A 56,789-nucleotide genomic window follows, 5' to 3' on the forward strand; every position below is an offset into this window, starting at 1 on the left:
GCGAATCCGTCCGGGTCGGTGAAGGTCCCGGCGTCGCTGTCGATCGTGAGCCGGTGCGATCCGGTGCCGTCGGGTGAGATGCCGACGAGCTTGGCGAGGCCCCGGCGCTTGTAGAGCGCCAGCTTGACCGGGCCCGGCCCGGTGGCGAACTCGACGTATTTGCCGCCGAAGCTCTTCCCCACGGCGAGGCCGTGATCGACGTAGAACTGCTTGCTGGCCTTCACGTCCTCGACGCCGAGCAGGAGCACGGTCTCGTCGATCTGCCGGGTGGCCGGGCCGGTGTTCTTCTTCGACGACGAGGCCACCTGCCAGATCGTCCCGTCCGGGGCCTGTACGACGCCCCCGTAACCCCAGAGGGACTTGGCGGCGGGCTTCAGGGTCTCGGCACCGGCGTTCACGGCGGCGTCCATGAGGGCGTCGACGTTGGCGGGCTGGGACACCACGAGCGACAGCGTGAAGCCGCGGAAGCCGGTGGTCGGTGCCTCCGAGGCCCGCAGCCGTACCTGTCCGCCGAGGCCGAAGGCGGTGGTGAGGAAGCGTTCGGCGGCGGCGGGGTCGGCCGCCTCGAGGGTGACGGATGCGATGGAAGTCATGACCTCGACGCTAGGTCGGCTCAGCGGTCCACGCTTCTCGAATCCTGACCGGATCGGCGACGAGGCCCGGATGCCCGGCGTGCCGACGCCCCGGTCCGCGCCTAACGTGGGCCGGGCCAGCGACGCCGCGGAGAGGAGCGTCCCATGCCGGTCGCCCGGAGCCCCCTGCACGGCCGGACCGCCGTGGTGACCGGTGCGGCGCGCGGGCTCGGGGAGGCGATGGCCCGGGAGCTGTGCCGCCGGGGCGCGAAGGTGGCGCTGCTCGGCCGTGAGGAGCGGACGCTGGCCCGGGTGCGGGACAGCCTTGAGGGCCTGGCCGAGTGCTGGGAGGTCGATGTCACGGACGAGCGCGGGATGGCTCGCGCCGCCGACGGGATCCGGGCACGGTTCGGGCCGCCCTCGGTGGTGATCGCCAACGCGGGCGTCGCCGAGGGCGGACCGTTCGCCGAGGCCGATCTCGAGGTCTGGCGCCGGGTCGTCGAGGTGAACCTCGTCGGCAGTGCCGTCACCGCGCGGACGTTCCTGGCGGACCTCCTGGACACGCGGGGCTACCTCCTCCAGGTCGCGTCGCTGGCGTCCATCGGGGCGGCGCCGATGATGAGCGCCTACTGCGCGTCGAAGGCCGGGGTCGAGTCGTTCGCCCACGCGCTGCAGGCGGAGGTCGCCCATCAGCGGGTGGGCGTGGGCATCGCGTACATCAACTGGACGGACACGGACATGGTCCGCGACGCCGACGCGCACGCGGTGCTGCGGGAGTTGCGCGGCCACATGCCGCGTCCGGCGCGCAAGGTGTATCCCGTCCCGTATGTCGCCGGCCGGCTGGTCACGGCGGTCGAACGGCGCCGGCCCGCGGTCTACATGCCCCGCTGGCTGCGGTACACCCAGCTGGTGCGGGCGGCGATGCCGCCGGTCGTCACGCGGCTTTCGCGACGTGAACTGCCGCGTCTCGCCGCCGACGAGCCGTTCACGGCCACGGGGCTGCTCGGCGCGGGAGGGCGCGCCGACCAGGAGGCGGCCGGCGTCGACACTCCGCCCGGCTGAACGCCCGCTCCGCCGATCCGTGCATCCGCCGGCCCCGACGCGTCCGAAGTACTCGTGTGAGAGCGAATGCGGCCGGTCGCCCGCCGCGACAGGCGAGGTCCTGCAACGGCGCCCATGATCGAGGGAGAGAGGCCGCAACGCCGCAGCGCACGCGTGGAGGAGCCGATCGTGGACACAGGCGGACAACGGGACGCACGGCCGCTGCACTGTCTGGTGACCGGGGCGTCCGGGTACATCGGCGGGCGTCTGGTGCCGGAACTGCTCCAGGCCGGCCACCGGGTCCGGTGCCTGGCCCGCTCCCCCGGCAAGCTTCGCGATCACCCCTGGGCAGGGCACGCCGAGACGGTCCGGGGGGATGTCACGGACGCCGATTCGGTCGCCGCCGCGATGCGCGGTGTCGACGTCGCGTACTACCTGGTGCACGCCCTGGGCACCGGTCCGGGCTTCGAGGAAACCGACCGGAGGGCGGCCCGGGTCTTCGCCGAGCAGGCGCGCGCCGCCGGTGTGCGGCGGATCGTCTACCTCGGCGGGCTCACACCCCAGGGCGTTCCCGAGGAGTCCCTCTCCCCGCATCTGCGGTCCCGGGCCGAGGTGGGACGCGTCTTCCTCGACGCGCCGGTGCCGGCCACGGTGTTGCGGGCGGCGGTCGTCATCGGTTCGGGGTCGGCGTCCTTCGAGATGCTGCGCTATCTGACCGAGCGGCTGCCGGTCATGATCACGCCCAGTTGGGTGCACACCCGGACGCAGCCGATCGGCGTGCGGGACGTGCTGCGGTACCTGGTCGGTTCGGCTTCGATGCCGGATGACGTCGACCGTGCGTTCGACATCGGTGGGCCGGACGTCCTCACCTACCGGGACATGATGGACCGGTACGCCCAGGTGGCCGGGCTGCGGCGCAGGCTCATCGCGCCGGTGCCGGTGCTCACCCCGAGGCTGTCCAGCCACTGGGTCGGCCTGGTCACCCCGGTGCCCGCCGCCCTCGCCCGGCCGCTGACGGAGTCGCTGCGCCACGAGGTCGTGTGCCGCGAGCACGACATCGCCCGGTACGTGCCCGACCTTCCGGGCCGGCCGCTGCCCTTCGACGCGGCGCTGGCCCTGGCGCTGCGCAAGGTGCGGGAGGCACAGGTCGTCACCCGCTGGTCGTCCGCCGCCGCGCCCGGGGCGCCCAGCGATCCCCTGCCCACCGACCCGGACTGGGCGGGCGGCAGCCTCTACGAGGACGAGCGGCACCTCCCGGTGGACGCGTCCCGGGAGTCGCTGTGGAAGGTGATCGAGGGCATCGGCGGCGACAACGGCTGGTACTCCTTCCCGCTCGCCTGGACGGTCCGCGGCTGGCTGGACCGCTTCGTCGGCGGTGTCGGCCTGCGTCGCGGACGACGTGACGCCGAGCGCCTGCGGGCCGGCGACTCACTGGACTTCTGGCGGGTCGAGGAGATCGAGCCGAGCCGCCTGCTGAGACTGCGGGCGGAGATGCGCCTGCCCGGCCTTGCGTGGCTGGAGATGTACGCGGAGACGGACGACGCGGGCCGCACGCGCTACCGGCAGCGCGCCCTCTTCCATCCCCGGGGACTGCTGGGGCACGCCTACTGGTGGTCCCTCTCCCCGTTCCACGCCGTCGTCTTCGGCGGCATGGCCCGCAACATCACCCAGGCGGCCGCCAAGGGCATGAGCGCGCGCCGGGCCGGCCCGCGCCCCGGCCGCATCCGGACAGCCCGCCGTGACCGAAGAGTCAGGCAGTAGAGATCCACACCGCACCCTCAGGAGCATCGACATGACCGTCGCGGTCGTCTTGTTCACCTCGGATCTGCGGGTGCACGACCATCCGCCGCTGCGCGCCGCACTGGCGTGGGCAGACGAGGTGGTGCCGCTCTTCGTCCGCGATCCCGGTGTCCACGCGGCGGGCTTCGACGTACCCAACCGCGCCGCCTTCCTCGCCGACTGTCTGGCCGACCTCGATGCCTCGCTGCGCCGGTGCGGCGGCCGGCTCGTCGTCCGCAAGGGCCCTGTCGCCCAGGAGGTCTGCGCGGTGGCCGCCGAGTGCGGGGCGACGGAGGTGCACCTCTCGGCGGGCGTCACCGGCTACGCCCACCGGCGGGAGGAGCAGTTGCGGGACGCGCTGCGCGGACAAGGCGTGGCGCTGCACGTGCACGACAGCGTGATCACGGCCGTGGCGCCCGGGACCGTGACGCCCACGGGCAACGACCACTTCGCCGTGTTCACCCCCTACTTCCGGCGGTGGTCGCGGGAGCGGTTGAGGGACGTCTTTCCCGCGCCGCGCACCGTGCACGTCCCCGACGCCGTGCAGGGCGAGCCGCTGCCGTCCCGGGACGGACTGTCCGGCCTCTCGCCGGGCCTGCCCGCCGGGGGCGAGACACCGGGACGCGACCGGTTCACCCGCTGGGTGCGGAGCGGCCTGTCCGAGTACGAGGACCGGCACGACGATCTGGCGGGCGACGCGACCTCCAGGCTCTCGCCGTATCTGCACTTCGGTGCCCTGTCGCCGGTGGAGTTGGTCCAGCGGGCCCGGGAGCGCGGCGGGCCGGGCGCGGAGGCGTTCGTACGGCAGTTGTGCTGGCGCGACTTCCACCACCAGGTGCTGGCGGCCCGCCCCGACGCGTCCGGTCAGGACTACCGGACCCGGTACGACCGGTGGCGGACCGAGGACGAGGCCGCCGAGGACATCGCCGCGTGGCGGGACGGCCGCACCGGCTATCCGGTCGTCGACGCGGCCATGCGCCAGCTGCGCCACGAGGGGTGGATGCACAACCGGGCCCGGCTGCTGGTGGCGAGTTTCCTGGTCAAGACGCTGTATGTGGACTGGCGGATCGGCGCCCGGCACTTCCTGGACCTGCTCGTGGACGGCGACATCGTCAACAACCAGCTCAACTGGCAGTGGGTCGCCGGGACCGGCACCGACACCCGCCCCCACCGCGTCCTCAACCCGGTCGTGCAGGGCAAGCGCTTCGATCCGGCGGGCGGATACGTACGGCGGTGGGTGCCGGAACTGTCGGACGTGCCCGATGCCCGCGTCCATGAGCCCTGGCGGCTGCCCGAAGAGGAACGGGCGCGGCTGGACTACCCGCGGCCGCTGATCGATCTCGGTGAGGGCCTGGCACGGTTCAAGCACGCGCGCGGCCGGGACTGACGGCAGGGGTGCCGCATGCACTGGCTCTTCGGTGATCAGCTGGGTCCGCACTTCCTGCGGCCGTCGCAGGACAGCGGTCTCGCCCGGGACACGCCGCTGCTGATGATCGAGGCACGGTCGGTGTTCCGGCGCAGGCGTTTCCACCGGGCCAAGGCGCACCTGGTCCTGTCCGCCATGCGTCACCGGGCTGCCGAACTCGGCGACCGCGTCACCTACGTGCGCGGCGACACCTACCGGGAAGGGCTCGCCCGGGCGGCACGCGGCCGGGCCCTGACCGTGCACCACCCGACGTCGTACGCCGGGCTGCGGCTGGTGCGCTCGCTGCCTCGGGTCGCGACGGGCCCGGCGCGCGGATTCCTGGTGCCCATGGACGCCTTCGCCGGGTGGGCGGACGGGCAGGGCGGCAGGAGCGTGCGTCAGGAGGACTTCTACCGCTGGGTCAGGCGCGGACACGACCTGCTGATGGACGGCGACCGGCCCGCGGGAGGCCGGTGGAACCTCGATCACGACAACCGGCGGCCGCCGCCCCGTGACGCGACCGTCCTGCCGGTCGACCGTCCCTACCGGCCGCGCGAGGACGACATCGACGAGCAGGTCCGCCACGATCTCGACCGCTGGGAGAAGGACGGCGACGTGAGCTTCGTCGGGCGGGACGGGCCACGCCTGTTCCCCGCGACCCGTGCCGAGGCCCGGGCGGCACTGCGGCGCTTCGTGGAGCGCCGGCTCACCGACTTCGGCCCGTACGAGGACGCCATGCTCGCCGCCGACCCCGTCATGAGCCACAGCCTGCTGTCGTCCTCGCTCAACCTGGGCCTGCTCGACCCCGCCGAGTGCGTCGAGCAGGCCGAAACGGCGTGGCGCGAGGGGCGGGCGCCGCTGAACAGCGTGGAGGGCTTCGTCCGGCAGATCGCCGGCTGGCGCGAGTACGTGTGGCAGCTGTACTGGTACTTCGGCGAGGACTACCGCAACTCCAACGCGCTGCGCCACACGGCCCCGTTGCCGGACTGGTGGAACGAGCTGGACGCGGACGCCGTGGACGCGCGGTGTCTGCGCACGGTGCTGTCCCAGGTACGCGACACGGGATGGACCCACCACATCCCCCGGCTGATGATCCTCGGAAGCTACGCCCTCCAGCGGGGCTGGGATCCGGCCGCGGTCACGGACTGGTTCCACCGCTGTTTCGTCGACGGCTACGACTGGGTGATGGTGCCCAATGTCGTCGGCATGTCGCAGTACGCCGACGGCGGCCGTATGACGACCAAGCCGTACACGTCCGGCGGTGCGTATGTGAACCGGATGAGCGACCTGTGCGGCTCGTGCGTCCACCGGCCGGCGGACCGGACCGGCGCCCACGCGTGCCCCTACACCGCGGGGTACTGGGCCTTTCTCGACCGGCATCGCTCCGCGCTGGAGCGCAACCACCGCATGGCCCGGGCCGTGCGCGGTCTGGACCGGCTCGCCGACCTCGCCGATGTGCGACGCCAGGAGCGGGCCCGCGGTGACTCACCGCCCTGACACGACCGACTCCACCACCGCGAGGGCCTCGGCCAGGCCGGGGGGATGGGGCAGTCCGGCGAGAGTCTGCCCGGCCCAGCCCGGGCCCAGGGTCAGGACGACCGGCTTCCTGCGGGCACCGCGCACCCCCCATCGCATCGCCGCCACGTGCTGGGCAAGTGGCCGGCTGGCCGTGGTGCGGGACTGCGCCCACAGGCCCACCGCGGCCGGCCCGGTCCGGCGCACCGCCGCGACGACCGATTCCACGGGCAGCGCGGCACCGAACATGCGTACCGGCAGACCGCGTTCGGCCAGCGCGGCGGTCAGCACCTCCAGCGGCAGGGTGTGGTTCTCCCCCGGTACACAGGCGAGCACGGTGGTGATGCCCGGGCCGTCGGCGGTCACGGGTGGTGTGCTGCGCCGCAGCGCCCCGGAGACGTGCCACGACAGGAAGTGCTCCACCTCGACGTACTTCTCGCCCGAGCTCTCCCACTTGCGGCCGGTCGCCTGCAGCGTCGGCATGATCACCTCGGTCCAGGCCGTGACCAGTCCGTGGTCGGCGATCGCCGCCAGCAGCAGTTCGTCCAGGGCGGCGGCGTCGAGGCGCAGGGCGGCACGGGCGATGCCCCTGGACTCCTGCCGCACATCGCCGAGTCGCATACCGCTCCCGGCCCGGCTGCGGCCGCGGGGCAGGGGACGCGGCGGTGGGTTCGGTGCCCGTGTGCTCGGGGCCGCGTCCGGCGGCGCGACGCCGAGCGCGATGCGCGCCGCCTCGGCAGGGGGCAGCCCGGTCGCCGTCAGGGCGCACATCCGCTCCAGACGGGCCACGTCCGCGGCGGTCCAGCGCCGGTGCCTGCCGCCGGTGTGCGCGTCGGGACCGATGCCGTAGCGGCGGTCCCAGGAACGGACCGTGGTGGGCGCCACCCCGAAGCGTCTCGCCACCTCTCCGGTGGTGAGCCCGCCGCTCCCCGGGTCCTCGTCGGGCCGGCCGTCGCCGTCACCTCTGCTCACGGACCCCACTGTACGACGCACAAACGACGCATGTTGCCTGCGTCGTTTGTGCGTCACAACACTGGGACGCGTGCGGACGGCCGCACCTCGCGCATGGCAGGAGGAACCAGGCCATGACCATCGACACCCATGAAGAGACCAGGTACGAGGACGAACTGGCCCACGGATTCCGTGCCGCCGACGAGGACGCCTTCGCCGCGGTCTACCGGCGCTGGGCCCCCCTGGTCCACACCATGGCCACCCGGTCGCTCGGCGACACGCACGAGGCCGACGACGTCACCCAGCAGGTGTTCCTCGGCGCCTGGCGTGGCCAGGCCGGCTTCCGCCCGGAGCGGGGCCCGCTGGGCGCCTGGCTCGTGGGCATCACCCGTCGCAAGATCGTCGACGCGCTGGCCGCCCGGAGCAGACGGCTGGCTCTCGCCGACTCGCTCGCCCACACCGACGACCCGCCCGGACAGGACGAGTCGGCGGCGGAGGAGGTCCTGGACCGGGTTCTGCTGGTGAACGAGTTGTCCTGTCTGCCGTGGCACCAGCGGCACGTGCTGTGCCTGGCCTTCTACGAGGATCTGACCCAGGCCCAGATCGCGGAACGGACCGGAATGCCCCTCGGCACGGTGAAGAGTCACGCCCGCCGTGGTCTGCAGCGTCTGCGCACGGCGATCGAACCGGGCCAGGTCCGCTGGACGGGCGTCTAAGCGCGCCGCCGAACCCGCCCACGAAGGCCGCCGAAGCTCGGATGAAAGGTACATTCCGCGCATCCACGGCGGTCGCCCTTCACGAAACGACATCGAGACCCCGCAACGTGCGGAGGCGCATTCGAAGGGATCACCCCATGATTTCCCGGACCTCTCTCGCTGTCGCCGCATCGGCCGCCGCCTGCGCCCTGGCCCTGGGTGCCACCGCACCCGCCATGGCGGGTGCCGCCTCACAGGACCATGCCATGGTGTCCGTCTTCCACGGCATTCCCGGGATGACCGTCGATGTCTACGCCAACGGTGACGAGCTGCTCGGCGACTTCAAGCCCGGCACGGTGACCGATCCGCAGGCGCTCGACGCCGGTACGTACGACATACAGATCTTCGAAGCGGGCCAGAACCCGGACGGCAAGCCCGCTCTCGAGAAGGAGATCAAGGTGCCCGAAGGCGGGAACGCCACGATCGCGGCACACCTCACCGCCGACGGCGCACCTCAGCTGACGGCCTTCACCAACGATGTCTCGCAGGTCGCCGAAGGCAAGGCGCGTCTCACGGTGCGTCATGTCGCCGCGGCGCCGGCCGTCGACGTCCGCGCGAACGGGCAGCCGCTTTTCACCGGCCTAGAGAACCCCAAGGAGGACACCGCCGAGGTCGGGGCGGGCACCGTGAACGCCGATGTCGTGCTCGCCGGCACGGACGACGTGGCCATCGGCCCGGCCGACCTGCCCCTCAAGGAGGGGACGGCCAATGTCGTCTACGCCTGGGGAAGCGCCGAGGACAAGAACCTGGCGCTGGCGACCCAGACGCTCAGCGGCACGAAGTAGGTTCGGTGGGCCGGCGGTCCAGGAGGTAGCGCAGCCGCACATCGTGCCGGTCCGCTCCCCTGGCCGTACGGTCCGCGACGACCATTTCCCAGCAGGCCGCGAGGGCTTCCCGGAAGAAGCTGGAGGCGGACTCGTCGCGTGCGGCGGTCTCCACCACGTGGCGGCCAGGATGATCTCGAGTTGTTCGGCGAAGTGCGGGCCGGGGAGCGGGATTTCGCAGCCGGGGTTGCGGGCGTACCCGGCGGCGACGGCGGTGGTGACGCAGGCCTTGACCGCGCCTCGATGCTCCCGCCCAGACCCCGTGCTGGGCGGGAGCCCCTTCCACACAGACCTGTTCGGGTGACGCAAAGTGCGCGCTTTCATTGATGTATGGACAGAATGCGCATAGGTAGACGGCTCACCAACCGGCAGGTCAGGAGAGACTTCGACTACAGCCGGTGCCTCCACTGGCGAGAGGCACCGGAGTAGCAGCGAAGCACCCTCGCGCCGGTGCCGGCTAACCGTGCTGTCGGCGCACCATCTCGGTGATCCAGACGGGCGCGAACGGGGATGTGCAGCCGGGGGACGTCGGGTAGTCCTTGAGCACCTCCAGGCGCTCGCCGATGTCGATGGCGCGGGCGCGGTGGCCGGCGTGCTCGATGCCGATCTGGGCCAGGCAGTGGTTCATCGCCCACTGCAAGCGGTCCGGGGCGTCCTTCATCTCCGCCTCGATGACGTCGAGCAGTCCCCCGAGGTCGAGGCTCTCGGGCTTCTTCGCCACGCGTTCGGTGGTCAGCGCCCAGCCGGCGCTCGCGACCACGGGATCCGGGTCGGCGAACCAGGCCAGGCGCAGCTCCTCGGAGTGCGGGCTCTTCCTCACCACGTAGTTCACGAGCCAGTCGTGCACCTTGGGTGCGCGCGCCTCGCGCAGCATGACGTCCAGTTCGGCTCGCTCGAATGCCTTCGGGCGGCAGATCAGGATCGCCAGCAGTCTCGCCGCGGTGTCATCCGTCTCCCAGAGCCGGACCGCGAGTTCCTGCTGTGTCTTCAGCCGCTTGGCGAGCGCGCGCAGCTTGCCGAGGTTCACACCGTGATCGTCACCGTGCCTCTCGTTCACCGCGCGCGCCTTCGGGTCCTCGAGAGCGGCCAGCTCGGCCATCACCTCGGCGACCGTCGTCCGGATCTGCGTCGTCTCGGCCACCTCGGCCTCCTGTCCTTCGCGAGCGGCATTCACCCTACGACGGAACCCGGCCGCCGGGATGCCCCCGATCAGCCCGAGTGCCCCCAGTCCAGGCGGTCGGCCAGCCCCGCGGCGGTGAAGGCGGCCTGGAGTTCGTCGCGGCCTTCGGTGAAGTGGGTCCAGCTGTCGTAGTGGACGGGGACGACCCGGCGGGCGCCGAGTATCCAGGTGGCTTCGGCGGCCTGGGCGCTGTCCAGCACGAGGGTCCCCCCGTCGAAGAGACCGGCGAAGCGGGGTGCGCCCGCGAAGAGGACGGCGGTGTCCACCGGCCCGAGACGCTCGGCGGTCTCCCTGACCGCGTCGAGGGAGGCGTTGTCACCGCTGACGTACACGGTGGGCAGTCCGTCTCCGGTCAGGACGAATCCGACGACCTGTCCGGTGATCGCCTCGGTCTCCTCGCGCGGCCCGGGGCCGTGGACGGCGGGGACGCCGGTCACGGTGACGGTGCCGCCGTCGGGGCGGTCCAGTGCGACCGACTCCCAGTCGGCCAGCCCCCTGGCCTTGTCGCCGAGGCGCTTGCCGCCACCGGGGGTGGTGAGGGTCAGCGGTACGTCGGCGAGGAGGGCCCGGCCGGCGCGGTCGAGGTTGTCGGCGTGCTCGTCGTGGGAGAGCAGGACCACGTCGACGCGGCCGAGATCGGCGGGACTGCCGGAGGCGGGGGCGGTCTTGGTCAGGACCGGGCCGACCGACTCCGGGTAGTCGCCGGGGGCGTCGAAGGTGGGGTCGGTCAGGAAGCGCAGGCCGCCGTACTCGAAGAGAGCGGTCGGGCCGCCGAAGACGCGGACGGGGAACTGCTCACGGGTCGTCACTGAAGGAGCCACAGAAGAAACACCTCACGGATGTAAGCGGCTTATCCGTGAGAGACCGTAGCACGCTTCTCACGGATACAGGCACCCCGTACCATGAGATCCATGGATGTGAACGCCGCCGAAGAAGCCGCCGGACTCGCCGAACCCGCCGTGCCCCCCGCACCGGGCGAGGAGCGGTACCCGGCCCTCGCCTTCGCCAACAGCACCATCGCGTCGCCCGGCGGAAGGCTCACCGACTTCCTCGGCACACCGGCGCAGGCGAATCAGTGGCTGGCGGAGCGCGACCTCGCCCCCGTGGACGCGGGCCTCCGGGAGATGTGCACGGCACAGCTGCGGTCGCTGCGCGAACAGATCAGGTCGTTGCTGGCTTCCCGCGTCGAGGCGGTGCCGGCCCCGCCCGCCGCCCTCTCGGCCGTCAACCACGCCATGACCAAGGTGCCCACCGCCTCACTGCTCCAGTGGGACGAGAAGAACGGCCCCTACCGCGCGCCCCCGCACCCCACCACCGAGATCGTCGACCACGCCCTCGCGACCCTGGCCGCCGACGCGGCAGACCTGCTGACCGGGCCCGACGCCGAGCGCCTCACCGCCTGCGGATCCCCGCCCTGCGGCCGCTATCTGCTGCGGCACGGCCGCCGCCACTGGTGCTCGACACGCTGCGGCGACCGCGCACGCGCGGCCCGCGCCTACGCCCGCAAGACCCGGGCCGAGTCCGGGTCCGGGGCCGAGTCCGGGGCCGAGTCCGGGGCTTCCGCGCCCGGGACCCACCCGGACGGCCGGTGAGGCCCGCCCGCCTCAGAGCTTGAAGACGAGCTCGGCCTGGTCCCGCTCGGTGGTGTGCAGTTTCCAGTAGAGCGGGGCGATCTGCTCGGGCCGGGCCGCCTCGAGACCGGGGATGACGGAGACGCCGATCGACGAGTCGATGCCGACATGCGCGGCCTGGATGCCGGTGCCGGCGTCGGCCAGCTCCTTGTGCAGGTTCAGCACCCAGTTGCGCAGCGCCGCCGCGGCGGCATTGACGTTGGCGACGCGCGGGTCGGGCCGGATGGAGCCCGCACCGGTGGTGTAGAGCAGGGTGCCCGCACCGGCCGCGCGCATGGCCGGCAGCACGGCCCGAGTGGCGGCGATGGCCCCGTACAGCTGGAAGTTCATCTCGAACTCCACATGGGACGGCTCGGTGCCGGTCGGAGCGGTCAGGGCGGTGACACCGAACGTCCCCACCGGGGAGTACTCCAGGACGTCGATACCGCCGAACTCGGCGGCGGCGCCCTTGAGCGCCTCGGTGAGCCCGGCGCGGTCGAGCACGTCCGCGGGGAACGCGGCGGCCTTGACGCCCTCGGCGGTGAGCTTGCCGACGAGGTCGTCGAGCTTGCCCCGGTCGCGGGAGATCAGAGCGACGTCGAAGCCCTGGGAGCCGAAGGTACGGGCGATGGCCAGGCCCAACTGGGGGCCGGCTCCGACGATGGCGATGCTGGGCACGGCAAGTCCTTTCACTGTGGGCCACATGAGACCCAGTCATTTGGATAGGCCTATCCATTTTCTGAAACGGATAGGCCTTACCGGTTCACTGCACCCACCGTATCACTGAAACCGGATAGGGCAATTTGGTTACCGGACCGGTCGCTAGGGTGGTCCGCGTGGAGCTCCTACACCTGCGTTACTTCGTCGCCGTCGCCCAAGAACTGAACTTCTCCACCGCGGCCCGCAAGCTGCACATGGCGGCATCCCCGCTGAGTCGGCGGATCAAGGACCTCGAGAGCGAACTCGGGCACCGGCTGTTCGACCGCGACACGCATCGAGTGAGACTCACCCCGGCCGGCACGGCGCTGCTGCCGATCGCGCGCGGCGTTCTGGAGCAGGTCGACTCCATCCGGTGGCGCCTCGACGAGACGGCCCGGCCGCAGCGGACCACGCTGCTGCTCGGCGTCCCCAGCGGCATCCATCCGGACCTGCGGATGCGGATGGACGCCCTCGCCGAGCGGGTCGGCGACCGGTTCGAGATCAAGCGCTGGCCGGGCGGCACCGACCGGCTGGTGGACGCGGTGTGCGACGGACGGCTCGCGCTGACGCTGGCCCGGCTCCCGGTCGGCGGCGACCCCGCCCTGGAACAGTTGCCGGTGATGTCGGAGCGGCTCGGCGCGGTCGTGCCCAGAGACCGTTTCCCGGGGCGGGAGTCGGTCGCGCTGGCGGAGCTGGCCGAGCTCGCCTACGCGGGCTCCCCCACGGCCGTGACCAACGCGTATTTCCGCGGACTCGACCAGCAGCTGTCCGATCTCGGCATCAAGAAGCGGATCGAACTGAGCAGCGTCACCTTCGACGGAGTTTCCGAGATAGTGGCCAGCGGGCTGGCATTCTCCATTTCCATGCTGGATTCCAGAAGCCCTGTGCAGAATTATCGTCTCGACAATGTGGCGATCCTCCCCTTCTCTGATTTCCATCCGACACTGGAGACCGGCCTGTTCTGGCGCAAGGACCGAGCCGACGGCGGTGACCTGGAAGAAGTCGTCGCCACCGCCCGCGAAGTATTCGCCGATCCTCTTCACACCTGAATTCCTGGAAACCCCCCGAAAAGGCGGTATGACCACTGCGGTCATACCGCTTTTCGTCATTTGGTCATTCCGTTCGAGACCGGCCCTTGCTAACTTAGTTTCCAGATACACACATGCGGCGAAGCTAGGAGTGAAGGTAACGATGACGGAAATCACGGACACCACCGCCGGCCCGCTGGACGGCGTGCGCGTGATCGACCTCTCGACCGTGGTGATGGGCCCGTACGCCGCCCAGATCCTCGGTGACCTGGGCGCCGACGTGATCAAGATCGAGTCGCCCGCCGACACCGTGCGGGTGGGCCACTACCGCACGACGCCGGGCATGACCCCGCTGAACCTGAACGTCAACCGCAACAAGCGGAGCGTGACCCTCAACCTCAAGGACGAGGCCGACCGGGAGCGCGCCCTCGACCTGGTCGACACCGCGGACGTGCTGATCACGAACATGCGGCCCGGCGCGCTGCACCGCCTGGGCCTGTCGTACGAGGACATCGCCGCCCGCAACCCGCGGCTCGTCTACGCGCACGCCCAGGGCTTCCGCGGCGACTCGGACCGCGCCGGCCACGCCGCGTACGACGAGACCGTGCAGGCCGCGTCCGGCCTGGTGGACATCGCCGACCGCGCACTGGGCGAGCCCGTCTACCTGCCGACGATCATCGGTGACAAGGTCTCCTCCCTGACCATCGCCTACAGCGTGCTCGCGGCCCTGCTGCACCGGGACAGGACCGGCCTGGGCCAGCAGGTCGAGATCCCGATGACGGACACGCTGATCGCCTTCAACCTCGTCGAGCACCTGGCGGGCCACACCCACGTCCCGGAGAGCAGCCCCACCGGCTTCCCGCTGTCGATGCTCAAGGGCCACAAGGCGGTGCGCACCAAGGACGGCCTGGCCTGTGTCATCCCGTACAACCCGCGGAATTACCGTGACTTCTTCACCGCCGCCGGGCGCCCGGACCTCGCCGAGGACCCGCGGGTCGGCGGGGACGCCATCGACAGCGCCGACCACGAGGGCCTGGCCGAGCTGATCGGCGTGTGCGCCCCGGCGCTGACCACCGAGGAGTGGGCGGAGGTGTGCGCCAAGCACAGCATCCCGATGGCGCCGGTGCTGGAGCTGGAGAACGCCCACGAGGACCCCTACGTCCGCGACGGTCACCTGCTCGACACCGTGGAGCACCCGACCGAGGGCACCGTCCGCACGATCGGCATCCCGGTGCGCTTCTCCGCGACCCCCGGCTCGATCCGCCGGCTGGCGCCGGTCGCGGGCCAGGACACCGAGGAAGTCCTCGCCGAACTCGACGCCGCCCGCTGAGCGCCGTCGCTTTCTCTCCCCCGTCTCGCCGTCGGGGAGCAGCCCCGTGCTCCCCGACGGCCGTCACAGAAGGACAACCATGAGCACCCCTGAATCCCCCGTGGTACGGACCGAACGCATCGGCTCAGCCCTGCTGATCACCCTGGACCGCCCCGAGGCCCGCAACGCCGTGAACGCGGCCGTGGCCGACGAACTGGCCCGCGCACTCGATGAGTTGGAGGCCGACCCGGCGCTGCGGGCCGGTGTCCTGACCGGTGAGGGCGGCACGTTCAGCGCCGGCATGGACCTCAAGGCGGCGCTGCGCGGCGAGTCGCCCGAGGTCGAGGGCCGTGGATTCGGCGGACTGGCCGAGTCCGAGCCGGCCAAGCCCCTGATCGCCGCCGTGGAGGGCTTCGCCATGGGCGGCGGCTTCGAACTGGCCCTGGCCTGCGACCTGATCGTCGCGGCCGAGAACGCCCGGTTCGGGCTGCCCGAGGTCAAGCGCGGACTGATCGCGGCAGGCGGCGGTGTGATCCGGCTGCCCAAGCGGATCCCGCACCACCTCGCCATGGAACTCCTGCTGACCGGCGAGCCCGTTGACGGCCGCCGCGCCGGCGAACTGGGCCTGGCCAACCGGGTCACCGCCACCGGCCAGACCGTCGCCGAGGCGCTCCGGCTGGCCGAACGGCTCGCCGAGAACGCCCCGCTCGCGCTCGCCACCGTCAAGCGCGTCGTCCGCGCCGCCGACGGGGCGCCCGACGCCGAGGCCTTCGCCTTCCAGCGCGAGCGGATGAAGACCCTGATGGCCTCGGCCGACGTCCGCGAGGGCATGACCGCCTTCGCCGAGCGCCGCCCCGCGCGGTGGACGGGACGGTGAGGCGCCATGCAGGCCGAGGAGGTACGACGGCACGTCACCACCCCGCTCACCAGCCCGGCGTTCGCGCCGACGGTCCCGCGGTTCACCGACCGTGAATACCTCAACGTCGTCTACCGCACCGACCCCGAGGCGCTGCGGGCGGTCGTCCCGGAGCCGCTGCGGATCGATGAGCCGCTGGTCCGGTTCGAGGTCATGAAGATGGGCGACGTCAGCGGCTACGGCCCCTACACGGAGGCCGGCCAGGCGATCCCCGTCGGCTTCGAGGGCGAGCGGGGCGAGTACCTGCACGCGATGTACCTCGACAACTTCCCGGCGACCGCCTCCGGCCGCGAGGTCTCCGCCTACCCCAAGGTCATGGGCTCCCCGGCGCTCCGCGTCGACACCGGCGCGCTCGTCGGCACCCTCGACCACGGCGCGCAGCGGGTCGCCACCGCGACCATGGGCTACAAGCACCACGGGCTGGACCGGGACGAGGCGGCGGCGCAGATCACCGTGCCGACCTTCATGCTCAAGACCGTTCCCGGCTACGACGGTCTGCCGCGCGTGCAGGAACTCGTCCGCACCCGCATCACCGACCTCACCGTCAAGGAAGCCTGGACCGGCCCCGCCCGGCTGCAGCTCTTCCAGCACGTGCTGGCCCCGCTGGCCGATCTGCCGGTGCTGGAGGTCGTCTCCGCCAGCCACATCCTCACCGACCTGACGCTCGCGGGTGTCGAGCCGGTCCACGACTACCTGAAGGGAGCCATGTCATGATCCGCGCCTTCCGTACGGCCGCGGTGATCGGCGCCGGGACCATCGGACTGTCCTGGGCGACGCTGCTCGCCGCGCACGGCCTGACCGTCCGGGTGACCGACCCTCGCCCGGACCTCGCCGAGGCCGTGGCCGAGGCTCTGGGCCGGAACGCCCCGCAGCTGGCCGCCCGCGGCCTGGACGTGACGGACCTCGCGGGCCGGGTGCACCTCGCGGCCGATGTCGCCGAGGCGGTCCGGGACGCGGACGTCGTCCAGGAGAACGGCCCCGAGCGGCTCGAGTTCAAGCGGGACCTGTTCGCCACGCTGGTCCGGGAGGCCCCTGACCACGCGCTGCTGCTCAGCTCCTCGTCGGCGATCCCGTCCAGCGCTTTCACGCGTGAGCTGCCGGACGAGGCCGCCGCCCGGGTCCTGATCGGCCACCCCTTCAACCCGCCGCACCTGGTCCCGCTCGTCGAGGTCGTGCCCGGGGAGCGCACCGGCGAGGACGCCGTGCGGGACGCGGTGGACTTCTACACCTCGGTCGGCCGCACCCCGGTCGTCGAGCGCAAGGAGATCCCCGGCTTCGTCGGGAACCGGCTGCAGAACGCCCTCAGCCGCGAGGCGGTGTACCTCGTCGAGCAGGGCGTGGTGACCCCCGAGGACCTCGACAAGGTGATGACGAACTCGCTGGGCCTGCGCTGGGCCACGGTCGGGCCGTTCCTCGGCTCGCACCTGGGCGGCGGCCCCGGCGGCTACCGGCACATGGCCGAGCACATCGGAGCCTCGATGAAGCGGATGTGGGCGGGCCTCGGCACCCCCTCGCAGAACGAGGAAGAACAGGAACGGCTCATCGAAGCCGTGGAAAAGGCCTACGGCTCCTCCACGTACCCGGAACTCACCGAGACGCGCGACCGCAGGCAACTCGCCGTGCTGTCCGCCCTGGACAGCGCCGACAAGGAGGAGAACTGAGATGACCACCTTCACGGAACCGCTCGAGGACCAGCTGACCGCCGACTTCTACGGCTACGAGGCCCTGCTGCCCGACGAGGAGCGCAAGATCCTCCTCAAGGCCCGCGCCCTCATGCGGGACGAGGTCAAGCCGCTGGTGAACGAGAACTGGGCCCACGACCGCTTCCCCACGGAGCTCATCTCCCTGTTCCGCGACAGCGGCCTGGCCGGACTGCCCTACGAGGGCTACGGCGAACACCGTCCCGCCGTCAGCAACCTCCTCAGCGGCATGCTCGCCCTGGAGATGACCCGCACCGACGCCTCCGTGTCCACCTTCTTCGGCGTCCACAACGGCCTGGCGATGTACTCGATCCACTCGGGCGGCGACCAGGAGCAGCGCGACCGCTGGCTCCCGGAGATGGCCGCGATGGACAGGATCGGCGCCTTCGCCATGACCGAACCGCTCGGCGGCTCCGACGTCGCGGGCGGCATGCGCACCACGGCCCGGCGCGAGGGCGACACCTGGGTCCTGAACGGCGCCAAGAAGTGGATCGGCAACGCGACCTTCGCCGACTACGTCGTGGTCTGGGCCCGGGACGTCGACGACAACCACGTCAAGGGCTTCGTCGTCGAGAAGGGCACGCCCGGCTTCGAGCCGGTGAAGATCGAGGGCAAGATCGCCTTCCGGATCGTGGAGAACGCCGAGATCACCCTGACCGACGTCCGGGTGCCGGAGGCGAACCGCCTGCGGAACATCAACTCGTTCCGGGACGTCGCCGAGATCCTGCGCGCCACGCGCGGCGGGGTGGCCTGGCAGGCGCTGGGCGTGATGGTCGGCGCCTACGAACTGGCCTTGGACTACGCCCGGGAGCGCCGCCAGTTCGGCCGCCCGATCGGCGGCTTCCAGCTGGTGCAGGACCTGCTGGTCAAGAGCCTGGGCAACATCACGGCGTGCTGGGGCATGCTGGTGCAGCTCGCCCGGCTGCAGGACGCGGGGATCTTCCGTGACGAACACTCCTCCCTGGCCAAGGCGTTCGTCACCTCCCGGATGCGGGAGGTCGTGGCCTGGAGCCGGGAGATCTTCGGCGGCAACGGAATCCTCCTGGAGCATGACATCGCCCGGTTCTTCGCCGACGCCGAGGCCATCTACTCCTTCGAGGGCACCCGCGAGATGAACACCCTGATCGTCGGCAAGTCGATCACCGGCCAGAGCGCCTTCGTGTGACGCAGGCGGCAGCAGTGAACCCCAGGTCCCTCGACCTGGGGTTTTCTCATGGCGCCACCTTGATGCCATCATGCCGCCATGGACCTCACGCCCTATGTCGACACACTCCGCCGGGAACTCGCGGTGGCTGCCGAAGCCGGTGGGGAGGACGCCCGCGAGCTGGCCGAGCGGCTGACCGCTCCACTGGAGTCGGCGACCCGCCTGACACTGCTGAACGTGCTGTCCGCCGCCATGGACGAGATCACCCGCGAACTCGCCCCCGGCTCGGTCGACGTACGGCTGCGCGGCCTCGACCCCGCCTTCGTCGTGACACCGCCTCCGGCCGGCGCCGGTTTCGAGGAGCCGGACACCCGCCCCGAGCCGCCGAGGGCCCCGGCCCCGGTGCCCGCCGACGCCGACGACGGCACCACCGCGCGGATCAATCTGCGCCTGCCCGGGCATCTCAAGGGCCGCGCCGAGGAGGCCGCCGCACGCGAGGGCCTGTCGCTCAACGCCTGGCTGGTGCGCGCGGTCAACGCGGCCGTGGAGAGCGGCGACATCCGGGCCCGCTCCACCGAGTCGCCCCGCAGCGGCGGCAACCGCTACACCGGCTGGGTGCGCTGAGGCCCGCCTTCGAGACCCCGGAACCCGTGGAGTGACGCTCCGCGTCGGCACGGGACTCGCGCGGTTCACATCGTCGTCGAACTGCCCGCCGGTTCCGGGACGGGGCCGAGACTGGCCCCCGGGCGCACCCTGCTGTCCCCTCCGTGCACGGGCGGCCCCGAACCCCTCCGGCGCTGGTCCGGCGTGCCTAGCGTGACGAGTGAACCGGCCGAGATCCGTGCCGGAGTCACGCTCCCCGGAGGACAGCAACCATGGTCAGCATCGCCGACGTCACCGCCACCCCCGGCCCCGACCTGCTCACCCCGGACAACTGCGCGGTGCTGTTCGTGGACCACCAGCCGCAGATGTTCTTCGGCACCGGCAGCGGCGACCGCACCGCCATCATCAACGCCACCGTCGGTCTGGCCAGAGCCGCCCGGACCTTCGACGTGCCGGTGGTGCTGAGCACCGTGGCCGCCGAGTCCTTCTCAGGGCCGCTCCTGCCGCAGCTGGCGGACGTCTTCCCCGGGCGGAAGCCCGTCGACCGCACCTCCATGAACGCCTGGGAGGACGTGGACTTCGTCGAGGCGGTCAAGGCCACCGGACGGCGCAAGCTCGTCATCGCCGGTCTGTGGACCGAGGTGTGCGTCGTCCTGCCCGCGCTCTCCGCGCTCGCCCAGGGCTACGAGGTCTACGTCGTCACCGACGCGTCCGGCGGCGTCAGCCCGGAGGCCCACGCGCACGCGGTACAGCGCATGGTCCAGGCCGGGGCGGTCCCGGTCACCTGGGTGCAGGTGCTCCTGGAGCTGCAGCGCGACTGGGCCCGTACCGAGACGTACGGTGCGGTGACGGACGTGGTGAAGGAGTACGGCGGCGCCTACGGCCTCGGCATCGTCTACGCGCAGGCCGTCATCGGCGACCACGCCGCCGGCTGATCCCGGCGGGGCGGCGGGCACGGCCGAGGGCCCCCCGGCTGCCGCGCGTATCATCGCGCGGTGGACACCGGGGTGGGGATCGCGGCGCCGTTCGGCCGGCTGCTGCGGGCGTTACGGCAGAGCCGTCGGCTGACGATCGAGGAACTGGCCGAGGCCTCCGGGGTGTCGGGGCGCGCCATCGGTGACATGGAGCGGGGCAAGAGCCGCCGTCCGCACCGGGGCACCGTCACCGCGCTCGCCCAGGGCCTGGAGCTGGACGAGGCGGCGCACGCCGAACTCCTGGGCGCCGCCCGAGCGGCCCGTCCCGGGACGCGGGCCGCCGGGTCAGTCAAGGCCTCGCCGCACACGCTGCCGAGGGGCGTGCGTGACTTCGTCGGGCGGCATGAGGAGCTGGCCGTGCTGCATGCCCTGGCGCGGGAGGCCGCCGACAGCGGGCCGACGCCGGATCCGGGGTCAAGGGTGCCGCCGACGGCCGTGGTGTGCGGCCCGCCCGGAAGCGGCAAGACGACTCTGGCGGTCCGGCTGGCCGATGAGCTGGCGTCGTCCTGCCCCGACGGGGCGTTCCTGGTGGACATGCGGGGTCTGGACGAGCGGCCGCTCCCCGCGGAGCAGGCCGTGTCGGGGCTGCTGGGCTCGTGGGGCGTGGAAGACGCCGAACTGGCCCGGCTCAGCGCCGAGGAGCGGCTCGCCCGCTACCAGGAGATCACCGCCGGGCTCCGCGCGGTCCTGGTGCTGGACAACGCGGGCGGCGAGGCCCAGGTCAGGCCGCTGCTGCCACGCGAGGGGCGGCTGCTCGTGGTGGTGACGAGCCGGCGTGCCCTCGCCGGTCTGGAGGGGGTGCGGCGCGTCGAGCTCGGCGGTTTGAGCCGGCAGGAGTCCGCCGCCCTGCTGCGGGCCGTCGTAGGCACCGGGCGCGTGGCCGCCGAGCCGGAGGCGGCGGACGTCGTGACGGAGCTGTGCGGTCATCTGCCGCTGGCCCTCAGGGTGGCCGCCAACTGGGCCGCCACCCGCACCAACTGGAGCCTGCGGCGCCTCGCCGACCGGCTCACCGACGAGGACCGCAGGCTGGACGCGCTCAGCGCCGGCGACCTGCGGATCAACTCCGCCTTCGCGCTCTCCTACTCCCGACTCGCCCCCGAGGCCGCCCGGATGTTCCGGCTGCTGTCGCTCGTACCGGGAGGGGACTTCAGCGTGGCACCGGCCGCGGTGCTCGCGGGTGTCCCGCTGCCCGACGCCGAGGACCTCCTGGAGGAACTGCTGGAGGCGGGACTGCTGATGACGTCCCGTCAGGACCGCTACCGCCTGCACGACCTGCTCCGGCTGTACGCGGCCTCCCGGCATCGCGTGGAGGACGGGGAGGAGAGGTCGCTCTCCGCGCGCTCCCGACTGCGGCACTGGCTGCTGGAGACCGCCGTCCTCGCGGGCCGCTGGTACGAGCCGGACTACGGCATGCCCGCGCCGGACCCCGGCCGGCTGGTCGCCCTGGACGACCGTGAGCAGGCGGCGCGCTGGATCAAGGCGGAGGGCGAGACCTGGCTGGCCGCCTTCCGCGAGGCCGCGGCGCGGGGCGAGCACACGCGGGTCGTCGAGGTCGCGGAGGCCATGCACTGGTTCTCCGACCACTGGGTGTCCTGGGGCCACTGGACCGAGGTCTACGAGCGTGCCGCCGCGGCCGGGGCGGCGCTGGACGACGCCGGTCTGGAGGCGACCCACCGCAACTACCTCGCCTGGGCGTACTGGGCCTGTGCCCGCCGGCACGACGACGCGGTGGAGGCGGCCACGGCCGCGCTGCGGCTCGCCGGTGCCTCCGGGAACGTTCTCCAGCAGGCGTGGGCCCATGCCTACCTCGGCTGGCTGCGGGACACCGTCGGCGACATGCCGCCGGCCGCCGACCACTACCACCGCGCCTTGGAGCTGTTCACCGAGGCGGACGACGTCACCGGGTATCTCCAGGTGTCCTGCGGGGTGATCAGGGTGCTGCGCGGGGCGGGCCGGGACCGGGCGGCGGTCGAGACCTATCAGGGCATCCTGGACGCCCTCGCCGACCCCCGTCATCACGACCGGATCCCGCCCAACGTACGGGACTTCACCCTCCTGTCCGCGGTCTACTCGGTGTCGTTCGTCCATCTCGGCCAGGGGCACTGGCAGGAGGCCGCCGACGCGCTGCGCTCCATACGGGGGCAGTTCGACGCCCGCGGCTGGCACAAGCAGGCGGGCAAGGTCCGTCTCCACCTGGGCCAAGCCCTCGCCCACCTCGGCGAGAGGGCCGAGGCCGCCGCCGAGTACCGCGCCGTGCTCGCCCTCGACGACCGCGTCCCCGCGGACGTACGGGACGAGGCCCAGGCGGGCCTCACCGCCCTGGCCGAGGGCCGGCCGGCACCGGCCGGCCCGCTCGTGCAGTGAGGGGCGGGCCGGTGCCGGGAGGCTAGGCCTTGCGGCCCGTGGTGGAGGCGAAGCCCAGCCAGGTGTGGCGGTTGTTCCACCAGCACCAGCCGACCTTCGGGGCGTCGCGGCGCTCGCGGCCGTCGCGGCCGGTGCCGTTGCTGATCCAGATCGCCGGGGTGCGGGCGTCGAACGCGCCGTTCGGCTTGCGGAGCCGGGAGCCGATGGTCATGAAGCACAGGTTGCGCTCCAGGGCGGCCGGTTGCTGGAGCACCCAGTGGATTCCCTCGGTGAGCAGCAGCGGGGTGCGGTCCTCCTCGGTGAGGGCGGGCAGTGCCTCGTCCGGGCTCCAGTTGCTCATGTGGTCGCCGCGGTCGAGGCCGGTGAGGACGTAGAGCGGGGCGTCGGGCAGTTCGACGGCGGTGGGGGCGAACTCGTCGACGTCGGGCATGTCGACGACGACGAAGCCCGGCTTGCCCTCGCGGCTGAGCAGCGGTGCGAGGGCGGAGGCGGGGGCCCGGTCCGGGTGAACGGCGAGCAGGGCGCCCTCGTCGCCCACCGAGGCCTCGGCGTCTGCGGCGTACGTACGGATCTCGGCGGCCGGCAGGCCCGCGATCTCGTGCACCCCCGTCTCGATCAGTCGCTCTGCCTGTGCGCTCAGGGACGGGAGTACGGGCAGAACGGCGGTGGTGCCGGGCGTGGTCTCGGGCACGATGCTCCCTGGGTCGGCGGCGTGAACAGTGAGGCAACGCGGCGAAACGCCGGGACGTTCCCCGGGTCAGGCATGGGATCGGCCCGACAGGCCGTTTCGCTGCCACTCACGGGGCGTCACGCCGTAGGCCGCCCGGAAGGCACGGCTGAAATGGCTGGGGCTCACGAAGCCCCAGCGCCGGGCGACGGTCGCGACCCCCTCTCCCGGGGCGGACCGCAGAAGATCCTTGCGGCACCGTTCGAGGCGCTGCGTCCGGATCCACTCCCCCACCGTGACGCCCTCCAGCTCGAACAGCTTGTGCAGGTAGCGGACCGACATGAAGTGCGCGGCGGCGATCCCCGGCGGGCACAGCCCGGGGTCGGAGAGGTTGCGCAGGATGTGGTCCTGCACGCGCACGAGGGTGGCCGCGGCGGTCTCCGGCGCCCGGGTGGTGAAACGGCCGCGGCGCTCGTTGATCAGCAGCGCCAGCAGGTCGAGCGCGGTGGCGGCGAACTGACGGCCCGCGACGGCGTCGAAACCGGCCGCTTCACGGGCCAGGCGCGCGAAGTAGGTCGCCACCAGTGCGGCACCGCCCTCCCGGCCGGAGAACGCCGTGGCGGTCACCGCCCGCAGATCGTCGTCCCGCACGCGGAGATCCTCGCGAGGGAAGTGGAAGGACGTGAAGCTGAACCTGTTCCGCACCTGCTTGCAGAACAGCCGGGAGGAGTCCGAGAGGGAGAAGTCGCCCGGCCCTATCAGGGCTTCCCTCCCGTCCTGCTCCTTGAGGGAGCTGCCTCGCCGCTGAAGGGTGAGGATGAGGAACTCCTTCCCGTCCCGGGCGATCAGCCGTCTGCTGCGTGTCACGACCTGAGGGCCCGCCTCGACGTGCGAGACCCGTAAGGAACCCAGCTCGTCGCTGACGATCTTTCCTGGCGACGGGTCCTTCTCGAGCAGTCGCACATCGAGCGGGATGAAGGTGCGTGACACGGCCTGGTGCCAACGCTCCCCCCGGTCGGCCGCCGACAGTGACGCGGTGCAAAGGACGACGGCCATCCGGTCCCCCCTGGGCATCATCGAGGGCCGGCAGCTCCGATCCGCTGCCGGCCCTGCTGATGTCACCACCCCGGCCGAGGACCGTCCAGGAAGAATCGGAGGAAGAATTCGATCACTTCTGCTCGATCACTGCTGTTCGATCACTTCTGCAGGAAGGCGAGCAGGGCCGAGTTGACCTCCTCCGCGTGGGTCCAGAGCAGGCCGTGCGGGGCGCCCTCGATCTCCACGTAGTCCGCAGCGGGAAGGGCCTTGTGGAACTGCCGTGCCGTCCCGTCCACCGGCAGGATGCGGTCGCCGGTGCCGTGCAGGATCAGGGCGGGCACATCGATCGCCGGGATGTCGGCCCGGAAGTCGGTGTACCAGGTGGAGGGCGCGGCGGAGGCCGCGAAGAAGCCGCCGCCCGCGGCGACGTTCCAGCTGTTGCGGACGGCCTCCTCGCTGATCCGGGTGCCGAGGTTCTCGTCGAGGTTGTAGAAGTCGTTGTAGAAGTTCGTGTAGTACGCGTACCGGTCCGCCTTCACGGCCGCGACGATCTCGTCGAAGAACTCCTTCGGGGCGACCCCGCCCGGGTTGTCGTCCGACTTGAGCAGGCAGGGCTCCAGCGAGGCGAGGAAGGCGACCTTGGCGACCCGGCCGGAGCCGTGGGCGGACACGTAGCGGGCGACCTCGCCGGTGCCCATCGAGAACCCGACGAGGACCGCGTCCCGCAGGTCGAGGGTCTCCATCACGGTGTTCAGGTCGGCCGCGAAGGTGTCGTAGTCGTAGCCGGTCGTCGGCTGCGAGGACTGTCCGAAGCCGCGCCGGTCGTACGTGATCACGCGGTACCCGGCGTCGAGCAGCACGGCGCTCTGCCGCTCCCAGGAGTGCCCGTCGAGCGGGAAGCCGTGGATGAGGACGACCGGCTGCCCGGATCCGTGGTCTTCGTAGTACAGGTCGATGGAGGTGGAGTTCTCCTGGCCCACGGTGATGTACGGCATGCGCTGCTTCCTCGATTTCGGAGGGCGGGTGGAAGGGACGCGGCCACGCTAGGCCGGAGGCCGTGCGGCCGGTTGCCGTGCAGCGCACGACTCCTTGACCGGGCGCGCACTCCTGTCAGTCTGCAACAGCGGCGGAAAGGTTCGCCGTCACGACTCCGCAGGAAATGGGCCTGGTCCGCCGGTGCCCTGACGGAGACCCGTACGTCGTCGTGGGCGCGTGATCCGCTGCCATCTGACTGATCGTTAATTCACCGCGCCGCGCCCGCCGGGCGTGACACCATCGGCGGCATGGATGGATTCTTGACGCCTGATCAGATCGAGGCCCGCAAGTCCCGTGCGTTCGCCGCCGCCGTCGGGGCGGGTCGTGATCTGGGGCTCACGGTGACCGACGCGACGGTGATCTACGACGTGTTCTCCGTCGTGGTGCATCTCGCCCCGTCGCCGGTGGTGGTGCGGGTGCCGACCGTCCTGCCGTCGTACTCCGACGCCGGCTTCCAGGCGGCGCGGCAGCGGATGGAGCTCGATGTCGTGGCGTGGCTCGCGGAGCAGGGGCACCCGGTGATTCCGCCGAGCCCGCTCGTGCCCAGGGAGCCCGTGCGGCGCGACGGTTTCTCGATGACGTTCTGGCAGTTCGTCGAGCTGGACAACAGCGCCGAGCCGGATTACGCGCACAACTCCGCGCTGGTCGCCGATCTGCACGCCGCGCTGCGCGAGTACCCCGGTGAGCTGCCGTTCCTGTCCGCGGCCGAACCGCGGTTCGTCTCCGAGGGGCTTGCCGTGCTCGAAGGGCGGCCCGACCTCCTGGAACCGGCCGACCTCGACCGCGCGCGCCGTGAGTGGGAGATCCTGGAGCCCCTCGTCAGCTCACGCGCGGCGTTCGAGGCGGCGTTCCCCGGCATCGAGTTCCAGCCGATCCACGGGGACTCCCCCGCCGCCAACATCGTCTCCGCCGCGGACGGCGAGCTGTACTCCGACTTCGAGCTGACCACGCTCGGCCCGGTCGAGTGGGACCTGGCGGCTCTCGGCCCCGAGTGCGAGGCCGCGTACAACACGGCCGCCGAACGCCGGGGCCTGCGGCGGCTCGACGAGGGCGTCCTGCGCGTCGTCAACGCCGTGGGCATGTCCCGCGCGGTGGCCTGCCTCGCCCTCGCACCGCAACTGCCCCTGCTCGTGGAGGCGCTGAAGCCGGCGGTGGAGCAGTGGCGGACCATGCCGTTCGCGGGCGGACTGGGCGCCGAGTGACCGGGGTTCCGCTCACTCCGGCAGGGGCCGGTCGTCGACCACGTGCTTCATGACGAGGGTGGACGTCAGCCGCTGGATGCCGGGGAGGCGGGCGAGCTGCTGGTCGTAGAGCTGCTGGAAGGCGGCGAGGTCGGTGGTGGCGACGCGCAGGAGGTAGTCGGGGTCGCCGAACAGGCGCTGGGCCTGGAGCACGTGCGGCACGGCGGCCACGGCCTCCTCGAAGGCGGTGACGGTGTCGGCGTCCTCCCGGCGCATGGTGACGAAGACCAGGGCCTCGAAGTCGAGGCCCACGGCGGCCGGATCGACGACCGCCCGGTAGCCGCGGATCGCACCTTCGCGTTCGAGATCGCGCAGACGGCGGTGGCAGGGAGAGACGCTCAGCTTCACTCGGGCGGCCAGCTCGGTGACCGTGAGACGGCCGTCCAACTGCAGCTCGGTAAGAATTTTCCGGTCCAGGGCATCCATGGAGAAGATTCTGCCCCAGATCGCGCGATCAAGGGGTAAAGAAGGGAACACTTTCGGGCAGATCCGACCTAGCCTTTCTCACGCGACACCGCATGTGAGAGGGGCCCATCCATGGACACGACGACGCTGGCGGCATTTCTGGCAGTGGATCTGCTGCTGATATTCACCCCTGGCGCGGACTGGGCCTACGCGATCTCGGCGGGTCTTCGGGACCGGTCGGTCGTGCCGGCGGTCGCCGGGCTGGTGGCCGGATACGCCGGATACACCCTGCTCGCGGTCGCGGGGCTGGTGGTGATCGTGGCGAGTTCGGGAACGCTGCTGACCGCGCTGACCGTGGCGGGGGCCGGCTATCTGGTGTGGCTCGGCTGGGGCGTGCTGCGACAGCCGGACGTCCTCGAGGCATCCGAGGTGGAGGCGGTCACCTCCGGATCCTCCCGACTGCGGACCATGCTCAGGGGGGCCGGAATCTCCGGCCTCAACCCCAAGGCCCTGCTGCTGTACTTCTCGCTCTTCCCGCAGTTCATCGACCCGGCGGGCGGCTGGCCGGTCGCCGGGCAGACCGGCCTGCTCGGCACGTTGCACATGACCGCCTGCGCGGTCGTCTATCTCGCCGTCGGCGTCCTCGCCCGCACCGTCCTCAGGACCAGGCCCTCCGCGGCCCGGGCGGTCACGCGTGTCTCCGGTGCCATGATGATCGCCATCGGCGGTCTCCTGCTCGTGGAACGCCTGGCCGGCTGACGGATCCCGCGCACGGCACCCGCTACCCGGTATCGAGGGAGAGCACATGGCAGAGCGGACCCGCGTCGACCGCGCCTGAGGTCAGCGGAGGATCACCGTGCGCCTGCCCTGGACGAACACCCGGCCCTCGCAGTGCCAGCGGACCGCCCGGGTCGGCGGTGAGTGGTGGATGTTGATCGCCGCTCCAGCAGGAACCGCGAGACGGCGTGGACGATGCCGGGGGCCTCGGGGCAGTCGAGGGTCAGGACGTGCTCCGTCTGGGGTGACGCCGTCTGTGGCGAAGTGCTCATCAGGGCACCTCCGCGCCACGGAACTCGCTCATCGCGTCGATGAGCCAGCGCGCCAGGTGGTCGGCGAACGAGGAGCGCGGGAGCAGGTGGTAGGCCGGCGCGTCGTCGATCTGCCGGAGCAGCACCGCGACCGGGCCCACCGTGGTCGACACCGCCTGGCCCGGACCGAAGGCCCGGGGGTGCAGGTCCAGGGGACAGCCCTTCTCCAGCACCTGCCGGGCCGACGGGCCGCGCAGCTCCAGCGTGGTGCGGTTGGCGGAGACGTCCACGACCGAGCCCGGGTCTCCGCCGAGCGCCTCGCGCAACTCGGCGGTCACAGCGGTCCCGTCGGCCCGGGAGATGACGAGCCACTCGTCGGGGCCCAGCCAGAGGGCCGTGTGCGGTCCGGAGGCGGTGGTGTGGCCGCACTCGCGCGGGAGCCGCGTCCCCAGGGTCTTCTCGATCCGTTCGGCCGTCTCGGAGGCGGGGTCGACGCGCACGTTCACCATGGTGAGGAACGGCAGCTCCCTGAGGGTGACGCCCCGGGCGCCGGTGACGGCGGCGGCCCGCATCCGGTCCTCCAGATGGTCCAGGGGACTCCTGCGCAGGGCCACCGGGCCCGTGTCGATCGTCGGCTCAGCCATCTCGCTTGGTCCCTTCGGGGTCGTAGAGGACGCACTCGGCCACCTCGACGGGCACCAGGTCCTCGCCCACCGGGGCGAGCAGGGTCTCGCCGATCCTGGCCCGTCCGCCGGCGACGAGGGCGAGGGCGAAGGGGCGGCCGAGGGCCGGGCTGTGGTAGCTGGAGGTGACGTGGCCGAGCATCGGGACCGGCCCGGCCTCGGGGGTGATCGGCACGTCCGGCGCGACGAGTTGGGTGCCCTCGGGCAACCGGGTCGTGCGGTCGCTCGGCAGCAGGCCGACCAGGTGCTTGCGGTCGGTGCGGGAGGTGTCCGGGCGGGCGAAGGACCGTTTCCCGATGAAGTCCTTCTGCTTCGAGACCACCCAGGACATGCCCGCGTCCTGCGGGGTGACGGTGCCGTCGGTGTCCTGGCCGACGATGATGTAGCCCTTCTCGGCCCGCAGGACGTGCATGGTCTCGGTGCCGTAGGGGGTGATGCCGTAGGGCCGGCCGATCGCGTCCACTTCCTCCCACACCGCGAGGCCGTACCACGCGGAGACGTTGATCTCGTAGGCGAGTTCGCCGGAGAAGGAGATCCGGCAGACGCGGGCCGGGATGCCGGAGGCCAGGGTGGTCTCGCGGAAGGCCATGAACGGGAAGGCCTCGTTGGACAGGTCGACGTCGGGGGCGAGATGGGCGACGACCTCGCGCGACTGCGGGCCCACGACGGCGATCGTCGCCCACTGCTCGGTCACCGAGGTGCAGTGCACGTCGAGTTCGGGCCACTCGGTCTGGAGCCACTCCTCCAGCCAGTCCAGGACACCGGCGGCGCCGCCGGTCGTGGTGGTCATGAAGTAGCGGTCGTCGTCGAGGCGGAGTGTCACACCGTCGTCGAAGATCATGCCGTCGGGCTTGCACATCACGCCGTAGCGGGCCATGCCGGGCTTCAGCTTCTTGAAGGCGTTGGTGTAGACGCGGTTGAGGAACTCGCCCGCGTCCGCGCCCCGGATCTCGATCTTGCCGAGGGTGGAGGCGTCCATGAACGCCACCCCCTCTCGGGCCGCCCGGCACTCCCGGGCGACGGCCGTGTCCATGTCCTCACCGTGCTGCGGGTAGTACCGGGGGCGCTTCCACTGCCCGACGTCCTCGAACTCCGCGCCGTGCGCGACATGCCAGCCGTGGATCGAGGTGGTGCGCTCCGGGTCGAACAGCTCACCGCGCTCACGCCCGGCCAGCGCGGCGAACGCGATCGGTGTGTACGGCGCCCGGTAGGCCGTGGTGCCGATCTCGCCCGGCGTACCGCCGAGGAGTTCGGCGATCACCCCGATCGCGTTGACGCCGGACGTCTTGCCCTGGTCGTTGGCCGTGCCGAGCGAGGTGTAGCGCTTGACGTGCTCGACGCCGCGCATGCCGGCGCCGGTCGAGCGCAGGACGTCGGCGACGGTGACATCGCGTTGCAGGTCGACGAAGTGGGTGTCCCAGGAGTCTGCGGGCACCAGCCACAGGGCGCGCACCTCGGAGCGCTCCGGCTCGGACCGGGCCGGCGGCACCGGGACCGGGAACCCGGCCTCCGTAGCGGCCAGCGCACCCGCCCGCGCTCCCTCGGCCAGACAGCCGTCGAGGTCGTACGACCCCCGCGCCGCCCCCACGACCTGCTGATCCCGTACCGCGCCCTCGGGAACGAACGCGACCAGCTCCTCGTCCCAGCGCAGCCGCCCCTGCCGCTGGCTGTGCAGATGCACCACCGGGCTCCACCCGCCCGACACGGCGAGCAAGTCGCAGTCGAACGACTCCGGTTCACCGCCGTCGAGGGCCCGGACCGTGACACCCGTGATCCGTCCGTCTCCCTCGGTCCCGACCACCGCGCTGCCCGTCAGCACCCGTACCCCGGTCGCCGCGGCGGCCGCGGCGGCGCGGGAGGACAGCTCGGCGCGCGCGTCCACCACGGCGGCGACGGGGATGCCCGCGTCGTGCAGATCGGCGACCGTGTCGTAGGCGCTGTCGTTGGTGGTGCTCACCACGGCCCGCGAACCCGGCGCCACGGCATACCGGTTGAGGTACGTCCGCACGGCCCCGGCGAGCATCACCCCGGGCCGGTCGTTGCCGGCGAAGACCAGCGGACGCTCGTGCGCGCCGGTCGCCAGGACCACCTGACGGGCCCGGATGTGCCACAGCCGCTGCCGGGAGACGCCTTCCGGAGTTCCGAGGTGGTCGGTGCGCCGCTGGAGGGCCAGTACGTAGTTGTCGTCGTAGGAGCCGAAGGCCGTGGTGCGGGGCAGCACGACGACCTCGGGGGCGGCGTCGAGGGCCGCCCGGACGTCGGCGACCCACTCGGGGTCGGAGAACAGCGAACCGCCGGGCTCGGGCTGGTCGTCGACGAGGATCACGCGGGCGCCGGAGCCGGCGGCAGCCGCGGCGGCCGCGAGCCCGGCGGGACCGGCGCCGACGATCAGGACGTCGGTGTGCACGTACTTCTTGTCGTAGACGGCGGGGTCGGGGGTCGGGTCGAGCCGGCCCATCCCGGAGAGGGTCGTGGCGGACAGGCCGTCGTACAGCTCCACCGTCGTCGCCGGGAGCATGCCCTCCGAGCAGGGGCCGTCGAGCTGCACCAAAGCGTTGGGCTCCTCGGCACCGGCGGCGACGATGCCGCGCGGGCGGCCCCGGTACAGGGACGGGGCGACCTCGACGAGGCCGTTCGCCAGCATGGCCGAGGCGAGGGTGTCGCCGACGTGGCCGGTCAGTTCCCGGCCGTCGACGGTGAACCGCAGCACGGTGCCACGGTCGATACGGCCGCCCTGCGGGAGCCGGAAGTGCTGTTCGGTCATCGGTTCCCTCCGGGACGGGGCTCGTCGAGGCGGTACGAGGTCAGCACCTCGTGGGTGGCGGTGTCGCGCAGGACGTTGAACCAGCGGCGGCAGCCGATGCTGTGCATCCACCGTTCCGCGAAGGGGCCCTTGGGGTTGTCCCGGTAGAACACGTACGCGGCCCACTGCTCGTCGGTGAGCTCGCCCGGGTTCTCGGGGTGGGGGACGTGGGCCTGGCCGCCGTAGTGGTACTCGGTCTCGTTGCGCGGACCGCACCAGGGGCAGGTGATGAGCAGCACGGTGGTGTCCTCCTCAGTGGGCCACGGCCGCTGCGCCGTGTTCGTCGATCAGGGCGCCCGTCGTGAAGCGTTCGAGGGCGAAGGGGGCGTTCAGCGGATGCGGCTCGCCCGTGGCGAGGGTGTGCGCGAAGGTCCAGCCGGCGGCCGGGGTGGCCTTGAAACCGCCGGTGCCCCAGCCGCAGTTGACAAAGAGGTTCTCGACGGGGGTCCTGCCGATGATCGGGGACGCGTCCGGGGTGACGTCGACGATCCCGCCCCAGGTGCGCAGCACGTGCGCGCGGGCGAAGACGGGGAACAGCTCGACGGCGGCGGCCATCTGCTGCTCGATGACGTGGAAGGAGCCGCGCTGCCCGTAGCCGTTGTAGGAGTCGACCCCCGCGCCCATCACCAGCTCGCCCTTGTGGGCCTGGGAGACGTAGACATGGACGTGGTTCGACATCACCACCGTCGGGTGCACCGGCTCGTGCAGCTCGGAGACCAGCGCCTGGAGCGGATGGGACTGCACCGGCAGCCGGACGCCCGCCCGCTCGGCCAGCACACTGCTGTGCCCGGCCGCCGCGAGACCGACCCGGCCGGCGTGGATGCGTCCGAGGTTGGTCTCGACGCCCACGACACGGTCGCCGTCCTTGAGGAACCCGGTGACCTCGCAGCCCTGGATCAGGTCCACGCCCAGCTCGTCGGCGCGGCGGGCCAGCGCCCAGGCGACGTGGTCGTGCTTGGCGATGCCGGCCCGGGGCTGGAAGGTGGCGCCGAGGACCGGATAGCGGGTGCGGGACGAGACGTTGAGGATGGGGCAGACCTTGGCGACCTCGTCCGGTTCGAGCCACTGGGCGTCGACTCCGTTGAGACGGTTGGCGTTGGCCCGGCGCACGCCCTCGCGGACGTCCTGGAGGGTGTGCGCGAGGTTGAGGACGCCCCGCTGGCTGAACAGGAAGTCGTAGTCCAGCTCCTCGGGGAGCCGCTCCCACAGTTTCAGGGCGTGTTCGTAGATCGCCGCGCTCTCGTCCCAGAGGTAGTTGGAGCGGATGATCGTGGTGTTGCGGGCCATGTTGCCGCCGGCCAGCCAGCCCTTCTCCAGGACGGCGACGTTGGTGATGCCGTGGTTCTTGGCGAGGTAGTAGGCGGTGGCCAGGCCGTGGCCGCCCGCGCCGACGATGACGACGTCGTACGAGGAGCGCGGCTCGGGGGTGCGCCACAGGAAGTCCGGGTGCTCCGGCAGCGGCTGGGCGGTCATGTCGCGCCTCCGTTCGCGTGGGAGAGGTGGGGATAGAGGGGGAAGGCGGCGGCGAGCTTGCCGACCCGGTCGCGCAGTGCGTCCTCGGGCTGTTCGCCCTTGAGGGCCTGGGCGATGATGTCGGCGACCTCGCGGAACTCCGCGTCGCCGAAGCCGCGGGTGGCCAGGGCCGGGGTGCCGATCCGCAGCCCCGACGAGACCATCGGCGGGCGTGGGTCGAACGGCACCGCGTTGCGGTTGACGGTGATGCCGACGCGGTGCAGCCGGTCCTCGGCCTGCCGGCCGTCGAGCGCGGAGTTCCGCAGGTCGACGAGGACCAGGTGGACTTCGGTGCCGCCGGTGAGCACCGTGATCCCGGCCTCGGCCACATCGTCGGAGAGCAGCCGTCCGGCGAGGATGCGGGCGCCGTGCAGGGTGCGCTGCTGGCGCTCCTTGAACTCCTCCCCCGCCGCCACCTTGAAGGCGACCGCCTTCGCCGCGATGACATGCTCCAGCGGGCCGCCCTGCTGGCCCGGGAAGACCGCCGAGTCGATCTTCTTGGCCAGGTCGGCCCGGCTGAGGATCACGCCGCCGCGCGGGCCGCCGAGGGTCTTGTGCGTGGTGGTCGTGACGACGTCGGCGTACGGCACCGGGTTGGGGTGCAGGCCCGCGGCCACCAGCCCGGCGAAGTGGGCCATGTCCACGAGGAGATACGCGCCCACCCGGTCGGCGATCCTGCGGAACGCGGCGAAGTCCAGCCGCCGCGCGTAGGCCGACCAGCCGGCGACGATCATCCGGGGCCGGTGCGCGAGGGCGAGTTGCTCGACCTCGTCCATGTCGACGCGCAGATCGGACGCGCGCACGTGGTACGGCACGACGCCGTACAGCTTGCCGGAGTAGTTGAGGCGCATGCCGTGGGTCAGGTGACCGCCGTGCGCCAGGTCGAGCCCGAGGATCGTGTCGCCCGGCTTCAGCAGCGCGGACATCGCGGCGGCGTTGGCCTGGGCGCCCGAGTGGGGCTGCACGTTCGCGGCGTCGGCGCCGAACAGGTCCTTCACCCGGGCGATGGCCAACCGCTCGACGGCGTCGACGTGTGCGCAGCCGCCGTAGTAGCGGCGGCCCGGGTAGCCCTCGGCGTACTTGTTGGTCAGGACCGAGCCCTGGGCCTCCATGACGGCGGCCGGGGCGAAGTTCTCCGAGGCGATCATCTCGAGGGTGGACTGCTGGCGGTGCAGCTCGGCGTGCACGGCGGTGGCGACGTCCGGGTCGAGTTCGCCGAGCGGGAGGTCGAGGGGGGAGGCGAGTGTGCTGGTCGACGGGCTGGTTGCCATCTGTGCACCATCCTGGTGGCCGACTAATGCGCAACTGATATATCAGACTCTGCGGTACGGTATGGGAGCTCGCCGGACAGGTCAAGGGGGCATTCATGCAGCAGTTGGCGACCGAGCCCGCGGACGGGGCACCCGGGGGCGAGGAGCTGTCGCTCGCCGAGCGCGCCTACCGCGCCATCCGCGACCGGCTCGTCATGCTCGAGATCCGCCCGGGCGCGCCGATCCACGAGGAACAGCTGGCGCAGTCCCTCGGCGTCGGACGGACGCCGGTGCGCGAGGCGCTCAAGCGGCTCCAGTACGAGCGGCTGATCACGACCTTCCCCCGGCGCGGCACCTTCGCCACCGAGGTCAACATCACGGATCTGGCCCATATCTCCGAGGTGCGTCAAGAGCTGGAACCGCTGGCCGCCGCCCAGGCCGCGCGCCGCGCCACGGCCGCGGACCGGGCGGTCCTGACGGCCCTGCGGCAGGAGCTGGAGAGCGCGCATTCAGGCCGGCACGACGACGCCGGGCTCATGCGTCTGGACCTCCAGGTCCACCGCGCCGTCTACGCCGCCGCGCACAACCCCTACCTGGAGGACACCCTCGTCCGCCACGACAACCTCGCCACCCGCATCTGGTGCCTGTTCCTCGACCGGCTGTCCGACATGGCCGGACACGTCGAGGAGCACGGGCCGTTGATCGAGGCGATCGTGGCGGGTGAACCGGAGAAGGCGGCACAGCTCGCCCGCGGTCATGTCGAGGGGTTCGAGCGGGCGATCCGCGCGGCCATCTGACAGCGGGACCTGTTCAGCCCAGGCGTGGCCGTCCCGCAAGCGTGGCCCACGGATGCGGGGCGATGTCGTCCTCGGGGAGCCGGGCGATCATGGCCGGCGCGGTGCGCGCGGGCTCCTCGTACCAAGCACGTCATGCACAACCACGAGCGCTGATCCACCCCGGCGGGAGTCGCGATAGCGGGCGCCCTGCGCGGGTACCCGCTTCCGAATACGGTCAGATGCGAGCAGAAAGGGCATAAACAGGTCGGGATCACCTGCGGAGGCACCGTGGAGGGACGCGTACCCGAGGATCTCGCGGTCGTCGTCGACGCCCGCGGGGCGATCACGGCGTGGAGCGACGGTGCTCGCCGCCTGCTCGGATACGACGCCGCCGAGATCGTGGGCCGGACCGTCGGCCGACTGCTCGCCGCCGACCTCCCGGAATCCACGCGCCGGCATGTGGCCGACGGACAGCGGTGGGCCGGTGAGGTCGCCCTCCGGCACCGGGACGGCCACCGTGTCGTGGTACGGCTGCAGGGAACGCCGCTGACGGACGCCGGCCGCGGGCGGCTCTGGCTGGTGACCGGCACCACACCGGCGCACACGGCGAGGCGGGCCGAGCCCGAAGCCCTGCCCCTGTGGGACCTCACGCTCTCCCAGCTCCCGGTGGCGGTGGCGGTCTACGACCGGGAGGCCCGGCTCGTGGCCGCCAACGAGGTCATGACCCAGGTGATGGGCCGGACCGTGGAGGAGATGAGGGGTCTGACCCTGTGGGAGATCCACCCCACCTGGCCCTTCGACAAGTACGACCGCCTCCAGCGGGAGGTTCTGCGCACCGGCGAGATGATCTTCCACGAGGAGCACGGCCTGGCCCCGGGCGAGACCCGGCCGCACGCCTGGTCCATGTACATGTCGCCGTTGAAGGACGAGACCGGCACGGTCCAGGGGCTGTCCGCGACCGTGTTCGACACCACTGAGCAGTCCTGGGCCCGCCGCCGGCTGGCGGTGCTCAACGACGCCAGTCTCCGCATCGGGAGCACCCTGGACGTGGCCCGGACGGCGGACGAGCTGGCCGAGGTGGCGGTGAGCGGGTTCGCGGACTTCGTCACCGTGGACCTGCTGGAGTCCGTCGCCCTGGGGGACGAGCCGGAACCGCTGCCGCTGGACGCGCCGGTCACCGTGCGGCGCACCGCTCAGCGGTCGGTGCTGGCGGGCTGCCCCGAGTCGGTGATCCCCTCGGGCGAGACGACGCTCTACCCCGTGGACACGCTGCCCGTGCGGACGCTGGTCGGCGGCCGGGGCACCCGGCACCGGCCGGGGGATCCGGGGATGCGGGAGTGGATCAGCTCCTCGCCCGCCCGCGCCGAGTCCGTGGCCAAGCACATGATCCACTCGGTGATGATGGTGCCGCTGCGCGCCCGGGGGGTGACCCTGGGCCTGGTGCACTTCCTGCGGCACCGGACGCCGGAGCCGTTCAGCGAGGACGACCTGCTGCTCGCGGAGGAGATCGTCGCCAGGGCGGCGGTGAGCGTGGACAACGCCCGCCGCTACACCCGGGAACGCCGTACGGCACTGGCGCTCCAGCGCAGTCTGCTGCCCGACCGGCCTCCGGAGCTGGCGGCCATGGAGGTCGCCTACCGCTATCTGCCGACCGGTTCCGGAGCGGACATCGGCGGCGACTGGTTCGACGTGATCCCGCTGTCCGGCGCCCGGGTCGCCCTGGTCGTGGGTGATGTGGTGGGCCACGGCATCCACGCGTCCGCCACGATGGGCCGGCTGCGGACCGCCGTACGGACGCTCGCGGATGTCGATCTCGCCCCCGACGAGCTGCTCACCCAGCTGGACGACCTCGTCCTCAGGCTCGACCGGGAGGAGGGCCCGGAGGTGCGCGGGCGGTCGGCGGAGGCGTCGGGGCAGGTCGGAGCGACCTGTCTGTACGCCGTGTACGACCCGGTGTCCCGTCGCTGCACCATGGCCCGCGCCGGGCATCCGCAGCCGGCGCTCGTCACGCCGGACGGCGGCGTACGGTTTCTCGACCTGCCGGCCGGGCCGCCGCTGGGCCTGGGCGGCCTGCCGTTCGAGGCGATCGAGGTGCGGCTGGAGGAGAACAGCCTGCTCGCCCTCTACACCGACGGGCTGATCGAGGCGGCCGACCACGACATCGAGGTCGGGCTCGGCCTGCTGCGCCAGGCGCTGAGCACCCCCGCCGACGCGCTGGAGGAGACCTGTGACCGGGTGCTGCGGACCGTGCTGGGCGGCCGTTCCGCCGACGACATCGTGCTGATGCTGGCCCGGACCGCCGCGCTCGGCGCCGAACAGGTGCACACCTGGCAGCTGCCACCGGACCCCGCCGCCGTGGCCCGGGCCCGCAAGCTGGCGGGCGGACAACTGGCCGCCTGGGGACTCACGGAGGCGGCGTTCACGACGGAGCTGATCGTCAGCGAACTGGTCACCAACGCCCTGCGCTACGGCGGCGCCCCCATCGAACTGCGGCTGATCCGCGACTCGACCCTCATCTGCGAGGTGTCCGACGGCAGCAACACCGCACCCCACCTGCGCCGGGCCCGCGTCTTCGACGAGGGCGGACGCGGCCTGCTCCTCGTCGCCCAGCTCTCCGACCGCTGGGGCACCCGCCAGACCGCCACGGGCAAGACGATCTGGGCGGAACAGCCGCTGCCCTCCGAGACGTCCCTCTGAGCCGCCGGCCGCACGCGCCCCGGCCGGGAGGCGGGCGCGCCCGAAACGGCATGCCGACACGTGTGAGGGGTACTCCGACGATCTTGGAAGACCGGCCCCCGAGCCGGACGTCGGAAGGAGAGCCGTGTCGAATGAGACGGTGAGGAACGTGTTCGTGCTAGGGCTCGACGAGGCCAATCTGCCGACCCTTCGGCAGGTCCCGGGAGCCCAACGGCTGCGTTTTCACCAGCTGCTGACCGTCGAGGAACTCCAGGTCGGCGAGGTGCACCTGCCCACGCTGCTGGACAAGGCCCAGGGTGTGCTGGACGCCTTCGACGGAAGCATAGACGCGATCGTCGGCTACTGGGACTTCCCGGTCAGCACCCTCGTCCCGATCCTCAGCGAACGCTACGGAACCCGCAGCACGAGCCTGGAGTCGGTGGTCAAGTGCGAGCACAAGTACTGGAGCCGGCTGGAACAGCAGAAGGCCACCGACCGGCACCCGCGCTTCGGCAGGGTCGACCTGTCGGCCGAGCCGCCGAGCCCGCCGGAGAAGGTCACCTTCCCCATGTGGCTCAAGCCCGCACTCTCCTACTCCTCCGAGCTGGCCTTCGGAGTCGATGACGAAGAGGAGTTCCGCACGGCGGTCGCCGAGATCCGCGACGGCATATCCCGGATCGGGGGCCCCTTCGAGCACATCCTCGAACGCATCGACCTGCCGCCGGAGATGGACGGCGTGGGCGGCCAGGTCTGCCTGGCGGAGGAGTCGATGTCCGGCGTCCAGGTCGCCGTGGAGGGCTACGTCCACCAGGGCGAGGTGACGGTCTACGGAGTCCTGGACTCCATCCAGTACCCGGACTCCCCCTGCTTCCTGCGCCACCAGTACCCCTCGACGCTGCCCCAGCCGGTCATCGACGAACTCCACGACGTCTCCGGGCGCGTGATGCGGCAGATAGGCATGGACACGGCCACCTTCAGCATCGAGTACTTCTACGACCCGCGGACCCAGGGGATCAGCCTGCTGGAGATCAATCCCCGGCACTCCCAGTCGCACGCGGAGCTGTTCCAGTACGTCGACGGCGTGCCCAACCACCACTGCATGGTCAGCCTCGCCCTCGGCGAGGACCCCCGCATGCCGCAGGGCGAGGGCCCGTACGCGATGGCGGCGAAGTGGTACCACCGCTGGTTCACCGACGGGGCGGTGCGCCGGGTGCCCGGGCCCGAGGAGATCGCCCGCATCGAGCGGGAGAACCCGGGCGTGCGCATCGAGGTGGTCCCCGACGAGGGCAGCAGGCTCTCGGAACTCCCCGGACAGGACAGCTACAGCTACGAGTTGGCGCACATCTTCACCGGCGGGGCGGACGAGAAGGAGATGCGCGAGAAGTACGACCACTGCGTGGCCGCCCTGGACCTCGCCGTCGAGGACGCCCCGCGAGAGTAAGGAGCACATGGGTTCCATGCGTTACGTGACCAACCTGCCGTACGCGACGAAGGAAGACGAGCACGTCACGATCCCGATGTCCGACGGGGTCCGGCTCTCGGCGCACATCTGGCGCCCGACCTCCTCGGACCAGGAGCCGGTGCCCGCGGTGCTGGAGTACATCCCGTACCGCAAGCGCGACCTGACGGCCGTACGCGACTCGATCCACCACCCGTACCTCGCCGGACACGGCTACGCCTGCGTCCGCGTCGACCTGCGCGGCACCGGGGACTCGGAGGGCGTGCTGCGGGACGAGTACCTGGAGCGGGAGCAGGCGGACGCGGAGGAGGTCCTGGCCTGGCTGGCGGAACAGCCCTGGTGCGACGGCGGCACGGGCATGATGGGCATCTCCTGGGGCGCGTTCGCCGCGCTCCAGGTGGCGGCCCGCCGGCCGCCGGGCCTGAAGGCCATCGCCATCGCCTCCTTCACCGACGACCGGCACGCCGACGACATGCACTACATGGGCGGCGCCCTGCTGTCGGACAACCTGGCCGAGGCGGGCACCATGTTCGCCTACGCCACCTGTCCGCCCGACCCGGCCGTGGTCGGCGACCGCTGGCGCGAGATGTGGCATGAACGGCTGGAGCAGACCGAGCCGTGGGTCCTCGAGTGGCTGCGCCACCAGCGCCGTGACGACTACTGGCGGCACGCCTCGGTGTGTGAGGACTACGCGAGTGTGCGCTGCCCGGTCCTGGCCTCCAGCGGCTGGGCGGACGGCTATTCCAACGCCGTGACCCGGCTGCTCGGCAACCTGGACGTCCCCCGCAAGGGGCTGATCGGCCCCTGGTCGCACAAGTTCCCCCACCTCGGGGAGCCCGGCCCCGCCATCGGCTACCTCCAGGAACTCGTACGGTGGTGGGACCACTGGCTCAAGGGCGTCGACAACGGCGTCATGGACGGCCCCATGCTGCGGACGTGGATGCAGGAGAGCGTGCCGCCCTCCACGTCCTACGAGGAACGGCCGGGCCGCTGGGTCGGCGAGCCGGACTGGCCGTCCCCGCACATCCGGCCGGTCGTGCACCCGCTCTCCCGGCACACGATCGGGCCGCCGCAGGACGCGGAAGGGACTCCGGGCGGCGGCGATGCGCTGACCGTGCAGTCCCCGCTGTCGGTGGGCCAGTTCGGAGGCAAGTGGGCCTCCTACAACGCGCCCCCGGACCTGCCGTACGACCAGCGCGAGGAGGACGGCGGCTCCCTCGTCTTCGACACCGAGCCGCTGACCGAGCAGGTGGAGATCCTCGGCTCGCCGAGCGTGGAGCTCGATCTGTCGGTGAGCGAGCCGGTCGCGATGGTGGCCGCGCGGCTGTCCGACGTGAGCCCCGACGGCGCCGCGACCCGTGTCTCGTACGGCATTCTGAACCTCACCCGCCGCGACAGCACGGAGTCCCCCGAGCCGCTGGAGCCGGGCCGGCGCTACCGCGCGACGATCCCGCTCAACGGTGTCGCGCAGGCGTTCCCGCCGGGCCACCGCATCCGGCTCTCCCTGTCCACGTCGTACTGGCCGCTGGCCTGGCCCCCGCCGAAGCCGGCCCTGCTCAGCGTCCACGAGCACTCCAGCACCCTCACCCTGCCGGTCCGGCCGGTGGAGGAACCCGACGAGGTACCGTCGTCCCCCTTCGGCGAACCCGAGGGCACTCCCCCGCTCGCCACGAGCCAGCTGACGCCCCCCGAGGAGCGCTGGGAGGTCAAGCGTGACCTGGTCGGCTACCACGCGGAGCTGGACATCATGAAGGACCGGGGCACGGTCCGCTTCGAGGACATCGGCGTCGAGGCCGGCCGCCGCGCCCACGAGCGCTACACAGCGGTCGCCGACGACTTCACCTCGGCCTCCGGCGAGTCCACCTGGACCATGCGGTTCCGGCGGGACGACTGGGACGTACGGGTGGTGACGCACACCCAGCTCCGGTGCGACGAGGAGGACTTCTTCGTGGACGCGACCCTCGACGCGTACGAGGCCGACCGCCGCGTCTTCTCCCGCACCTGGAACGAGAAGGTGCCGCGCGACCTGCTGTAGCACGCGCCGGCTACGCGGGGCGGAGGGGCAGCTCGCTCTCGGTGTGCGTCACGAAGTCGTCCACGAGCCGGTGGAAGAGCGTCGCCAACTGCCGCAGTTCCTCGGGTGACCATGCCGCCAGGGCCAGCTCCATGCCCTGGCGGCGCACCCGTCGCATGCGATCGGCCGCGGCCAGGCCGGCCTCGGTGAGCCGGACGCGGTGGGCGCGCCGGTCGTCCGGGTCCGGGACTCGGGTCACATAGCCGGCTCGCTCCAGGTGCCGCAGCTGCCGGGTGACGTGGGACGCCTCCACCGAGAGCCGGGCCGCCAGCACGCCGGGCCGCAGCGGCTCGCTCTCGGCGATGTGCCGCAGGATCGCCGCGGCGGCCCGGTCGAGCGAGAGTCCCGACTCGGCCATCAGACGCTCGTGCTGCCGGGCCCGGCCGGCCAGATACGTGATGCGCGTGAGGGCCCGCTCGATCTCGGCCAGGGCCGTCGAGGCGGGGTCCGCCACGGGATGCGGTGTGGGCATGGGCCCAGGCTAAAAAAGTTGCTTGACTTAGGCAAGAAGAATCTGCTTGCCTAAGTCAAGCAACCGCGCTTCCCCGTCGCTCCCGGAGGCTCCCATGTCCCACCCCGTCGCCCACCACGCGAAGACCGGATCACCCGCTCCGCCCAGATCGAACGCCGTGGTCGGGGTCCTGGCCTTCGCAGGCATCGTGGTCTCGCTGATGCAGACCCTCGTCATCCCGATCGTTCCCGAGCTGCCGAGATATCTGGACGCCTCCCCCTCGAACGCCGCCTGGGCGATCACCGCCACCCTGCTGGCCGCCGCCGTCGCCACTCCGGTCGTCGGCCGTCTCGGCGACATGTTCGGCAAGCGCCGCATGCTGCTGGTCAGCATCGTGCTGCTGGTGTCCGGCTCGGTCGTCTGCGCCCTGAGCGACTCGCTCGTCCCGATGATCGTCGGCCGGACGCTCCAGGGCCTGGCGGCGGCCGTCGTCCCGCTCGGCATCAGCATCATGCGGGACGTCCTGCCCGCCGAGCGGCTCGCCGGCTCCACCGCCCTGATGAGCGCCTCCCTGGGCATCGGCGGCGCCCTCGGTCTGCCCGCGGCCGCCTTCATCGCCGACCGCTACGACTGGCACACGCTGTTCTGGATCTCCGCCGCCCTCGGTGTCGTCGCCCTGGCGCTCCTTGTGCTGATCGTCCCCGAGTCGAAGGTCCGCACCGGCGGCACCTTCGACCTGCTCGGCTCCCTCGGCCTGTCCGCCGCGCTGGTGTCACTGCTGCTGGCCGTCTCCAAGGGCGGCGACTGGGGCTGGACCAGCGGCACGACCCTGGGTCTGTTCGCCGCCGCGGTCATGGTCTTCCTGCTGTGGGGACGGTACGAACTGCGCACCGCCCAGCCGCTGGTGGACCTGCGCACCACCGCCCGCCGCCAGGTGCTGTTCACCAACCTCGCCTCGGTCGCGCTCGGCTTCTCGATGTTCGCCATGTCGCTCGTCCTGCCGCAGGTCCTCCAGCTGCCCGAGCAGACCGGCTACGGGCTGGGCAAGTCCATGCTGGCCGTCGGCCTGATCCTGGCCCCGCAGGGACTGGTGATGATGGCCATGTCCGCCGTGTCCGCCGCCCTCACCAAGGCGAAGGGACCCAAGGTCACCCTGATGATCGGCGCGGTCGTCGTGGCCGCCGGGTACGGACTGAGCATCGTGCTGATGTCCGAGATCTGGCACATCGTCCTGGTCGCCTGTGTCATCGGCGGCGGTGTCGGCTTCGCCTACGGGGCCATGCCCGCCCTGATCATGGGCGCGGTGCCGGCCTCCGAGACGGCGGCGGCCAACAGCCTCAACACCCTGATGCGCTCCATGGGAACGTCGTTCGCCAGCGCCCTCGCGGGAGTCATCCTGGCGCAGCTGACGACCGGCTTCGGCGGGCACACCCTGCCCTCCGAGAACGGCTTCAGGACGGTCATGGCCCTCGGTGCCGGCGCCGCCCTGCTGGCCTTCTTCCTCGCCTCCTTCCTGCCGCGACGGCAGGCGGCCGGCGAACCGGCCGAGCGGTCCGAGCCGGCCGAGGCAAGCGCCGAAGAGGCTGTGGTGTAGCAGGCTGCACCCCCGGTCCGGGAGCGCGCTCCCTCGTCGCGGCACACGGCGGACGGGATCGTGGTGAGCAGGTCGCAAACGCCGAACCCACCCCTTTCTCCCCCGCATTCCACCCCGAGAGGTACCTCCATGTCCGCGCTCCTCGCCACCGTCAAGTCGTTCGTCGCCAGCCTGCTGCTCTGGAGCTTCTTCACCGTCGGTCTCGGCGCCGCCCTGGGCGCCGGTGCCGTCCTCGACGGCACCCCGAAGGACGTGGCGACCATCGCCGGGTCCGCCGTCGCACTCGTCACCGGTACGCGCCTCGCGAAGAAGCCGAGGATCAAGGGCTTCCTGTCCAGGCCGGGCACGCTCTGGTTCCTGTTCCTGTTCAACGGCGGTGCGGCCGTGGCGATGCACTCGCCCTGGACGGCGTGAAGGGAATCGCCGCCGCTGCCGCCATGGGGCTCGTCTCGCTCGGCGCGGCCGGCGGGATCGTCGCCAACCACCGGAACGCGGCCCACGCCTGAGACACCGCGACCTCCTGGAACTCTTCCCTCCCCCATCCCACCTCACCGGCTCACTGAGGAGACGTCATGTCCGATGCCCTGTCCTGCCCCGTCACCGGCGCCACCGGCCCGCTGCCCGAGTACCCGCTGCCGCGCGCGGCGGAGTGCCCGCTGGCTCCGGCCCCGGTCGCCCAGGAACTGCGGAACGAGAAGCCGATCACCAAGGTGCGGATCTGGAACGGCAGCACGCCCTGGCTGGTCACCCGCCACGCCGACCAGCGGGCCCTGCTGCCCGACTCCCGCGTCAGCGACGACGATCTCGACCCCGGCTTCCCGTACGTCAACGCCCACCGGGCGTCCATCGCTGCGAACTCACCCCGGCTCATCACCAACACGGACGCCCCGGAGCACACGCGGCTGCGGCGGACCGTCAACGGGCCGTTCGTGGTCAAGCGGATCGAGAAGATGCGGGAGCCGGTCCAGAAGATCGTCGACGACCTGATCGACCAGATGCTCGCCGGCCCCAACCCGGTCGATCTGCTCAAGGCGATCGCGCTGCCGGTGCCGTCCCTGGTCATCGCCGAACTGCTCGGAGTGCCGTACTCGGACCACGACTTCTTCCAGCGCAGCAGCAGCCTGGTGCTGGACAGTTCGGTGTCGGCGGAGGAGGCCAGGAGGGTCAGCGGTGAGCTGGCCGCCTACCTGGACAGCCTGATCACGCGTAAGGCGGCCGATCCGGACGACGACGTGCTGTCGGAGATGGCCGGCCGGGTGCGGGCCGGCGAGATGACACACACCGAGGCCGTCCACATGGGCGTCGCGATGCTGATCGCCGGTCACGAGACCACCGCGACGATGATCAGCCTCGGCACCCTCGCCCTGCTCCAGCACCCCGGCCAGCTCGCCCTGCTGCGCGAGAGCGACGACCCGAAGCTGGTCGCGAACGCGGTGGACGAGGTGCTGCGCTATCTGTCCATCGTCCAGACCGGCGTCCGCAGGGTCGCCAAGGACGACATCGAGATCGGTGACGTGGTCATCCGCAAGGGCGACGGCATCATCTTCGACCTGCACGCCGCGAACTGGGACCCTGAGGTCTTCCCCGAGGCCGAGCGGCTGGACATCACCCGCCCGGCCCGGATCCACCAGGCGTTCGGCTACGGCCCCCACCAGTGCCTGGGCCAGAACCTGGCCCGCCTGGAGCTCCAGGTCGTCTACGGCACGCTCTACCGCCGCATCCCGACCCTGCGGCTGGACGCGGCGATCGAGGACCTGGAGTTCGACCACACCGGGACGACCTACGGCGTGCACAGCCTGCCCGTGGCCTGGTGACACCCACTCTCCGAGAAGAACCGAGGTGACAACGATGCGTGTGGAACTGGACGTACCGAAGTGCGTGGCGTCGGGGCAGTGCGTGATGGCCGCTCCTGACGTCTTCGACCAGCGTGACGACGACGGAGTGGCGATCCTGCTGGAGGAGCGACCCGGCGAGGAACTGCGCGGCGAGGTGGAGGAGGCCGTGGCGATCTGCCCGGCCGCCGCGATCCGGCTGGTGGAGTCGTGAGGCGCGTCGTGGTCGTCGGCGCCTCGGCCGCCGGGCTCGCGGCCGTGGAGACGCTGCGCCGGGCGGGCTACGACGGCACGCTCACCCTTGTCGGTGACGAGCCGCGCGCCCCGTACGACCGTCCCCCGCTGTCCAAGCAGATCCTCTCCGGCGAGTGGGGCACCGAGCGGCTGCCGCTGCGCCCGCGAGCCGACCTCCACGCGCTCGGCCTCGACCTGCGGCTGGGGTCGGCGGCGACCGGGCTGGACATGACGGACCGTACGGTGTGTCTGGCCGACGGGGAGCGAGTGCCTTACGACGGGCTGATCGTGGCCACCGGGGTGCGTCCCCGGCGGCTGTCAGGTGACGGCAACGCCCATGTGCTGCGCACCCTGGACGACGCTCTCGCGCTGCGCGAGCGGCTGAGGCCGGGCTGCCGGCTGGTCGTGGTGGGCGCCGGGTTCCTCGGCGCCGAGGCCGCCGCGGTGGCCTGGGGTCTCGGCGCCCGGGTGACGTTGCTGGAGCCGGCTCCCGTGCCGCTGGCGCACGCCGTCGGCACCGAGGTCGGGCAGGTGCTCTCGCGGGCCCACCTCCACCACGGTGTCGAGCTGCGCACGGGTGTCACCGTGACCGAGGTGACCGACGGGGGTGTGCGGCTCGCGGACGGCGAACTCGTCGCGGCCGACGAGGTGCTGGTCGCCGTCGGCTCGCTGCCCAACACCGAGTGGCTGGCGGACAGCGGGCTGCGGCTCGGCGACGGGGTGCTCTGCGACGAGCACTGCGAAGCCGCGCCGGGCGTCTACGCGGCCGGTGACGTGGCCCGGTGGGACAACCCGCTGTTCGGGACGTCCATGCGGATCGAGCACCGTACGAACGCGGCGGAGCAGGGCATGGCCGCCGCCCGCAACCTGCTCGCCGCGCCGGAGGCGCGCAGGCCGTTCGCGCCGGTGCCGTACTTCTGGTCCGACCAGTACGACATGAAGATCCAGGCATACGGCTATCTGCGCGGGCACGCCGAAGTCGCCGTCGTGGAAGGGGACTTGGCCGAGCGCAGGTTCGTGGCCGCCTATCGCACCGGCGAGCGGCTGACCGGCGCCCTCGCGGTCGGCATGCCGCCCAAGGCCGTCCGCGGCTGGCGGCAGGCCATCGCGGGCGGGACGGCCTGGAGCGACGCCGTACCGGCCGCCGGCACCGAGGCGGCCTGACCCCGGATATCCCGACTCCCCGGCGGGGGCGGCCCGTTGCCGCCCCCGCCCTTTCAGCGAAGGAAGAGCAGATGCAGAACCGTACGGACGACCCGCGCGACGTGGTCGTCGTCACCGGAGCGGGCGGGATGGGAACGGCGGTCGCGCGCCGCCTGGGCAGCGGGCGGACGCTGATCCTCGCCGACCACTCGCACGAGCGGCTCGATCAGGTCGTGGCGGAGCTGAGCGCCGAGGGATACGCGGTGCGGGGCGTGCCGACCGACGTCTCCGACCGTGCCTCGGTCGAGGCGCTCGCCCGGATCGCGGCGGAGCAGGGGCGGATCACCGCGGTGGTGCACACCGCCGGGGTCGCCGCGGCGACGGCCTCGGTGCGCAGGATCCTCGACGTGGACCTGCTCGGCACGGTGTATGTGATCGAGGCGTTCGAGAAGGTGGCCGTCAGAGGCACCTCGCTCGTCTGTGTCGCCAGTCTGGCCGGGCACATGGCCTCGATCAGCGCCGAGGACGAGGCCGCTCTGGCGACGGCTCCCGCCGAGGAGCTGCTCGGTCTGGACGCCGTCACGGGCCTCGGCGACGACGCGACCGCCGCCTACATCCTCGCCAAGCGTGCCAACCACGTCCGCGTGCAGGCCGCCGCCCTCGCCTGGAACCGGCTCGGCGCCCGCGTCAACACCCTCAGCCCCGGTGTCGTCGCCACCGCCATGGCGAAGGCGGAGGCCGACTCGGACGCCGACGGGCACATGCTCAAGATGCTCGACGCGTGCGGCGCGGGCCGGCCGGGCACGCCGGGCGAGATCGCCGACGCGGTGGCCTTCCTCACCGGCCCCGAGGCGCGGTACGTCACCGGCACCGATCTGCTCGTCGACGGCGGGCAGGCGGCCTGGATCCGCCGGCACATGCGGCGCCAAGGATGACGGTGGCCGAGCGGGCCGGTCCGGATACCGGCTTGGGCAGAGCGGTGCGGCAGGCCGGGCGGGCCACGCTCCAGCTGTTCCTCGCCGCGCTGCTGGCCTTCGGCCTGTACCTGTTCATCACCGTGCTGCTGATCACGGCGATCGCCACGGTCGCCGTCGTGGGGGCGTGGCTGCTGCCCGAGGCGGTGCTGCTGGTCCGCCGGATCGCCGGGGCGAAGCGCGCCCCCGCTGGAGCACCGTCCGGACGCGGCCGTGCTCGATGTCCGGATGCCGCCGGGCTTCCGGGACGAGGGCCTGCGCGCCGCGCTGGAGGCCCGCGAGCGGATTCCCGGGCTGCCCGTGCTGGTGCTCTCGCAGTACGTGGAGGAGTCGTACGCCGCCGAGTTGCTGGGCGGCGGGGCGAGCGGGGTCGGCTATCTGCTCAAGGACCGGGTGGGCCGGGTGGACGAGTTCATCGAGGCGCTGGACCGGGTCGCGGGCGGTGGTACGGCCCTGGACCCGGAGGTGGTCACCGAGTTGCTCACCCGGCGCCGCGACTCGCCCCTGGACTCGCTGACGCCGCGTGAGCGCGAGGTGCTGGAGCTGATGGCCGAGGGCCACGACAACACCACCATCGCGCAGGCCCTCGTCGTCACCGAACGCGCCGTCAGCAAGCACATCGGCAACGTCTTCCTGAAGCTCGGCCTGCCGACCGGCGACAGCGGTCACCGCAGGGTACTGGCCGTGCTGGCCTATCTGAACGGCCGGTGAGTCAGCGGGGGGTCGCGGCGGGCCGGGCCAGACGCTCGCCGATGACGCCGATCACGTCCGGGGCGTGGTCGATCAGGAAGAAGTGCCCGCCGGGGTAGCGCTTCATCTCGAAGTCGCCTTCGGTGTGGGCGCTCCAGGCGCGTACCTCATCGTGGCTCGCCTTGGGGTCCTCGTCCCCGGTAAGCGCGGTGAGGGGGCTGCGGAGCCGGTGGTCCGACGCCCACACATAGGTCTCCACCGCGCGGTAGTCGTTGCGCAGGGCCGGCAGGATCATGCGCATCAGCTCCTCGTCTCCGAAGATCCGCTGGTCGGTGCCGCTGAGTTCGCGCAGTTCGGCGATGATCCCCGCGTCGTCACGCCGGTGCACCCGTTCGTCGCGCGAGCACGAGGGTGCGCGGCGTCCCGAGACGAAGACCCGCTCGGCGAACCGTCCGGCCCGCTCCAGCCGTACGGCGACCTCGAAGGCCAGGGTCGCTCCCATGCTGTGCCCGAACAGGGCGAAGGGGCGGTCCACCGTGCGCGTCACGGCCCGGCTGACCTGGTCCGCGAGACGGTCGATGGTGTCGATCATGGGCTCGTTGTGCCGGTCCTGGCGGCCCGGGTACTGGACGGAGAGCACCTCGACACCGGGGTTCAACGCCTGCGCCACAGGCCGGAAGAAGGACGCCGAACCGCCCGCGTGGGGCAGACAGACCAGTTGTACGGGGGCGTCGGGGCTCGGGAAGAAGCGTCGTATCCACGGATCGGTGGCGGTCATGGGGCCTTCCTGTTCTCATGCTCGGAACGACATGCTCGTACCGATTGCCAAGATAGACGGACCGACCGGCCAGGAGGGATCGCATGACGAACCACCCCACCCGCACGGAACGTGTCGAACTGACGCCGGCCGCCGGGGAACTGTTGCGGCGACTGACCGGGACGCACGGGCCGGTGATGTTCCACCAGTCCGGCGGTTGCTGCGACGGCAGCGCCCCGATGTGCTATCCACGCGGCGAGTTCCGGGTCGGTGGCTCGGACGTCCTGCTGGGGCAGGTGGCCGGGGACACTCCGTTCTGGATGAGCGCGGACCAGTACACGTACTGGTCGCACACCCATCTCACCGTGGACGTCGTCCCCGGCCGGGGCAGCGGCTTCTCCCTGGAGGCCCCGGAGGGCGTCCGCTTCCTGATCCGCTCCCGGCTGCTCACCGATGAGGAGCTGCGGCACATCGAGGCGGAGCCACCGCTGCCGACCGGGGCGGACGAGCCCGGCCGGGCCTGAACGGCCCGCTGCGCGCACCGCCGTAGGGTGGGCGCATGTACACGACGCGGGTCTCCGGCCATGTCGACGCGCCGCGTCCGGCCGTCTACCGGGCACTGGTGAGCGGGGAGGCGATCGCGCGCTGGCGGGTGCCGGACGGCATGCGCGGCGAAGTGCACGAGTTCGACGCCCGCGAGGGCGGCAGGTTCCGTGTCTCGCTGACGTACGACGCGCCGGACGCCACCGGGAAGTCGGCCGCGCACACGGACACGTACCACGGCCACTTCGCGCGGCTCGTGCCGGGCGAGCAGGTGGTCGAGGTGCTCGCGTTCGAGTCCGCCGACCCCGCACTGGGAGGCACGATGACCATGACGACGACGCTCACCGACGCGGAGGGCGGCGGCACCGACGTCCTCGTGGTCCACGAGGGCGTCCCCGACGTCGTGCCCGCCACGGACAACGAGACGGGCACGCGCATGGCCCTGGCGAATCTGGCCCGGTACGTCGAAACCGGCCCGGACGTCGGCTGACGCGCGGGCCGTCGTTCGCCGAGGTCCAGAACAGGCACCCTTGCATCGTGGTCTCCATGTTCATGCCAGGCGCGTCCGGCGACAGCCGTGCTCTTCAGGAGCACAGACGGAACACAGATTTCTCCGTGCACAGAAAAGCATTAACAAACTGAATGCATGCAGCAATCGTGATTCGCCCGACGCCCCTCCGTGCTTCCGTGCGCCCCTACGGAGAAAGGATTCGGCGAGCCGTCGGCAGATTTCACTGGGCAGGACTGTGGCGAGCGTCAAGTCGACGCGACCGCACCACAATCCCGTGTGCCGACCGAGGCAGGTGGTTTTCGATGAGCGGCTCCGTTCCCGGACCGGCCCGAAATTGGACAGTGGGCACTGCTCCAGGCATATTCCCATTCCTGGGCCACGGTATCGACTTGGTCCGTCGCCCGCTGGATTTTCTGGAATCTCTGTCCGTGCACGGGGATCTGGTCGAAATACGCCTGGGTCCGCAGCGCGCCTGGATGGCCTGTCACCCGGACCTCGTCCACCAGGTGCTCGGGGACCCGGAGACTTTCGACAAGGGCGGCCCGCTCTACGACCGGCTGCGGACCTTACTGGGGGACGGCGTCGGCACCTGCCGCCATCAGGATCACCGGCGCCAGCGCAGGCTGCTCCAGCCCGGCTTCCGCAAGGCCCGTGTCGCCGACCGGGTGCAACTGATGGGCGAGGAAGTGGAGTCGGTGTGCCGCGGGTGGCGGGGCGGGCAGGCGGTCGACGTCAGCGCGACCATGATGGACCTGTCGACCCGCGTGATCAGCCGCCTGCTCTTCTCCGACTCGCTCGACGCCGCGACGGCCGACGAGATGCGCGGGTGCCTGGCCACCGTGGTCCGCGGCATGTTCGTCCGCACGGTGATGCCGGTCGACGCCCTGTTCCGGGTCCCCACTCCGGCGAACCGGCGCTACCGGCACGCTTCCGACCGTCTGCGCGCGATCGTCGACGCGGCTGTCGCCGAACGCCTGCGAGGCGCCGCCCAGGAGGACCGGGACGATCTGCTGGGAACCCTGCTGGCGGCGGCGCGGGGCGACGGCGTGGGGACGGCGATCAGCGACAGGGAGGTCCACGGCCAGGTGATCACGCTGATGTTCGCCGGCGCCGAGAGCACCGCCCTGTGCCTCTCCTCGGCCTTGGAGCTGGTGGGGCGGCATCCCGAGGAGGAACGCCGGCTGCACTCCGAGGTCGACGCCGTGCTCGCCCCGGGACGCCCGCCCGGCCCCGGCGAACTGCCGCGCCTCGTCCACACGCGGAGCGTCGTCACCGAGACCCTTCGCCACCGCCCGCCCGGCTGGCTCTTCACCCGCGTCGCCACGAAGGACACGGAGCTCGCCGGGCACCGGCTCCCGCGGGGCGCCACGGTCGTGTTCAGCCCGTATCTCCTGCACCACGACCCCGCCCTGTTCCCCGACCCCGACCGCTTCCTCCCCGACCGCTGGCTGCCCGGACGGGACGTCACGGTCCGGCCCGGAGCGATGATCCCGTTCGGGGCGGGCCGCCGGAAATGCATCGGGGAGACGCTCGCCATGACGGAGGCCATGGTGGCCGTCTCGTTCATCACCCGCCACTGGCGGCTGCGCCATCTGCCCGGCTACGAGGAACGGTTGCGTCCGGCGGCCTCGCTGGGGCCGAGGGGGCTGGTCATGACCTGCGAACCACGCGTCAGGAGGCCGGTGGGCACCGCTGTCGCACCCGCCGTCCACAACTCCCGAACGGCAGGTGGCAACGATGTCCACGACGCATGAGGAAATAACGCTCGCCGCACACGACGGAATTCAGGCGGTCAATCTCCGGGACCTGATCGACGCGAACCTCTACATGCCATTCCCGTTCGAGCGCAATCCCCACGCGCCCGAAGCGTCGGCCGGCGTCGACTCATGGCTCAGGACCTGGGGTTTGACCGATGACCCGGCGGTGGCGGCCATGATCTCCTATACGCGTCCCGCCGAACTCGCTGCCTGCAACAGTCCGGACATGGATTCCGGGCTCCTCCAGATCGTGGCCAACCAGATCGCCTACCAGTTCGTCTTCGACGACCGGGCGGAGGACGTCGGCCGGCGCTCGCCCGGTCTGCTGCTGCCCATGCTGTGCGAGAGCGTCGCGATCCTGCGGGACGGCCGGCCGCCCACCACCCCGCTCGGGGCGGCCCTGGCCGACCTGTACCGGCAGGTCCGGGAGCGGTGCACACCCGATCAGGCCGCGCGATGGGCCTGGAACAGCCGTGAGTACGTGCACGGCCTCCTGTACGAAGCGGCTGCCCAGGCCCATTCCGACCCGGTGGGCAGCGGGCTGTGCCGGTCCATACGGTCCCTCATCGCCGGCGTCGAGCCGTTCTACCCGCTGTGCGAGGCCGCCCAGCGGTGCGAACTGACCCCGGAGGAGATCCATCACCCCGTCATGCGGCGCCTGAGCCGGCTGTCCGCCGACGCGGCGGTGTGGATACCCGATCTCTTCTCCGCGGTGAAGGAACAGCGCGCGGGCAGCATGATCAACCTGGCCCTCGCCTACCAGCGCACACACCGGTGCTCCCTGCCGGTGGCCGTCACCCTGGCCGTACGGCACATCAACCGCACGATCCGCGAGTTCGAGGAGCTCTACGGTGAGTTCAGGCCGGAGCTGAGCCCGGCCGGCATCGGCTATGTGGAGGGCATGGCCGGCTGGATCCGCGGCTGCTACTTCTGGTCCCGCACCGTGCCGCGGTACGCCGACACGATGGCGGCACCCGGAGGGCTCTGACCGTCCGACCGGCGGGTCGCCTCCCCCGCAGGTCTCCCGAAAGGGGCGGAAACGGACCACGCTACCCCGAAAGGCTGGGGCTCAAAGCGCTCCTGTGGGAAATTCACTCGCCCTGTCTACCTCCTGTTACCTCCAGGCCAAACGACCTGTTTCTGGGCGTACGCTCGCCCCGTCCAGCGGGGAGCAACGACAGGAAGCGGTAGACCACATGGCCCATGGGCTGCGGCAACCGATCACCGACCACCGGCCTCTCCTCGAACGCGACGAGGAGCTCCAGGCCATCGATCGCGCACTGGCGGGCCTCCGGGACACCGCCGAGGGCGTGCCCCGGACACCACGCGGCGGGCTGCTCGCCTTCACGGGTGTGGCCGGGCTGGGCAAGACGACACTGATCGCGGCGGCGCGCGCCCGCGCCGCCGCACAGGGGTTCACGGTGTTCTCGGGCAAGGGCGGCGAGAACGAGCAGGGGCTGCCGTTCCGTGTCGTCCGCCAGGTCATGCAGCCCGTCCTGGCCGGGATGAGCGGGACGGAGTGCCGGGAATTCCTGGGCAGTTGGTACGACATCGTCGGTGCCGCGCTCGGCCTCGAGGCGACGGACACCGCCCGGATGCCGGACCCGACCGGAGTGCGCGACGGCCTCGACTGGGTCATGACGCGCCTGACGATGCTGAACTCGCCCGTCGTTCTGCTTCTGGACGACCTGCACTGGGCCGATACCGAATCCCTCGACTGGCTCGCCTCCTTCGCACCCCGGGTCGCGGACCTCCCGCTCCTGATGGTCGTCGGCTACCGGCCGGACGATCTCCCGCCCGACGCCACCTCTTTCCGCACGCTCGTCGAACGCCACGAGCAGCGCCCGCACGTCCTGTCTCCGCTCGGCGAGGCCGGTGTGGCACGGATCATCAGGGAGGAAGTGGGCGAGGAAGCCGAGGACGAGTTCTGCGGCGAGTGCTGGACGGTCACCAACGGGATCCCCTTCGAGGCCGTCGAACTGGCCATCAGACTCCGCGAGCGGCGGGTGCGGGGAACCCAGGACGAGGTGCGTGTGATGCGGGACCTCGCCGCGGCGGTCAAGGGCCCCGGCCTGATCGCCCGCCTCAAGCGGCTCGGCCCGAGCACGGTCCGCTTCGCGTGGGCCGGCGCCGTCCTGGGCGGACCCTTCTCGTCGGAGGCCGCCGCCGACCTCGCGGTGATCGGCAGCACCGAGGCCGTCGAAGCGGCCGAGAAGCTGCGCGCCAGCCGCATCCTCGCGTTCGCCGACGAGCCCGCGGGCGCCCTGGAGTTCGTCCATCCGCTGATCGCCACGACGGTGTACCACGACATCCCGTCGGGCCTGCGCGTCGGCATGCACGACGCGGCCGCCAACGCCGCCCAGACGGTCGAGTCCGACCCCATGGCCGCCGCCCGTCACCTGCTGGAGGTGCCCTGCGACGGCCGGCCCGAGACGGTCGCGTGTCTGCGCGCCGCCGCGCGTGAGTACCTCCGCGCCGGGGCCCCGGAGGCCGCGCGGCGCGTGCTGACCCGGGCGCTGCGGGAACCACCCCCTGCCGAGGACCGTGCCGCCCTGCTCCACGAACTGGCCGGCTCGACGTTCCTGATCGAGCCCACGGCCACGGTCAGCCATCTCCGGGAGGCACTGAAGGAACCCGGGATCGACCCCGACCTGCGTGCCTCCATCGTCTACCGGCTGACCCAGGCGCTGGCCCACACCGACCGGCTGACCGAGGCCGCGACCGTCGCCGCCGACGAGGCGCGGCGCGCCACCAACGCGCGCGTCAAACTGCGGATGCAGGCGGATCACTTCGTGTGGAGCGCCTTTCGCGCCGACGAGCCGGACTCGTCCGCCCGCTCGCGCCGGCTGGCGCGGCTGGCCGCCAAGCTGCCAGGCCGGGGCCTGGAGGAGCGTTACATCCTCGGTCTGCGGGCGTGGGACGCCCTCGTGCGCGGCGAGCCGCGGCAGAGCGCCCTCGAATATGCCGAGGAGGCCCTGAGCGGAGGGATGAGCTGGACCGACGAGAACCGCGGCTTCGAGGTGCCCGTCGCCGTCGCCCTGCTGTTCATGTACTGCGACCAGCCGCGGCGGGCCGAGGAACTGTTCGCCGACGGGATGACCGAGTGCGAGCACAGGGGGTGGCGCGGCTCCCATCTGGCGCAGGGCCAGACGCTGCTGGGCTATATCCGCTACCGCCGTGGCTGCCTGCCCGAGGCCGAGGAACTCGTCCGGGCCGGGCTGCACACCGCCGAGCGTGTCGAAGGAGCGGTGCCCGCCCAGTGGTTCGCCATCGGCATTCTCATCCAGATCCTGCTGGCCCGCGGGCGGACCACCGCCGCGCGTCGCCTCGCAGACACGTACCACTACGGCGACGTGGTCCCCAACGCCGTCATCTTCCCCGATCCGCGCACGGTGTACGCCGAGCTGCTCCTGGCGGAGGGGCGACTCACCGAGGCGGCGCGCCTGTTGTCCCAGGTCGGGGAGTGGCTGGAGTCGCGGGACTGGCACAACCCCTCGTGGTGCCCCTGGCAGCTGGGACTGGCCTCGGCGCTCGCCCGCACCGCTCCCGACCGGGCGGTGCTGCACGCCCAGGACGCCACCAAGCGCGCCCGGGACTTCGGTGCGGCATCCGCGATCGGCCAGGCGCTGCGTGTCCAGGCGGAGGTGACGGGCGGGCAGGCGGCGCTCGATCTGCACACCCAGGCCGTCGATCATCTGGAGCGGTCGCCCGCGGCGTACGAACTGGCCCGTGCGCTGGTGAGCCATGGCGCCGCGCTGGTCCGCAGCGGCGAGCTGCACGACGCCGCCGACCGGCTCTACCAGGGACTGGAGGGAGCGGTGCACTGCGGTGCCGACGGGCTGGCCGCCCGGGCCAGACGGGAACTCTCCGCCGCGGGGCTGCGCCCGCTGCCCCTGCGCTACCCGCAGACGGACATGCTGACGGGCCCGGAACGCCGGGCCGCCGAGAAGACGGCCCAGGGCCACCCGGCGCCGGTGGTCGCGAAGGACCTGCGGATCACCGAACAGGGCGTGCGGCAGCTGCTGTCCTCCGTGTACCGCAAGCTCGGCACGGACACGGCGGGCCTCGCCGACGCGCTGGAGAACTGCCGTCGGCCCGAGCGGTAGCGGTAGCGGTAGCGAGCCGGGGGGCGGGTCTCACATCGGGCCGGGGCCCGCCCCGCCCTTGAGGCGTTCCAGGTCGGAGGGGCGGACCTGGATGACGACGAGGGCGATCAGCGCGGCGACGGCGGTGAAGATCGCCGCCATGATGAAGGCGGCCGAGACACCGGCGGTGAGGATCTCGTCGGACCAGGGTTTCGGCAGTTGCCCGGTCTGCTCGAACCGCAGGCGCTCGGCGGGGGTCGCCTGCCGGAGGAAGTCCGGGATCTGCTTGTCCGCCTCGTTGGTGCTGGCCGTGCCGTACATCGTGACCAGGATGGACAGGCCGAGCGAGCCGCCGACCTGCTGGGTGGCGTTGAGCAGTCCGGAGGCCGCGCCGGTCTCCGGTGTGGAGACGTTGGACAGCGCCATGAGGGTCAGCGACACGAACTCCATGCCCATGCCCAGGCTGAAGACGAGCATCGGGCCGAGGACGCTGCCCGCGTAGGTGGAGTGCACGTCGGTCAGGGTGAGCCAGGCGAGGCCCGCGGCCGCCAGGATCGCGCCCACCACCATGAACGGCTTGGGCCCGTAGACGGGCAGGAACCGCGACGCCAGCCCGGCGCCGACGGCGATGACCGCGCTGACCGGCAGAAAGGCCAGTCCGGCCGCCAGCGGGCTGAAGCCCAGCACGTTCTGCACGAAGAGCGTCAGGAAGAAGAACATGCCGAAGATCGCGGCGGCGAGGCACAGCATGATGCCGTATGTGCCCGCGCGGTTGCGGTCGGCGAACATGTGCAGGGGCGTGATGGGCTGTCTGGAGCGCCGCTCGATCAGGATGAAGGCCGCCAGGACGACGACCGCCCCGCCGAACGAGGCCAGCGTGAGCGGGTCCCGCCAGCCGTCCTGCGCGGCTCTGATGAATCCGTAGACGAGCAGCACCATGCCCGCGGTGGAGGTGAGCGCGCCGGCGATGTCGAAGCGTCCGGGGTGGCGCTCGGACTCCCGGATATAGCGGGGCGTGGCGAGCACGATGAGCAGGCCGATGGGCACGTTGACGAAGAGCACCCAGCGCCAGTTCAGCCACTCCACCAGCATGCCGCCGGCGAGCAGGCCGATCGCGCCGCCGCCTGCCGAGACCGCGGCGAAGACGCCGAAGGCGCGGTTGCGTTCGGGTCCTTCGCGGAAGGTGGTGCTGATCAGGGCGA

At 71.7% G+C, this 56,789-nt stretch carries 51 protein-coding genes and 1 pseudogene (2 of these 52 running past the window's edge); 34 read left to right on the top strand and 18 right to left on the bottom strand.

What is annotated here, in order from left to right:
- Window positions 1-593: the 5' portion of a glyoxalase gene (locus ACWIF2_RS05370; RefSeq protein WP_454358727.1), read on the bottom strand. 34 nt of this gene lie to the left of the window's left edge; 593 of the gene's 627 nt are visible here — the first part of the coding sequence; the start codon lies at window positions 591-593; its stop codon lies beyond the left edge, outside the window.
- A 144-nt stretch (window positions 594-737) separates the two neighbouring features.
- On the opposite strand from ACWIF2_RS05370, the gene ACWIF2_RS05375 reads away from it, so the two are divergent.
- The 4 genes from ACWIF2_RS05375 (at window position 738) to ACWIF2_RS05390 (ending at window position 6,294) form a co-directional block, all read left to right on the top strand.
- On the top strand, window positions 738-1,634 hold the full coding sequence (locus ACWIF2_RS05375; protein ID WP_454358728.1) for an SDR family oxidoreductase: 897 nt from the start codon (window positions 738-740) through the stop codon (window positions 1,632-1,634).
- A gap of 168 nt (window positions 1,635-1,802) precedes the next feature.
- On the top strand, window positions 1,803-3,374 hold the full coding sequence (locus ACWIF2_RS05380; RefSeq protein WP_454358729.1) for an SDR family oxidoreductase: 1,572 nt from the start codon (window positions 1,803-1,805) through the stop codon (window positions 3,372-3,374).
- 31 nt (window positions 3,375-3,405) lie between these two features.
- Entirely contained in the window at window positions 3,406-4,779 is a 1,374-nt protein-coding gene (locus ACWIF2_RS05385) for a cryptochrome/photolyase family protein (protein WP_454358730.1), read from the top strand.
- A gap of 15 nt (window positions 4,780-4,794) precedes the next feature.
- Window positions 4,795-6,294, top strand: coding sequence for a cryptochrome/photolyase family protein (locus ACWIF2_RS05390; protein ID WP_454358731.1), 1,500 nt, complete (start codon window positions 4,795-4,797; stop codon window positions 6,292-6,294).
- On the opposite strand, the gene ACWIF2_RS05395 is transcribed toward ACWIF2_RS05390, so the two are convergent.
- A complete protein-coding gene (locus tag ACWIF2_RS05395; protein WP_454358732.1) occupies window positions 6,283-7,284 on the bottom strand; it encodes a MerR family transcriptional regulator in 1,002 nt (333 codons plus the stop codon). The two genes, ACWIF2_RS05390 and ACWIF2_RS05395, sit on opposite strands and share 12 nt — an antisense overlap.
- 113 nt (window positions 7,285-7,397) lie before the next feature.
- Between ACWIF2_RS05395 and ACWIF2_RS05400 the strand changes: the two genes are divergently transcribed.
- Both ACWIF2_RS05400 and ACWIF2_RS05405 read left to right on the top strand, forming a co-directional pair.
- Entirely contained in the window at window positions 7,398-7,979 is a 582-nt protein-coding gene (locus ACWIF2_RS05400; RefSeq protein ID WP_454358733.1) for an RNA polymerase sigma factor, read from the top strand.
- Between the two features lie 137 nt (window positions 7,980-8,116).
- Complete coding sequence (locus ACWIF2_RS05405; protein ID WP_454358734.1) at window positions 8,117-8,803, top strand: DUF4397 domain-containing protein; 687 nt, start codon at window positions 8,117-8,119, stop codon at window positions 8,801-8,803.
- Here the strand turns inward: ACWIF2_RS05405 and ACWIF2_RS05410 are convergent.
- The 3 genes from ACWIF2_RS05410 to ACWIF2_RS05420 form a co-directional block, all read right to left on the bottom strand.
- Window positions 8,787-9,128 carry a DUF6207 family protein gene (locus tag ACWIF2_RS05410; protein ID WP_454358735.1) on the bottom strand — a complete coding sequence of 114 codons (342 nt, stop codon included), beginning with the start codon at window positions 9,126-9,128 and terminating at the stop codon, window positions 8,787-8,789. The genes ACWIF2_RS05405 and ACWIF2_RS05410 overlap by 17 nt on opposite strands.
- 171 nt (window positions 9,129-9,299) lie before the next feature.
- Window positions 9,300-9,941: a DNA alkylation repair protein gene (locus ACWIF2_RS05415; protein WP_454358796.1), complete on the bottom strand. Its 642-nt coding sequence runs from the start codon at window positions 9,939-9,941 to the stop codon at window positions 9,300-9,302.
- A gap of 110 nt (window positions 9,942-10,051) precedes the next feature.
- A complete protein-coding gene (locus tag ACWIF2_RS05420; protein ID WP_454358736.1) occupies window positions 10,052-10,843 on the bottom strand; it encodes an MBL fold metallo-hydrolase in 792 nt (263 codons plus the stop codon).
- A 90-nt stretch (window positions 10,844-10,933) separates the two neighbouring features.
- Here ACWIF2_RS05420 and ACWIF2_RS05425 point away from each other — a divergent pair, with 90 nt between their 5' ends.
- Complete coding sequence (locus ACWIF2_RS05425; protein WP_454358737.1) at window positions 10,934-11,614, top strand: ABATE domain-containing protein; 681 nt, start codon at window positions 10,934-10,936, stop codon at window positions 11,612-11,614.
- 12 nt (window positions 11,615-11,626) lie between these two features.
- Here the strand turns inward: ACWIF2_RS05425 and ACWIF2_RS05430 are convergent, their stop codons facing one another.
- Window positions 11,627-12,310 carry an SDR family NAD(P)-dependent oxidoreductase gene (locus ACWIF2_RS05430; RefSeq protein ID WP_454358738.1) on the bottom strand — a complete coding sequence of 228 codons (684 nt, stop codon included), beginning with the start codon at window positions 12,308-12,310 and terminating at the stop codon, window positions 11,627-11,629.
- Window positions 12,311-12,468: 158 nt separating this feature from the next.
- On the opposite strand from ACWIF2_RS05430, the gene ACWIF2_RS05435 reads away from it, so the two are divergent.
- The 9 genes from ACWIF2_RS05435 to ACWIF2_RS05475 all read left to right on the top strand — a co-directional run bounded on the left by ACWIF2_RS05435 (window position 12,469) and on the right by ACWIF2_RS05475 (window position 22,369).
- The gene (locus ACWIF2_RS05435; RefSeq protein WP_454358739.1) at window positions 12,469-13,380 is read left to right on the top strand and encodes a LysR family transcriptional regulator; all 912 of its coding nucleotides are present in this window, start codon (window positions 12,469-12,471) and stop codon (window positions 13,378-13,380) included.
- A 142-nt stretch (window positions 13,381-13,522) separates the two neighbouring features.
- Window positions 13,523-14,689 (top strand): CaiB/BaiF CoA transferase family protein, encoded by a 1,167-nt coding sequence (locus ACWIF2_RS05440; RefSeq protein ID WP_454358740.1) that lies wholly within the window; start codon window positions 13,523-13,525, stop codon window positions 14,687-14,689.
- Between the two features lie 79 nt (window positions 14,690-14,768).
- Window positions 14,769-15,545, top strand: coding sequence for a crotonase/enoyl-CoA hydratase family protein (locus ACWIF2_RS05445; protein WP_454358741.1), 777 nt, complete (start codon window positions 14,769-14,771; stop codon window positions 15,543-15,545).
- 6 nt (window positions 15,546-15,551) lie between these two features.
- Entirely contained in the window at window positions 15,552-16,298 is a 747-nt protein-coding gene (locus tag ACWIF2_RS05450) for an acetoacetate decarboxylase (RefSeq protein WP_454358742.1), read from the top strand.
- Entirely contained in the window at window positions 16,295-17,245 is a 951-nt protein-coding gene (locus tag ACWIF2_RS05455; RefSeq protein WP_454358743.1) for an SDR family NAD(P)-dependent oxidoreductase, read from the top strand. Before ACWIF2_RS05450 ends, ACWIF2_RS05455 begins: the two co-directional genes overlap by 4 nt.
- Window position 17,246: 1 nt before the next feature.
- Entirely contained in the window at window positions 17,247-18,449 is a 1,203-nt protein-coding gene (locus ACWIF2_RS05460; protein WP_454358744.1) for an acyl-CoA dehydrogenase family protein, read from the top strand.
- Window positions 18,450-18,527: 78 nt separating this feature from the next.
- Window positions 18,528-19,052, top strand: a complete 525-nt coding sequence (locus tag ACWIF2_RS05465) for a toxin-antitoxin system HicB family antitoxin (protein ID WP_454358745.1) — start codon at window positions 18,528-18,530, stop codon at window positions 19,050-19,052.
- Between the two features lie 251 nt (window positions 19,053-19,303).
- Window positions 19,304-19,966: a hydrolase gene (locus tag ACWIF2_RS05470; RefSeq protein ID WP_454358746.1), complete on the top strand. Its 663-nt coding sequence runs from the start codon at window positions 19,304-19,306 to the stop codon at window positions 19,964-19,966.
- 60 nt (window positions 19,967-20,026) lie between these two features.
- The gene (locus tag ACWIF2_RS05475; RefSeq protein WP_454358747.1) at window positions 20,027-22,369 is read left to right on the top strand and encodes a helix-turn-helix domain-containing protein; all 2,343 of its coding nucleotides are present in this window, start codon (window positions 20,027-20,029) and stop codon (window positions 22,367-22,369) included.
- A 22-nt stretch (window positions 22,370-22,391) separates the two neighbouring features.
- Here the strand turns inward: ACWIF2_RS05475 and ACWIF2_RS05480 are convergent, their stop codons facing one another.
- The 3 genes from ACWIF2_RS05480 to ACWIF2_RS05490 all read right to left on the bottom strand — a co-directional run bounded on the left by ACWIF2_RS05480 (window position 22,392) and on the right by ACWIF2_RS05490 (window position 25,069).
- Window positions 22,392-23,060, bottom strand: coding sequence for a DUF5701 family protein (locus ACWIF2_RS05480; protein ID WP_454358748.1), 669 nt, complete (start codon window positions 23,058-23,060; stop codon window positions 22,392-22,394).
- A gap of 66 nt (window positions 23,061-23,126) precedes the next feature.
- Entirely contained in the window at window positions 23,127-24,092 is a 966-nt protein-coding gene (locus ACWIF2_RS05485; protein WP_454358749.1) for a helix-turn-helix domain-containing protein, read from the bottom strand.
- A gap of 140 nt (window positions 24,093-24,232) precedes the next feature.
- On the bottom strand, window positions 24,233-25,069 hold the full coding sequence (locus ACWIF2_RS05490) for an alpha/beta fold hydrolase (protein WP_454358750.1): 837 nt from the start codon (window positions 25,067-25,069) through the stop codon (window positions 24,233-24,235).
- Between the two features lie 288 nt (window positions 25,070-25,357).
- On the opposite strand from ACWIF2_RS05490, the gene ACWIF2_RS05495 reads away from it, so the two are divergent.
- Window positions 25,358-26,311 carry a phosphotransferase family protein gene (locus tag ACWIF2_RS05495; RefSeq protein WP_454358751.1) on the top strand — a complete coding sequence of 318 codons (954 nt, stop codon included), beginning with the start codon at window positions 25,358-25,360 and terminating at the stop codon, window positions 26,309-26,311.
- 12 nt (window positions 26,312-26,323) lie between these two features.
- Here ACWIF2_RS05495 and ACWIF2_RS05500 read toward each other — a convergent pair whose 3' ends face one another.
- Complete coding sequence (locus ACWIF2_RS05500; protein ID WP_454358752.1) at window positions 26,324-26,776, bottom strand: Lrp/AsnC family transcriptional regulator; 453 nt, start codon at window positions 26,774-26,776, stop codon at window positions 26,324-26,326.
- Window positions 26,777-26,887: 111 nt separating this feature from the next.
- Here ACWIF2_RS05500 and ACWIF2_RS05505 point away from each other — a divergent pair, with 111 nt between their 5' ends.
- Window positions 26,888-27,514 (top strand): LysE family translocator, encoded by a 627-nt coding sequence (locus ACWIF2_RS05505; RefSeq protein WP_454358753.1) that lies wholly within the window; start codon window positions 26,888-26,890, stop codon window positions 27,512-27,514.
- A gap of 289 nt (window positions 27,515-27,803) precedes the next feature.
- Here ACWIF2_RS05505 and ACWIF2_RS05510 read toward each other — a convergent pair whose 3' ends face one another.
- The 5 genes from ACWIF2_RS05510 to ACWIF2_RS05530 are packed head-to-tail and all read right to left on the bottom strand — an operon-like array spanning window position 27,804 to window position 34,052.
- Window positions 27,804-28,427 (bottom strand): sarcosine oxidase subunit gamma, encoded by a 624-nt coding sequence (locus ACWIF2_RS05510; protein ID WP_454358754.1) that lies wholly within the window; start codon window positions 28,425-28,427, stop codon window positions 27,804-27,806.
- Entirely contained in the window at window positions 28,420-31,230 is a 2,811-nt protein-coding gene (locus ACWIF2_RS05515; protein WP_454358755.1) for a sarcosine oxidase subunit alpha family protein, read from the bottom strand. The genes ACWIF2_RS05510 and ACWIF2_RS05515 overlap by 8 nt, the downstream gene beginning before the upstream one ends.
- On the bottom strand, window positions 31,227-31,508 hold the full coding sequence (locus ACWIF2_RS05520; protein WP_454358756.1) for a sarcosine oxidase subunit delta: 282 nt from the start codon (window positions 31,506-31,508) through the stop codon (window positions 31,227-31,229). Before ACWIF2_RS05520 ends, ACWIF2_RS05515 begins: the two co-directional genes overlap by 4 nt.
- 13 nt (window positions 31,509-31,521) lie before the next feature.
- On the bottom strand, window positions 31,522-32,742 hold the full coding sequence (locus ACWIF2_RS05525; protein WP_454358757.1) for a sarcosine oxidase subunit beta family protein: 1,221 nt from the start codon (window positions 32,740-32,742) through the stop codon (window positions 31,522-31,524).
- Complete coding sequence (locus ACWIF2_RS05530) at window positions 32,739-34,052, bottom strand: serine hydroxymethyltransferase (RefSeq protein WP_454358758.1); 1,314 nt, start codon at window positions 34,050-34,052, stop codon at window positions 32,739-32,741. The genes ACWIF2_RS05525 and ACWIF2_RS05530 overlap by 4 nt, the downstream gene beginning before the upstream one ends.
- Before the next feature lie 95 nt (window positions 34,053-34,147).
- Between ACWIF2_RS05530 and ACWIF2_RS05535 the strand changes: the two genes are divergently transcribed.
- From ACWIF2_RS05535 to ACWIF2_RS05550, 4 genes are all read left to right on the top strand, one after another.
- Window positions 34,148-34,828, top strand: coding sequence for a GntR family transcriptional regulator (locus tag ACWIF2_RS05535; protein WP_454358759.1), 681 nt, complete (start codon window positions 34,148-34,150; stop codon window positions 34,826-34,828).
- Window positions 34,829-35,095: 267 nt separating this feature from the next.
- A complete protein-coding gene (locus ACWIF2_RS05540) occupies window positions 35,096-37,504 on the top strand; it encodes a SpoIIE family protein phosphatase (RefSeq protein WP_454358760.1) in 2,409 nt (802 codons plus the stop codon).
- 124 nt (window positions 37,505-37,628) lie between these two features.
- Complete coding sequence (locus ACWIF2_RS05545) at window positions 37,629-38,924, top strand: ATP-grasp domain-containing protein (protein WP_454358761.1); 1,296 nt, start codon at window positions 37,629-37,631, stop codon at window positions 38,922-38,924.
- Window positions 38,925-38,940: 16 nt separating this feature from the next.
- Window positions 38,941-40,977 carry a CocE/NonD family hydrolase gene (locus ACWIF2_RS05550; protein WP_454358797.1) on the top strand — a complete coding sequence of 679 codons (2,037 nt, stop codon included), beginning with the start codon at window positions 38,941-38,943 and terminating at the stop codon, window positions 40,975-40,977.
- 10 nt (window positions 40,978-40,987) lie between these two features.
- Here ACWIF2_RS05550 and ACWIF2_RS05555 read toward each other — a convergent pair whose 3' ends face one another.
- The gene (locus tag ACWIF2_RS05555) at window positions 40,988-41,488 is read right to left on the bottom strand and encodes a MarR family winged helix-turn-helix transcriptional regulator (RefSeq protein ID WP_454358762.1); all 501 of its coding nucleotides are present in this window, start codon (window positions 41,486-41,488) and stop codon (window positions 40,988-40,990) included.
- Window positions 41,489-41,582: 94 nt separating this feature from the next.
- Here ACWIF2_RS05555 and ACWIF2_RS05560 point away from each other — a divergent pair, with 94 nt between their 5' ends.
- The 7 genes and pseudogenes from ACWIF2_RS05560 to ACWIF2_RS05590 all read left to right on the top strand — a co-directional run.
- Window positions 41,583-43,061 carry an MFS transporter gene (locus ACWIF2_RS05560; protein WP_454358763.1) on the top strand — a complete coding sequence of 493 codons (1,479 nt, stop codon included), beginning with the start codon at window positions 41,583-41,585 and terminating at the stop codon, window positions 43,059-43,061.
- A gap of 129 nt (window positions 43,062-43,190) precedes the next feature.
- On the top strand, window positions 43,191-43,475 hold the full coding sequence (locus ACWIF2_RS05565; protein WP_454358764.1) for a hypothetical protein: 285 nt from the start codon (window positions 43,191-43,193) through the stop codon (window positions 43,473-43,475).
- Window positions 43,476-43,633: 158 nt separating this feature from the next.
- The gene (locus ACWIF2_RS05570) at window positions 43,634-44,875 is read left to right on the top strand and encodes a cytochrome P450 (protein WP_454358765.1); all 1,242 of its coding nucleotides are present in this window, start codon (window positions 43,634-43,636) and stop codon (window positions 44,873-44,875) included.
- Window positions 44,876-44,909: 34 nt separating this feature from the next.
- Window positions 44,910-45,107: a ferredoxin gene (locus ACWIF2_RS05575; RefSeq protein ID WP_184599145.1), complete on the top strand. Its 198-nt coding sequence runs from the start codon at window positions 44,910-44,912 to the stop codon at window positions 45,105-45,107.
- The gene (locus tag ACWIF2_RS05580; RefSeq protein ID WP_454358766.1) at window positions 45,104-46,291 is read left to right on the top strand and encodes an NAD(P)/FAD-dependent oxidoreductase; all 1,188 of its coding nucleotides are present in this window, start codon (window positions 45,104-45,106) and stop codon (window positions 46,289-46,291) included. Before ACWIF2_RS05575 ends, ACWIF2_RS05580 begins: the two co-directional genes overlap by 4 nt.
- A gap of 71 nt (window positions 46,292-46,362) precedes the next feature.
- Window positions 46,363-47,205, top strand: coding sequence for an SDR family oxidoreductase (locus tag ACWIF2_RS05585; protein WP_454358767.1), 843 nt, complete (start codon window positions 46,363-46,365; stop codon window positions 47,203-47,205).
- Window positions 47,206-47,433: 228 nt separating this feature from the next.
- Window positions 47,434-47,955: pseudogene (locus ACWIF2_RS05590) on the top strand (LuxR C-terminal-related transcriptional regulator); the annotation flags it as partial.
- 1 nt (window position 47,956) lies between these two features.
- Here ACWIF2_RS05590 and ACWIF2_RS05595 read toward each other — a convergent pair.
- Window positions 47,957-48,712: a thioesterase II family protein gene (locus ACWIF2_RS05595; protein WP_454358768.1), complete on the bottom strand. Its 756-nt coding sequence runs from the start codon at window positions 48,710-48,712 to the stop codon at window positions 47,957-47,959.
- A gap of 83 nt (window positions 48,713-48,795) precedes the next feature.
- Between ACWIF2_RS05595 and ACWIF2_RS05600 the strand changes: the two genes are divergently transcribed.
- From ACWIF2_RS05600 to ACWIF2_RS05620, 5 genes are all read left to right on the top strand, one after another.
- Window positions 48,796-49,215 (top strand): DUF779 domain-containing protein, encoded by a 420-nt coding sequence (locus tag ACWIF2_RS05600; protein ID WP_454358769.1) that lies wholly within the window; start codon window positions 48,796-48,798, stop codon window positions 49,213-49,215.
- A 35-nt stretch (window positions 49,216-49,250) separates the two neighbouring features.
- Window positions 49,251-49,724 carry an SRPBCC domain-containing protein gene (locus ACWIF2_RS05605; RefSeq protein ID WP_454358770.1) on the top strand — a complete coding sequence of 158 codons (474 nt, stop codon included), beginning with the start codon at window positions 49,251-49,253 and terminating at the stop codon, window positions 49,722-49,724.
- A 323-nt stretch (window positions 49,725-50,047) separates the two neighbouring features.
- Window positions 50,048-51,499, top strand: a complete 1,452-nt coding sequence (locus tag ACWIF2_RS05610; protein ID WP_454358771.1) for a cytochrome P450 — start codon at window positions 50,048-50,050, stop codon at window positions 51,497-51,499.
- On the top strand, window positions 51,483-52,490 hold the full coding sequence (locus ACWIF2_RS05615) for a (-)-alpha-amorphene synthase (protein ID WP_454358772.1): 1,008 nt from the start codon (window positions 51,483-51,485) through the stop codon (window positions 52,488-52,490). Before ACWIF2_RS05610 ends, ACWIF2_RS05615 begins: the two co-directional genes overlap by 17 nt.
- Window positions 52,491-52,698: 208 nt before the next feature.
- Window positions 52,699-55,608 carry an ATP-binding protein gene (locus ACWIF2_RS05620; RefSeq protein WP_454358773.1) on the top strand — a complete coding sequence of 970 codons (2,910 nt, stop codon included), beginning with the start codon at window positions 52,699-52,701 and terminating at the stop codon, window positions 55,606-55,608.
- Window positions 55,609-55,638: 30 nt separating this feature from the next.
- Here ACWIF2_RS05620 and ACWIF2_RS05625 read toward each other — a convergent pair whose 3' ends face one another.
- On the bottom strand, window positions 55,639-56,789 hold the 3' portion of the coding sequence (locus tag ACWIF2_RS05625; RefSeq protein ID WP_454358798.1) for an MFS transporter. The gene runs 331 nt beyond the window's last position; the window shows 1,151 of its 1,482 coding nt (coding positions 332-1,482); its start codon lies beyond the right edge, outside the window; its stop codon occupies window positions 55,639-55,641.

The organism is Streptomyces sp. NPDC055506, from assembly GCF_053643595.1.

Coding starts and splice junctions, on each gene's coding strand:
- ACWIF2_RS05375 (WP_454358728.1), top strand. CDS start 738: ATGCCGGTCGCCCGGAGCCCCCTGCACGGCCGGACCGCCGTGGTGACC.
- ACWIF2_RS05385 (WP_454358730.1), top strand. CDS start 3,406: ATGACCGTCGCGGTCGTCTTGTTCACCTCGGATCTGCGGGTGCACGAC.
- ACWIF2_RS05390 (WP_454358731.1), top strand. CDS start 4,795: ATGCACTGGCTCTTCGGTGATCAGCTGGGTCCGCACTTCCTGCGGCCG.
- ACWIF2_RS05400 (WP_454358733.1), top strand. CDS start 7,398: ATGACCATCGACACCCATGAAGAGACCAGGTACGAGGACGAACTGGCC.
- ACWIF2_RS05405 (WP_454358734.1), top strand. CDS start 8,117: ATGATTTCCCGGACCTCTCTCGCTGTCGCCGCATCGGCCGCCGCCTGC.
- ACWIF2_RS05415 (WP_454358796.1), bottom strand. CDS start 9,941: ATGGCCGAGCTGGCCGCTCTCGAGGACCCGAAGGCGCGCGCGGTGAAC.
- ACWIF2_RS05425 (WP_454358737.1), top strand. CDS start 10,934: ATGGATGTGAACGCCGCCGAAGAAGCCGCCGGACTCGCCGAACCCGCC.
- ACWIF2_RS05440 (WP_454358740.1), top strand. CDS start 13,523: ATGACGGAAATCACGGACACCACCGCCGGCCCGCTGGACGGCGTGCGC.
- ACWIF2_RS05445 (WP_454358741.1), top strand. CDS start 14,769: ATGAGCACCCCTGAATCCCCCGTGGTACGGACCGAACGCATCGGCTCA.
- ACWIF2_RS05450 (WP_454358742.1), top strand. CDS start 15,552: ATGCAGGCCGAGGAGGTACGACGGCACGTCACCACCCCGCTCACCAGC.
- ACWIF2_RS05455 (WP_454358743.1), top strand. CDS start 16,295: ATGATCCGCGCCTTCCGTACGGCCGCGGTGATCGGCGCCGGGACCATC.
- ACWIF2_RS05460 (WP_454358744.1), top strand. CDS start 17,247: ATGACCACCTTCACGGAACCGCTCGAGGACCAGCTGACCGCCGACTTC.
- ACWIF2_RS05465 (WP_454358745.1), top strand. CDS start 18,528: ATGGACCTCACGCCCTATGTCGACACACTCCGCCGGGAACTCGCGGTG.
- ACWIF2_RS05470 (WP_454358746.1), top strand. CDS start 19,304: ATGGTCAGCATCGCCGACGTCACCGCCACCCCCGGCCCCGACCTGCTC.
- ACWIF2_RS05485 (WP_454358749.1), bottom strand. CDS start 24,092: ATGGCCGTCGTCCTTTGCACCGCGTCACTGTCGGCGGCCGACCGGGGG.
- ACWIF2_RS05490 (WP_454358750.1), bottom strand. CDS start 25,069: ATGCCGTACATCACCGTGGGCCAGGAGAACTCCACCTCCATCGACCTG.
- ACWIF2_RS05495 (WP_454358751.1), top strand. CDS start 25,358: ATGGATGGATTCTTGACGCCTGATCAGATCGAGGCCCGCAAGTCCCGT.
- ACWIF2_RS05500 (WP_454358752.1), bottom strand. CDS start 26,776: ATGGATGCCCTGGACCGGAAAATTCTTACCGAGCTGCAGTTGGACGGC.
- ACWIF2_RS05505 (WP_454358753.1), top strand. CDS start 26,888: ATGGACACGACGACGCTGGCGGCATTTCTGGCAGTGGATCTGCTGCTG.
- ACWIF2_RS05510 (WP_454358754.1), bottom strand. CDS start 28,427: ATGGCTGAGCCGACGATCGACACGGGCCCGGTGGCCCTGCGCAGGAGT.
- ACWIF2_RS05515 (WP_454358755.1), bottom strand. CDS start 31,230: ATGACCGAACAGCACTTCCGGCTCCCGCAGGGCGGCCGTATCGACCGT.
- ACWIF2_RS05525 (WP_454358757.1), bottom strand. CDS start 32,742: ATGACCGCCCAGCCGCTGCCGGAGCACCCGGACTTCCTGTGGCGCACC.
- ACWIF2_RS05530 (WP_454358758.1), bottom strand. CDS start 34,052: ATGGCAACCAGCCCGTCGACCAGCACACTCGCCTCCCCCCTCGACCTC.
- ACWIF2_RS05535 (WP_454358759.1), top strand. CDS start 34,148: ATGCAGCAGTTGGCGACCGAGCCCGCGGACGGGGCACCCGGGGGCGAG.
- ACWIF2_RS05550 (WP_454358797.1), top strand. CDS start 38,941: ATGCGTTACGTGACCAACCTGCCGTACGCGACGAAGGAAGACGAGCAC.
- ACWIF2_RS05555 (WP_454358762.1), bottom strand. CDS start 41,488: ATGCCCACACCGCATCCCGTGGCGGACCCCGCCTCGACGGCCCTGGCC.
- ACWIF2_RS05560 (WP_454358763.1), top strand. CDS start 41,583: ATGTCCCACCCCGTCGCCCACCACGCGAAGACCGGATCACCCGCTCCG.
- ACWIF2_RS05565 (WP_454358764.1), top strand. CDS start 43,191: ATGTCCGCGCTCCTCGCCACCGTCAAGTCGTTCGTCGCCAGCCTGCTG.
- ACWIF2_RS05570 (WP_454358765.1), top strand. CDS start 43,634: ATGTCCGATGCCCTGTCCTGCCCCGTCACCGGCGCCACCGGCCCGCTG.
- ACWIF2_RS05575 (WP_184599145.1), top strand. CDS start 44,910: ATGCGTGTGGAACTGGACGTACCGAAGTGCGTGGCGTCGGGGCAGTGC.
- ACWIF2_RS05585 (WP_454358767.1), top strand. CDS start 46,363: ATGCAGAACCGTACGGACGACCCGCGCGACGTGGTCGTCGTCACCGGA.
- ACWIF2_RS05595 (WP_454358768.1), bottom strand. CDS start 48,712: ATGACCGCCACCGATCCGTGGATACGACGCTTCTTCCCGAGCCCCGAC.
- ACWIF2_RS05600 (WP_454358769.1), top strand. CDS start 48,796: ATGACGAACCACCCCACCCGCACGGAACGTGTCGAACTGACGCCGGCC.
- ACWIF2_RS05605 (WP_454358770.1), top strand. CDS start 49,251: ATGTACACGACGCGGGTCTCCGGCCATGTCGACGCGCCGCGTCCGGCC.
- ACWIF2_RS05610 (WP_454358771.1), top strand. CDS start 50,048: ATGAGCGGCTCCGTTCCCGGACCGGCCCGAAATTGGACAGTGGGCACT.
- ACWIF2_RS05615 (WP_454358772.1), top strand. CDS start 51,483: ATGTCCACGACGCATGAGGAAATAACGCTCGCCGCACACGACGGAATT.
- ACWIF2_RS05620 (WP_454358773.1), top strand. CDS start 52,699: ATGGCCCATGGGCTGCGGCAACCGATCACCGACCACCGGCCTCTCCTC.